Genomic DNA, 54,582 nt, shown 5'->3' with positions numbered 1-54,582 from the left:
GCCGTCTCGCCGCAAATTTCGGTCGAGGATGTTCCCACTATTGTCGAGGCAGGCTTTGTCAAAGTGATCTGCAACCGGCCGAACAGCGAAGTTCCCGAGGATCTCCAGTCAGATGCTATCGGACAGGCCGTGCGTGCTGCCGGGTTGGAATACGAAGTGCTAGAGCTGACGCATCAGACCATGACGCCCGAAAACGTCTCCTTGCAACGTGACCTGGCAGAATCCTGTGCCGGTCCGGTTCTCGCATATTGTGCATCGGGCACGCGTTGTTCTGTGATCTGGGCATTGGGGCAGTGCGAAAGCATGAGCACCGAAGACATCCTTCAGGCGACGACCAAGGCAGGCTATGCGTTGGACAACCTGCGTCCAACCTTGGAAGAAATACGCAGATCAGTGACTTGAGCCGTCTGCTAACTGCCTTTCAGCGCGCTTTCATCCCCAGATAAACCAGCCAGTTGAGATATCTCGGCAACCATGTGTTCCGAATTCTCGAGGTTCAATTCTGTCCCCTCTAGGCCCAGCGCGCCGCGGGAAAATGGCATTGTTTCCTGCCCGTGTTCGGTTGGCCCCTCTTCGTGTATACTGGCTGAACTCGCCTCAAGGAACTCATTTGCTTCGGGCTGGGAAAATGTCTGAGTTTGGTAGGTTTCGTTCAGGCGCACCGCACGCAGTCCTCCGCATTGGCCGAGCCGTCCGATCGCGGCCCGGCTGCGGTCGATCGCCACAATCTCGGTACGATCCAGCCGCGCCCCGATCAATGGCAACACATCCCCCACCGCCAGTTCTGTCAGCGTCGCCAGGGACAAGGGCATCCGGCAGACCACCGTATTCAAATCTGCTCTCAACACGCCCGATGCCTGATCAAGCCTGCCCTCTGGCTCATCATGAATCACCTCCGTCTCGGCCGTTTCAGCCGGTCGGATAGGCAACAGTACTGAAAGCTGACCTTGTCTCAGCCCACCGCCAAGTTCGACTGTCAGTTCAAAAACTCGGTATTCCTCTTCCACCATCGCCAGGGTCAAAGTTCGCAGATCCGCAAGGCGCGAAGCATATTCAAAACCGATCAGGCACATGCGGTCACTCGCCGTTTCGACAAGTGATGCCGCGCGGGACAGCCCCTCTTCGATCCAAGGGGACACCATGGCCGCGTCCGTATCGGTGAACCCCCGCGCAGAAGGCGCTCCCGGCATCACCTCGCCTATTGTCTGAGCCTGCACGACAGCCGACACTAACCCTATATCCATGCAGATCGCAGCCAAGCTGCTGTCAGAGCCTGAAAAGAGCAGCAATATCCATTCCTCATCCAAAGACTGTGTCAGCCCACCTGGTGGCCGACAGGATTGTTTGGCGCCGATTACCGACAACGGCATCTGCAAACGATCTTCTGCCGCGCGAGCAAAAGCCAGACGCAGCGCACGTAGGATCGAGCGAGGCTTGTCACCCTTTTCCTCCTGACTGATCGAAAGCTTGCGCGCCAGAGCCGCGCTGACAGATTGCGTCATGCCTAAAACCGCTGATTGTTCCTGCATTCTCTTTCAGGTCTAACCCGGCGATAGTTACCAACCTGTTTATACAGCCGTCACTGCGCAGCCTGTCGGTAGGCCTGTGGCAGCCTGACCCGGAACGCAGCCCCACCATGGCCGGGCAAGTAGCTGATATCGCCCCCCAGTCTTTGCATAATCTCACGGCAGATCGCTAATCCCAGCCCCGCACCACCTGCCTTGTCGCCTCCGACGCGGGCAAATTTCTCAAAAACCATCTGCCGGGCATCCGGGGGAATGCCGGTGCCGTTATCAGCAAAATCAATGACGACTTGTCCGCCGACATCATGCGCGGAAATGGTCAGAACCGGTTCTTTGGCATCACAATATTTCTGAGCGTTCGAAATCAGGTTGATAAACACCTGCCCCAGACGGTCCAAATCCGTATGCAGGAGAACGCGTTCGGAGGTTTTCGACCGCCGGACGGTTAGTTTCTGGCTGGTTCCAGCCAAGGCACTGGACACAGCACGATCCAAAACCGACCGCAGGGTGTCACCGCTCTTGTTCAAATTGACTCGCCCACTTTCCAGAACGCTCAGGTCCAGCAAGTCATCCAGCAGCCGTGTCAACCGAAGCGCCTCGTCATGGATGATGGCAGCGTAACGCGTTCTTTCTTCGCTGGTCAGACCTTCGGTATCCCGCATGATCTCGGAAAATGCTCGGATCGAGGTCATGGGGGTTCGCAATTCGTGGCTGACTTGGCTGAGGAACCCGTCCTTCTGTTCGGAAATTTGCGTCAGCTTGGTGTTCGCCTCACGCAGTTGGCGCGCCGTACGGCTGAGTTCAGCGGATTTCGCTTCCAGTTGGCTGGAGTATTCCAACATCTGCGCGGATTCGTCGGCCACGGCGAGCAAATCCTCGACCGAAACGGAGGAACCACCAACAATCTGCCCGATCATCGCATGCGCTGTCGCCGCCCCGACCGAGCCGCTGAGTTCACGTTCCAACCGCTCCAAAAACCCAGGCGTAGGTTCGGGCAGGCTGGAACGCCCACCCTGCTGTTCCGCCTGCGCCTGAAAGAACTCTTGCGCCGGACCTGCGCCCAAAATGCGCTGGGTCATGATCATCAGGTCTTCGCTTTGCGCTACCGATCCGGTCCAACCGCGCAGCGCAACCGAATGGTCGAATACGTTGACGAATTGCGCCCCCTGCAAACGTTCGAGCGGGCTTGGAAAACTCAGCAAAGAGGCCGCGCAAAATGCCAGCGTGTTCAGCGACAGCGACCACAACACAGCGTGCACCATCGGGTCCATTCCGTCGATCCCGAACAAGGCCTGCGGGCGCAACCAGCCCCATCCGAACGGTCCGTTCTGCAGGACACTATCCGACATAATCGCGCTGCCCATGCCGGGCAACAACAGCGTGTAGATCCACAACAAGAACCCGACCGTCAGTCCGATCAGAGCCCCTGTTCGCGTCGCCCCGCGCCAGAACAGCCCGCCAACCAGCGAAGGCAAAATCTGGGAAATCCCGGCAAAGGCCACCAGACCAATCGAGGCCAGCGCGGCCCCGCCGCCGGAAATGCGGTAATACGAGAACCCAAGCACCATGATCACGGCGATTGAAATCCGCCGGGACAGCAAAACCACATTGCGGACATCACCGGATACGGCGCCAGCGCCCTCCTGCCGGCTAAACCAGATCGGCATCACGACGTGATTTGACACCATGGTCGATAGGGCCATTGCCGTGACAATCACCATCGATGTGGCGGATGAAAAGCCGCCAATAAAGGACAGCATCGCCAGCCATTCATTGCCCTGCGACAGGGGCACCGTCAGCACGAACAGATCCGGATTCGATCCTTCGGGCAAAAGGTCCAATCCTACGACCGCGATTGGCACGACAAAGAGACTCATCAACAGCAGATACAGGGGGAAGGCCCATGCGGCTGTCCTCAGATGCCCTTCATCGGCGTTCTCCACCACCATCACCTGAAACATCCTCGGCAGACACACAAAGGCCGCAGCCGATAAAAATATAAACGTGGTCCAGCGTCCGGCATTCACATTCCACTGCCCGATCTCAGAGGCATCGATGCGGTCCATCATCGGACCGACTCCTCCGGCTATACCCCAGACAACGAAAATGCCCACGGCCAGCAGCGCAAAAAGTTTAACGACAGATTCCAATGCGATGGCCGTGACAACGCCATGATGGCGTTCGTTGGCATCCAGATTGCGGGTACCGAACAGAATGGCGAACACTGCCAGCCCCGCCGCAACCCAGAACACACTGGACCCTTCGCGGTAAAGACCGCTTGGGTCGGCCTCGGCAAAGATTGAGAATGACAGCGTAATGGATTGAAGTTGCAGCGCAATATAGGGCGTCCCGCCCAACACGGCCAGAATTGTGACGCAAATCGCCAGAGTGTTCGACTTGCCATAGCGAGACGAAATCAGGTCGGCGATTGAGGTCACCCTCTGGCTGCGGCCAACCCGAACCAGCTTGCGCAATCCCCACCACCAACAGATCATGACCAACGTGGGTCCCAGATAGATCGTTACGAACTCCAGCCCCGACCGGGCGGCGTTCCCTACCGCGCCATAAAAGGTCCAGGCGGTACAATAGATCGACAGCGACAGCGTGTAGATCAACGGAGATCGCAGCCACGCCCCCCTGCCCGCCGCGGCCATTCTGTCGGCGGCAAATGCGACGCTGAACAACAGCACCACATAGCCCAAACAAACCAGGATCAGCACGTTCAGCGTTGCCATCAGTCTTGACCTGGCTCGGAATCATCGCCGGTTGATATGCGTCTTGCGGCGAACCCAAAGAGAACGCTGGCAACGATCAAAACCGCCCAGCATGTGAAGATATAGAGAATCGCAGAAGACAGCGGCACTCCGTCCGCTGCATCGCCCCCACGCGGCCACAGCAACGGAATCGCAATCAGTGCGCCCCCCAATATGGGCAATAAACGGGCGGCGTCGGTTAGCCTGCGTCGGCGGTAACTTTGGCGCTCAAGAAACAGCGACGGCCGCGCACCAGATGGTTGGCGGTCGTCCTGCATGCTCATGACCGCGAGGCCTGCGCGTGCAAATCGCGGACGGCGGTCAGAACTTCTGCATTGGAAAACGGCTTTGTCATGAACCGGCTGACCCCTGCATTCTCGGCCATCTCACGATCTTTCGATTGGCCACGAGCCGTTAGCATCAGAACCGGAAGATTTCGCAGTTCTTCGAGTTCGCGCAAGTCGCGCAAAATCTCCATCCCGCTTTTGCCCGGCAGCATCACATCCAGAATCACAAGATCGGGCTTCGCGCCCTGAATCACCAGCAGCGCATCCGTCCCTTCAGCATGCGTTTCAACCTGCCATCCCTCGCGGGTCAGCAAAAACCGAATGGCTTCAGCAATGTTCGGCTCATCCTCGATCAACAGAACCTTTCGGCTCATATATTTCATTCCTCCCCGAGACGGGCTGCACCACTGTCAACCTGTCCGAAACAGCTTATGCGCAGTGTCACGAAACTGTCAAAAACCTTCGCTCAGAATCGAGGGCTCTCGGCGCGATTCACAGTCCTTATTGGGGCAGACCCGGCAACTTGGGCCAACATGGGCAACCGCCTGACTGCCCTGAGGGCTTTCTTCGACGGATCGAACCAGCATGACAGAACGATAAACCGGCGCATCATCATAGCCGGAAATGGATTGCGGCCAGGCATAGGCATAACAATCGAATTCCGCGGCCGTTCGCCCCAACTGAACGATCCGTTTTCGGATCGGAACCAGCGGCCGGTTCAGCGCCTGAAACAGCGGCCACAGAGGACACGCCTCGCCGAACCTGGGCATGGCAAAACCGGGCACCGATTTGCTGAACAAAATGCTGCCTGAGGCATCACATATCACCAGCCCGGTCGGGCGCGACAAATACCCTTTGGGCAAGGCGGCCAGCCGCCTCAGCACGGTGGCGATGTCGACTGAATACTCTGTTGCCAAAAGCAAAGGATCTGTAACTCCCCGATCCAAAGCCCCTTTGAGCGCATCCAGAGGCAAAAGCCGAGCGTCGGATTCGTAGACGTCCAGAATATCCCGCGCCACTTTTCGCGCGGCAGAGGAATCAATCTCATTCAGATTAACATCCGCGCTTCCCCCTCCGGTTTCGATTTCCGGGAAATGGTGATCATGCCTGTCAAAAAATGCTTCGACATCTTCCAGAGGGACGCCGCGACGATCCTCGGCCCCCTCGGAATCATCCAGATAGGCCACCAGCGATTTGGAGCTATCGGCCAGCCGTTCGGCATCCTGGTGCAGGTTCCGGTGGAATCGGTCTTGCCACTCGGGTTCAATCTCTTGCGTTTCAGCAAGAATGGCAGCGGTGGAACGAATCGCGGCGGCTGTCGAAAGGACCTCGTGCATGGATGCTGCCAGATGCGGATCGTGCGTCAAACGATCCGACAGGGTTTCAATCGTTCGCTCTAACGACACCACTCGGCTGTGCATTTGCGCCAAAACGCCCGCCCACCCTGGAAACCTACTTGCGAACTCCTCAAGCCCGTCCACTTCGGCTTTCTGGCCAACAGCATCTGCCGCAGCCTCGCGCAGCGCAGAAATCAGCGTCGCCTCGATCCCCTGGGTTAGCACCGAAGGCTCAACGGTCAGGGCCGCAGCGATATCCACCAGCAGCTTTCCTCCGATCCTGCGGCGGTTATGCTCGATCAGGTTCAGATAGGATGCCGAGATTCCAACCTGCCGTGCAAGCTGGGCCTGACGCAATCCGGCGATCTGCCGCCTTTCGCGAATACGGCTGCCTGTTAACGTGTCCCGCAAAATTTCCTCTTTTTCCGCTGGCTCCTTTGGTCAACTTCAGGAGCATTTTCAAAACTATTATTTAAATATAAGTATTTAGCAATAAATTTTCTTGGGCAGTTTACTTTCTTCACAAACGCATCCCGCAATTCCAAACACCCGGACCGCGGTGTAACCCATTTGCATATTTCGAAAAACACAGGCCTTCCCCTTCTATTTTCGGAAAAACACCTGCACCATGGACATATGAGCGACCCAGCCTTTGAATATGCGCCGATCGGATTGGTCGAGTTGGAGAACCGCGTGATCCGCCGGTGCAATCTGCAGTTCGCACGCACTTTCGGCGGTGAAGAGGCCGATTACCGCAACATGCCCCTGCTACATCTCTACCCTTCTGTCGCAGATTGGGAACGTATCGGCGCACGGAGCCTGCAAATAATGCGCGACACCGGATATTACACGGATGAGAGGGTCATGCGTCGCCGCGATAGCGACTTATTCTGGTGCCGCGCGCGCGGACGTTCGCTAACGCCTGAAGATCCATTCCGCCATGGCATCTGGAGTTTTTCGGATATTTCCGAGGAACGCCCTTTGGTCGAGCTAACCAGCCGTGAGCGCGAGGTTGCCATTCTGTCCTGCAAGGGCTTGTCGGCCAAGGAAATCGGTGCGGAACTGAACCTGAGCTATCGTACAATCGAAGCCTACCGTGCGCGGCTGCTTGAAAAATTCGGGGCACGTAAACTGCCTGAACTGGTTGCGAAACTCTCCGGAATGCCGCTGTAACGCTGTTTACCACTGGTAATCTTCAGCAAAACCCCCATCTGACAGGCCGAGACTGTGCTTTTCATGGCCGTACGCTTAGCTTATAACGCTGCGTAATCAGACCAAAGCCCGCGCGAAACAGACGGGCCAAAGGGGAACCGTCGAGGACACTCATGACAGATACCAAACACGAAGCGGATGTGGCGTTTATCAAGGCACTGGCCGAACTGCTGCGGGAAAACGACCTGACCGAGTTGCAGGTAAAGCGCGATTATGGCGAAGATGACAGCCTGAACGTACGCGTTAGCCGCATGTCACCCGTCGCCGCTCCGGTCCAGGTTGCGGTCCCGGCGGCCGCGCCAGCCGCAGCCCCGGCAGCCGCACCTGCAGCAGCTGAAGCACCCACAGCAAGTGACGATCCAGCCAGCCATCCAGGCGCTGTGACTTCGCCCATGGTCGGCACCGTGTACATGCAGCCCGAGCCGGGTGCGCCGTCCTTCATCTCCGTCGGTGCCAGTGTTTCCGAAGGCGACACGCTGCTGATCGTCGAAGCGATGAAAACCATGAACCACATCCACGCGCCTAAATCCGGCACTATCAAGCGTATTTTGGTGGGTGATGGCGATGCTGTGGAATTCGGCACTCCTTTGGTCATTGTTGAGTAAGGCGGCCCCATGTTCGACAAGATCCTGATTGCCAACCGAGGCGAGATCGCCCTGCGCGTCATCCGCGCCGCACGCGAGATGGGGATTAAGACAGTCGCCGTCCATTCAACCGCAGACAGTGACGCGATGCATGTACGCATGGCGGACGAATCGGTCTGCATCGGCCCCCCGCCCAGCCCACAAAGCTATCTGTCGGTGCCTGCGATCATCTCAGCCTGCGAGATCACTGGCGCTCAGGCGATCCACCCGGGCTACGGCTTTTTGTCTGAAAATGCCGAGTTTGTGCAGATCGTCGAAGATCACGACATCACCTTCATTGGCCCCACCGCTGAGCATATCCGCGTGATGGGGGACAAGATCACAGCCAAGGACACGATGAAAGCCTTGGGCGTTCCCTGTGTGCCTGGTTCAGATGGTGGCGTGCCGGATCTGGCCGCAGCCAAGCGGATCGGTGAAGAATTCGGCTATCCTGTCATCATCAAGGCCACCGCCGGTGGCGGCGGACGCGGCATGAAAGTCGCGATGAGTGCGGATGAGATGGAAAGCGCCTTTATGACCGCGCGCGCCGAAGGCAAAGCCGCATTTGGTAATGACGAGGTCTATATTGAGAAATACCTGACCACACCGCGCCACATCGAGATTCAGGTCTTTGGCGATGGCAAGGGCCAAGCGGTTCATCTGGGCGAGCGCGACTGTTCCCTGCAGCGCCGCCACCAAAAGGTATTCGAAGAGGCACCCGGCCCCTGCATCACCCCCGAAGAACGCGCAAGGATCGGTAAGGTCTGTGCCGATGCGGTTGCCAAGATCAACTATATCGGTGCAGGTACGATCGAATTTCTGTACGAAAATGGCGACTTCTATTTCATCGAGATGAACACCCGCCTACAGGTCGAACACCCGGTCACTGAGGGCATCTTTGGCGTGGATCTGGTGCGCGAACAAATCCGCGTTGCGGCTGGTCAGCCAATGTCATTCGGTCAGGATGATCTGAAAATCAATGGTCACGCCATCGAGGTTCGGATCAACGCCGAGAAATTGCCAAACTTCTCGCCCTGCCCCGGAAAAATCTCGGCCTACCATGCGCCGGGCGGTCTGGGTGTGCGGATGGATTCAGCGTTGTATGACGGGTACACGATCCCGCCCTACTACGACTCACTGATCGCCAAACTGATCGTGCAGGGCCGCGACCGGCCCGAAGCACTGGCCCGTCTCGAACGCGCATTGGGTGAGTTGATCGTGGACGGAATCGACACGACGGTTCCCTTGTTCCACGCACTTCTGCAAGAAAGTGACGTCCAAAGCGGTGATTATAACATCCACTGGCTGGAGCACTGGCTTGCGGAGAATATGGCCGACTAACTCTGCTGGGTCGGAAGGTTATCGCTTTCCGACCCTGAGGCGCCTGGCATGAGCCTTTCCCCGGAATTACTGCTCCATGGATATTCCATCGGTATCTTCCCGATGGCTGAACATCGCGATGATCCGGACCTGTTCTGGGTTGATCCTAAGTTTCGCGGCATCTTCCCTCTGGACGGATTTCACATCTCACGCAGCTTGGCCCGCAGGATTCGGAACTGTGGGTACACGGTGTCAATCAACAGGGATTTTCCCGGCGTTGTTGATGGCTGCGCTGATCGCACGGATACCTGGATCAATCAGGAACTTCGCACCCTTTACCAAAAGCTGAACCAATCCGGTCACGCCCATTCACTGGAAATCTGGGACGGCCCGAATTTGGTTGGGGGCGTTTATGGCGTTACTCTTGGCGCTGCCTTCTTTGGCGAAAGCATGTTTTCCCGGCGCAAGGATGCCTCAAAAATTGCACTGGCTTATTTGGTCGACAGGTTGCGGTCCTGCGGGTTCAAACTGTTCGATACACAGTTTTTAACCGCGCATCTCGCCTCGCTCGGCGCGATCGAGGTGCCACGGGCACAGTATCGGAACGCGCTGGAAGAGGCAGTGACTATTGCAGCAGATTTCTCTGCTGATCTCGATCAATCGCCGGATGGCGTGATACAGCGGATCACCCAGACGTCATAGCGCGAATGATCAAGCGCATTCAGGGCTGGCGAGGTGGCAATCATCCACCCGTCAAACAGTTGATCCGTTCCGCCTTGTTCCCAAATGGTCAGGTAGGCAAACGCGTCCCCTGTTGGGTTATCTGCAGGATAGCGGCAATCACCCAGTGCGACATCCAGCCCAAAGACTGTCTTGGATTGGCCGTTTTGCAGTTCGACATCAACGGTCTGGCCATTGACCTTATCCAGCCCTCTGAGCATTGCACCCGGTCCGGATTGAACCTTTTGCTGTGCCGCTACCCCAGAGGCTGCCAGTATTGCCGCGATCAGAGCATATCGCTTCATTCGCCGCCATCTCCGGCGACGAACTTAACCAAAAGCGAAATCAGGCTGACTGCGCCCTGTGTATCCTCGACCTGATCGCCCGGTTCAAAGTTAAAGGGCGATCCGCCTGGCATGACTTCTACAAAGTTACCACCCAGCAACCCTTCGGATGAGATCACGATAGCACTGTCATCGGGGACCAAAATTCCATCAGAAATCGCAAAAGTCGTGTCCGCCCGATAGGTTTCCGGGTTCAGGGCCACTCCTGTCACGGTGCCGATTTTGACCCCGGCAAGCCGCACGTCCGTTCCGACGCCGACGCCTTCGAGCGAGCGGAAAGAGGCGTTAAGCTCATAACCAGAACCGCCCTGGGACAGGCCTGTCGACTGGCTCGCATAGACGCCAAACGCTATTGCCCCGGCCAGGACGGCGCCTCCGACCAAAACTTCTGAAACTTTGTAAGATGACATTGCTCGCCTCGTCTTATTCCGGGTTCCAGGCCTCATAATCCGAACGCTCGACCGGATCCGGGCGGCGCAAAGACCCCGCCGGTGCATAAGCAAGCGCGGTTCCTGTCAGGTTTTCCTGATGCGGTTTTTCCCAGGATTTATGTGCCAGAGGTTTGTCGGTTGGCGGTTCGTCCCAGGTGCGGTGCAACCAACCGTGCCAATCGGGATCAACCCTGCTGGCCTCGGCCTCGCCGTTGAAGATCACCCAACGCCTGCTGTCATCCGCGGTACGATAAAATATATTGCCTTCATTATCTTCACCGACTTTCACGCCTTTGCGCGCGGTGTAAATCTGGGTGTTCAGGGTGGCCCCGTTCCACCAGGTCACGGCGCGCAAAAGACTGTTCAGGATTCCCATCGGCTGCCTCCGGCATTTTTGTCTCTGCAGATATGGACCAAAGGTCCGCCAAGGTCCAGTGCTAGGGTAACGTTGCGCATCAATCCGGCAAAACTGCGGTCACTTCAATCTCGATGCGGTCCTCTGGCGTGATCAGGTTGCATTCGGTCACTGTCGCCGCCGGCGGGTTTTCACCAAATGCCTCAACCAGCAAGGGCCAGCACAGTTCAAATTCTGACATGTCCGGAAGGTAGTAGTTTACCCGAACCACATGCGCCAAATTTGATCCAGCCTCATCCAAGGCCTTTTCAATCGCCTGCAGCGCGGATTTGCACTGTCCGACGATATCTTTGGGAATGATTTCGCCTTGTGCGCAGGTTCCGGCAACAAAGACAAAACCGTTTGCAACCACTGCCCGGCAATAGCCGACTTTGGCCTCATATTGACCGCCCGAGGAAATTCGCCTTATCGTCATCCTGCCCTCCCAAACACAAAATGGCGCGGGATCACCGCGCCATCTGTTGTAATTCAAATTCAGTGATTACCCGGCCGAAGCTGATTCCGCCGCATCCGCATAGATGATCAGCGGCTGCTTGTCCGAGGATACAGCCTCTTCGTTAACGACAACCTCGGTCACGTTCTTCATGCCAGGCAATTCGAACATCGTGTCCAGAAGGATGTCTTCAAGGATCGAGCGCAGCCCGCGTGCACCGGTCTTCCGTTCAATGGCGCGTTTGGCGATAGCCTTGAGCGCATCGTCGGTAAAGCCCAGCTCGGCATCTTCCAGTTCGAACAGACGCTGATACTGTTTGACCAGCGCGTTCTTGGGTTTGGTCAGAATGGTGACCAGCGCATCCTCGTCGAGATCTTCAAGCGTGGCCAGAACTGGCAGACGTCCGACAAATTCCGGGATCAGACCGAATTTCAGCAGGTCTTCAGGCTCCAGCTCTTTGAAAATCTCACCCACGCCGCGGTCATCATTGTCCCGCACATCGGCACCAAAGCCCATGGCCGAGCCTTTGCCGCGCTGTGCGATAATTCTATCCAGACCCGCAAAGGCACCACCGCAGATGAACAGGATATTCGTCGTGTCCACTTGCAGGAATTCCTGCTGCGGATGCTTGCGTCCACCTTGCGGCGGAACACTGGCGACGGTGCCTTCCATCAGCTTCAGCAGCGCCTGCTGCACGCCCTCGCCCGACACGTCGCGCGTGATCGAGGGATTCTCGGATTTGCGCGTGATCTTGTCGACCTCATCGATGTAAACGATGCCGCGCTGCGCGCGTTCGACATTGTATTCGCTGGCCTGCAACAGTTTGAGGATGATATTTTCGACATCCTCGCCCACATAACCGGCTTCGGTCAGCGTGGTCGCATCGGCCATGGTAAAGGGCACATCCAGAATGCGCGCCAGAGTTTGCGCCAACAACGTCTTGCCGCAGCCTGTCGGGCCGATCAACAGGATGTTGGATTTGGCCAGCTCGATATCGCTGCCGGCCTTCTGAGCGTGATTCAATCGTTTATAGTGGTTGTGAACCGCTACTGACAGAACCCGCTTGGCCGTAGCCTGACCGATCACATAATCGTCCAGAACTTCGCAGATGTCTTTCGGCGTCGGCACTCCGTCAGAAGATTTCAGCCCGTTGGCTTTCGTCTCTTCGCGGATGATGTCCATACACAGCTCGACGCATTCATCACAGATGAACACGGTCGGACCTGCAATCAGCTTACGCACCTCATGCTGGCTTTTGCCACAGAAGCTGCAGTAGAGCGTGTTTTTGCCGTCACCGCCTGAATTCGTCGCCATGATCTACCTTTCGGGCTCCATCCTATGCCCCTTTGCGGGGCCGCGCTTGCGCCTGTTCGTGCAGCTTAGGCCAGCACTGTGGCGGCTACAATCTCAAAATACCCCCCGTATCGGCGACACGAGGGGTCTGGGCTTAGCCCTCTTCGCCGCTCATCTTGGCGCGGTTTTCAACGATCTCGTCTATGTGACCCCATTCCTTAGCCTCTTCCGGGCTCATGAAGTTGTCACGGTCCAGCGCCTTTTCAACAGCCTTTTTGGTCTGTCCAGTATGGCGTACATAGATATCATACAGGCGATCCTTCAGCTTTTGCGTCTCAGCTGCGTGGATCATGATATCGCTTGCCTGCCCCTGATATCCGCCACTGGGCTGGTGCACCATGATGCGGCTGTTCGGCAGGGAAAAGCGCATGCCCTTCTCACCACCGGCCAGCAGAACCGACCCCATCGAGGCCGCTTGACCGATCACCAATGTGGAACATTTCGGTTTGATATACTGCATTGTGTCGTAAATCGACAAACCGCTGGTGACCACGCCACCCGGCGAGTTGATGTAGATCGAGATTTCCTTGTTCGGGTTCTCCGCCTCAAGGTGCAGCAGCTGAGCAACCACAAGATGGCTCATCCCGTCGTGGATCGGGCCGTTGATAAAGATGATCCGCTCTTTCAGAAGGCGCGAGAAGATATCATATGCGCGCTCACCCCTGCTGGTCTGCTCAACGACCATTGGGACAAGCGTGTTCATGTATGTGTCAACGGGATCGAACATAAGAAACCTGCCTGCTTTGCTATGGATCGGGACACTACCCGAAAATCTGTTACCTGAGTCTTAGTATCGCCACAGTGGGGCTGCAAGGGGTGCAGGAAACTTCATGCCCTGCAAATGCAAATTGATATTCAGCGGTGACTAAAGCGATACGCTCTTCAAAGTCGAAATCTGCGTCGAACTCTCACAAGTTCCCCTTTTCCCCTCACCTCATTTTGATTCATGCATATAAGAGTAAATGTTCATAACTAGCTGACTTGCGACCTTCTCCAGGCAGCAACACAAACAGGCGCCCAAAGTGTGGGCTGGTAAGGAAACAGAGGATGGCCCTTCCACAACTTTCACAGGAAACATCTCCGGAAAATTTCGACAAAATGGTTGAGAACGCAACGCATGCTGCAAATTTTCTCAAGGCCATCAGCCACGAAGGGCGTCTCATGATCCTGTGCCACCTGGTATCGGGAGAAAAGTCAGTAACAGAACTGGAAGAGCTGCTTTCGGCGCGGCAAGCCGCTGTTTCGCAACAACTGTCGCGGTTGCGACTTGAAGGGTTGGTGACGCCTCGCCGCGAAGGCAAGGCGATCTTTTATAGACTGGCCGATGAACGGCCACGCCGGATGTTAGAGGTTGTCTACGAACTCTTTTGCAACGAAGAATAAGAGCAATCCGCTATCCCAGCTACTTACGACTTACTTTTGGAACAGTCTTGATAGCCGGCGGACATGGCCATTAGCAAACTATCATAGTGCGAAATTCCCGTGTCAAAACTAACGCCTACGGGATCCAATTCAAAGATCGTGGCCCCGGTTCCTTCGATCGCTGTCCGCACCAGCCTTGTGTCAAATTGCGGCTCGGAAAAGGCACAAACAATTCCTTCATGCTCAACCTTTTCACGCAAAGCCGCCAATCGCGCCGGCCCGGGAGAGGACGCATCGCCAAGACTGACTGCGCCGGATGACTCCAGCCCAAATCGCTTTTCGAAATACTGATAGGCATCATGAAACGTTATGAATGACAGCGTCTGCATATCTGTCAGATCTGTCATAATTTTTTCTTTCAGTTCAACCAGTTCCCGATCTGCGGTCGCCGCGTTCTGCTGATAAACATCGGCGTTTTCAGGGTCCGCCTCTGAGAGCGTTGCGGCAATTACCTGAACCCAGATACGTGCATTTTCGGGATCCAGCCAGGCGTGGGGGTCAACCCCTTCGTGATCATGGCCATGGTCGTCTGCATGGCCCGCATGGTCGTCGTGATCGTCATGACCCGCATGATCGTCGTAATCCGCGTGATCGTCGTGGCCATCATGATCCGCATGGTCATCATGGTCATCATGGTCATCATGGTCATCATGATCGGTCGCATCCCGGAATTCATAGAGAATTGTTCCATCGGCATCCAACAAAGAGACGTGCAGTGCATCCGGCGACAGCGCACCCAAGGGTTTAGCCAGCCAAGGGGTCAGCTCTTCTCCAGTCCAGAATACGATCTCGGCGGACTGTAAAGACCGCGCCTCAGAAGGCCGCATAGCGTGATCATGAGGTGACGCCCCGGGCGGAATGATCAGACTGGGCTCACCCACGCCATCCATCACACGGGCGACCAGCGAATGAACAGGCGCAATATCGACGGCCACGCTTGGCGCTTCAGCAATAGCTTGGCCTGCAAACGCGATTGAGAACAAATACAGTGTGGGTCGGAACATATTCCCTCCGAAATGATATGTTATTACATTCGTTGTACGCTTGTTAATCCGGACGTTATTACATATCAAGTTGAAAATCATTGGAGTCCCGCCATGAGCACTGTTGGATTCAGACAACACGATCACGCCCACTGCGTTCACACTGCGCTGTCTCAGGCCGAAAACAAGTGCAGAACAAAGCGCCTGCAATTCACCACTGTCCGACGCCGTGTTCTTGAGATCCTGTTGGAAAAGCACCGGGCAATGGGCGCATATGACATTCTGGCTGTGCTAGCTGCAGAAGGGCTCGGGTCGCAACCTCCGGTCGCGTATCGTGCACTGGATTTCCTTGTGCAAAACGGGTTCGTGCATCGTATCGAGCAACTGAATGCCTATACAGCCTGCGCCCACCCGACCCATGACCATGTCCCCGCGTTTCTGATCTGCAGGTCCTGCAAAGCAGTGGCTGAAACGGAAACCGAGCTGACACAGGGTCGATTGGGCGCTGCGGCGAACACCTCGGGGTTTCAAATCGAACGAGTAGTGGTCGAGGCCGAGGGCCTATGTCCCGAATGTGTAGGGTCGGCGGCATGAATACCCCTCTTATTTCATTGAAAAACATGTCCATTCGGATCGACGGCCGCACGATCCTTGAACATGTGAATGCGGCAGTTTCCGAAGCAGAGATCGTGACCATTGTGGGGCCCAACGGATCTGGTAAGTCGACTCTTTTACGGGCGATCATTGGGGCCATTACCCCATCAGAAGGCCAGGTAAGCCGCGCGCCCGGCCTGCGCATCGGTTATGTCCCGCAAAAACTGGCTTTGGACGCCGCTTTTCCGATGACCGTGCAACGTTTCCTGGGCTTACCCAAACGGATCTCGGCCCGCAAAGCGCTGGATGCACTAGAACGAGCGGGCGTCCCGGATCTGCGCAACCGGCAAATGACCCAGCTTTCGGGCGGTCAATTTCAACGAGTTCTGCTGGCGCGCGCACTCCTTGATGATCCTCAGGTCTTGCTTTTGGATGAAGCAACGCAAGGCCTGGATCAACCGGGTGCAGCTGCCTTCTATCAACGCATTGAGCAGGTCAGACGCGACCTTGGTTGCGCGATCGTGATGGTCAGTCACGATCTGCACGTTGTCATGGCGGCCTCAGACCGTGTGCTATGTCTGAACGGACATATATGCTGCGAGGGGTCGCCTCATACCGTCGCGGACGCACCTGAATACCGGGCCTTATTTGGCAGCGGAACCAAGGGCATGATGGCCCTTTACCAACATCAACACAGCCATTCGCACGACCATGACCACCACCACGACCAGGAAACAACCAACTGATGTTAGACGATTTTATGGTTCGTGCGGCGCTGGCGGGTATTGGCGTTGCACTCGCGGCGGCCCCTTTGGGGTGCTTTGTGGTATGGCGCCGGATGGCCTATCTGGGCGAGGCCACAGCGCACGCGGCTGTTCTGGGTGTGGCACTGTCTCTGGCATTTTCGCTTCCGATGCTGCCGTCGATTGTGGCGTCAGCGCTTGCCATGGGGCTTACCGTCACGCTTTTGCGTGGCAAGGGGTTGGCGATGGATACATTACTAGGCGTAATAGCGCATACAGCCCTGGCCGCAGGGCTAGTCACCGTCGCCTTGCTGTCCGACGTCCGGCTGGATTTAAATGCCTTTCTGTTTGGTGATATCCTGGCTGTCACCAAAGGCGATTTGGCAACCATTTGGGGCGGCGGCGCGTTGATCCTGGCAGTCATGATCTGGCGCTGGTCAGCCCTACTTGTCGCCACGCTGAACCCGGACATGGCCTATGCATCCGGCATTGACCCTAAGCGCGAGGAGGTGTGGTTGACGCTGACCATGGCGCTGGCCGTTGCCGTGGCAATCAAAGTGGTAGGGGTTCTGTTGATTGCCGCCCTGCTCGTCATCCCGGCAGCCGGTGCACGATCTTTGGTGAAAACACCTGAAAATATGGCATTCGGGGCCGCAATCATCGGATCAGCTGCCGCCCTTGTCGGGCTGTGCGGTGCGTATCTTGCCGACACTCCGGCCGGGCCCAGCATCGTCTGCGCCGCAGCTGTGATCTTTCTGGTGACAGCAGCCATCGGGCCACTTTTTCGTAAAGAATAGAATGCCGGTTCAAAACTCTGGTTCACCATTAGCAAAACTGCTACGAAAATCGGGACTTATACAAAAGGAGAGACCTATGATCCGAGCCGCACTTATTGGACTGGCCCTTTGCACACTCGCCGCATGTGAAACCGCTAAAGGCGCCGGTAAAGATATTGAAAAAGCAGGTGACGCAATTCAGGGCGCAGCCACCGAGGTTCAGGAAAACATCTGATTCCATTCGGAATGTAGCGATCAAGATCGGGCGACATACAAGATATAGTTGCTCTCTGCACCCGGACCCGCTATCCTTGCGGACACAGGTGCATAGACGCGGCATTGCATTTCTGACACGATCACGGGGTTCTTGCTTAAACGCAAGAACCCCGTTCCCGTTTTAGGGGGAATTAAATCGCTGCCTGTATGAATCCGGGGCCCGGAAAAAGGAAAAGGCGTCAGGTGCGCAGACGCGGTCTTTGCATGTGCCCATAGGGCACCCCTGACGCCTTACCGGTTCGACACGCCCGAGGGACGCCCCGATCCAGTTGCTTTGTCCCCCTAAGGGGCCACAGCCGCTGAACAGAGCCCGAGGGCCCCGCACAGCACGCATTAACCTTCTGAGAGCTTGATCACCTGTTTCAAACTTGACGCCCAAATCAGCGGATCACGCACCGGTAAGTCTTTGCAGTAGAACAAAATCCTAAGATTTCCCTTCACCGCAGCGACCCCCTTGGCCTTTGCGTCCCACCCAGGATCCTAAGAACCTCTGCGGTAACCTGACTGTTACATCGCGGTCATAAACGGGCAAGAAAATAGCACTGCAGCATAAAAAATAGTCGGGGATAAACTGTTGATATCTCGCTGGAGAGTAATGTGGATAACTCTAGATTTTACGTTCCTGCGCAGAGTTGCGATTGGACAAGTGAAATTGCGTGCTTGGCCCGGGATTTTGGACTCTTTCTGCAGGCGCAAACGGGCTGCACGACCCTTCTGGGGGTTTTGGTGAGCGATTGCGCCGATCCGATCCCTGATATTTCGAATCAAACCCGCCGTGAACGGGTCGCTCTTTGGCCACGGCCTCCGAGGACCGAGGCATTTTCTGACCAATCAGGGCCACCTGCCCGCATTTTGCGCTGAAAGCCTGTTCTGAATTTGAGAAGCGCTCCGACCCGGTTGGGTTACCTACTAAGCGCTGCGGCAATTCGCAGCCAGTACCCCCTAAATTCCAACCAGACCAGAGACGCTTCAGTTCACCTGGAGACCAGAGACGAGCCCGGAACTCGTTCGATCGCGCAGGCTACGCAAATTCAAGATTACATACAGCCCAAGGATCTTGCGCCAGCCCACGCAGCCAACCTAGATGAAGGGGCATTTACCGCTTCGATAGTTGAAATTGCTGTCACTGGCTCACCTCCTGTGCTGGGCCTTTCGCTGGCCTTTTACACAGATTGGGTGGCTGAGGGCCGGTTGCAACTTACCTATAGGAAGCTTCATGAAGGCTTTAAAAAAGCCTAACCAGATTGTCGCGCTTAGGCCCAGGCCAGCGCGGTGCCGATCACGACCAGGGAAATGCCAAACACTTCGCGATGCGAGAAGTTTTCGCCAAACAGAAAGAATGAGGCGATGGCGATGAGAACAACCTCGGCCCCCAGAATTCCAGTATAGATTATGCCCAACCGTTCGTCGCGCAGCGCGGCGAGTTCGAGCGTCGCCCCGGCCAGCAGGGTCGCGACGATCAGCAGGCCAAGCCCCAGGCCAGGGATTTTCCACCAGAACTTCATCGCGACCATGGCAACGGAATAGAGACCCGCTGACCCGAGGGCAATGAAGGGGATCATGGATGTGGACATCTGCGCCTCCTGCTAGGGTTCCGCTGGGTAAACTCTAGCAGGCCAGCCGGGATGCGGCTGTGAGGTTGGTCACAATGGGTCGAACAGGCCTTATCCCGCGATCTTTCGGGTCACCAGATACGAAACCGGAAACGCCGCAATAAAGCCAGCTCCGGCAGCGATCAGGATAGGGTATAGCGTCGTATACCCCATCGACAGAACCGCAATCACAGCGGACCCGGCAAAGGTGGAGCCAAGGAAGATATGTACGATCAGCATCAGGGGAAGCATGGGGGCCTCATATCAGGGATTCAACTTCCGCGGATCCTAGGATTGAGAGCGCATGCGGTCTTTGATCTGGGTCAGAGTGAGCGGCGTCTTGGAATTCGTCCAGTGGACGAATTCAGCCGCGAACGGGCGGAGCCCCGAAACGAAAACGCGCCGCCCGTTTTGCCGGAGGCAAACTTCGGTTTAACGGAGGCGGGTCGGCGCGGCCCGGCGGTGCCGCCGGGCGTGACCTCAATCACTGGTGACTGTATCGTTTGGACCGCCGCATCGGCTTGTTTCACGAAACTAGGTCAAGCAAACTCCAGACCATACGAATGCTCAGATAGCGCTAGTTTCCTGACTTCAACATCTGAGCCTATGCGAGACGTCAAAAACCCTTTGAGTCGATCGCTGGCATTGGCACCAAGCACAATGGACGATAGTCGATAAGGTGCAATCGAATTGTATCCCGCGGAATCACCTTGTGTTTTCAGAGCTCTCCACTCGCATTCACGATCCCACTCTTTGGATTTTGACAGCACCAGAGCATCGTTCACTCTAGTAGCTTCTTCACCCGAAACAACTAGAGATCGATGCTTTGGTGGATTCGCTCGGCGAATACTATTGATCAACCAACGGATAGTTTGAACTGTCGTCAAGGCTGGGCGGCTTTCCAAGTATTTTACTTTGGAAACGACTTTCCTAGCCGCAGCCAAATCCTCTTTTTCGCAAGAAAACTCGTAACAAAAGGACTGATGAGATGCAGAATAGTAAGCCCACATCAGAGAACTAAAAGGATTTGCCGTAAAGCAACAGATCGTTTGCCATTCCCGCGCCGCTACTAAATGCTTAGGAATTTCAGTTTTGAGATGCTCAAAACTGAAATATCTATCTCTAAATTCACGTATAGGTATCTTAAGGTTTCTAGCTTCATCGGCGAGATTTCTTCCAGAAATCATCCTATTGTTACCGTATTCGCGTTGAAATGCTTTGATTAACTTTTGTATTTCCGTTCGTTCAGAATCGATTAGTACTGGCAATGTGTCGAAAGGATCGTTTTGGCTGCTCAAGGGCGAATACCAAACGCACCCTTTTTGCGCGGCCTCGACCTCATTCTCCAACCGAGAACACATATCCTCGTCTTCTAAATCGCAATCGGTGTAACCGCGATGCCTATAAATCAGACCTGGTGGATAACCAGATTCAGCCATCCATCTTCAACGCAGAAATAAACGCCTCCTGCGGAATATCCACCTTCCCGAACTGGCGCATCTTCTTCTTACCCGCCTTCTGCTTGTCCAGCAGTTTGCGTTTCCGCGTGGCGTCGCCTCCGTAACACTTGGCAGTAACGTCCTTACGCAGGGCCGAGAGGGTCTCGCGCGCGATGACCTTGCCGCCGATGGCGGCCTGGATCGGGATTTTGAACATGTGGCGCGGGATCAGGTCTTTGAGCTTCTCGCACATCGCCCGGCCCCGCATCTCGGCCCGGTCACGGTGAACCATGGTCGACAGCGCATCGACCGGTTCGTCATTCACCAGCACCGACATCTTGACCAGCGCGTCCTCGGTATAGCCGGTCATCTGATAATCAAACGAGGCATAGCCCTTGGTCACCGATTTCAGGCGGTCGTAGAAGTCAAAGACGACCTCATTCAGTGGCAGGTCATAGACGACCATCGCGCGCGAGCCCGCATAGGTCAGGTCCATCTGGATGCCACGGCGGTCCTGGCACAGTTTCAGCACGTCGCCCAGGAATTCATCCGGCACAAGGATGGTCGCCTTGATGCGTGGTTCCTCGATATGGTCGACCTTTGACGGGTCGGGCATGTCGGCGGGGTTGTGCAGCTCGATCATCTCACCGTCTTTCATGTAGACGTGATAGATCACCGAGGGCGCAGTGGTGATCAGCTCGATATCATATTCGCGCTCAATCCGGTCGCGGATGACCTCAAGGTGCAACAGGCCAAGGAAGCCGCAGCGGAAGCCAAAGCCCAAAGCGGCCGAGGTTTCCATCTCAAAGCTGAAGCTGGCGTCATTCAGCGCCAGTTTGTCGATCGCGTCGCGCAGGTCTTCGAATTCGGAACTGTCGACGGGGAACAGACCGCAGAACACCACCGGCTGCGCGGGTTTAAAGCCGTCCAGCGCGATTTCTGCGCCATTGCGGTCATTGGTGATCGTGTCACCGACGCGGGTGTCACGGACCTGTTTGATCGAGGCGGTGAGAAAGCCGATCTCACCGGGGCCGAGGCTGTCCACCATCTCCATCTCAGGCCGAAAAACGCCAACGCGGTCGACATGGTGCAGGGTGTTGTTCGACATGAACTTGACGCGCATGCCCTTTTTCAGGGTGCCGTCCATGATGCGGACCAGAACGATGACGCCGAGATAGGCGTCGTACCAGCTATCGACCAGCATCGCCTTGAGCGGTGCATCCAGATTACCCTTGGGGGCCGGCAGATGGGTGACAATGGCCTCCAACGTCTCATGGATGCCCTGCCCGGTCTTGGCGCTGACCTGAATCGCCTCAGACGCGTCGATGCCGATCACATCCTCGATCTGTTCGGCCACGCGGTCACAATCGGACGCAGGCAGGTCGATCTTGTTCAGCACCGGCACGATGTCATGATCGGCGTCGATGGCTTGATACACATTGGCCAGCGTCTGCGCCTCGACCCCTTGGGTCGAGTCCACAACCAGCAGAGAGCCTTCGACCGCACGCATCGACCGCGAGACCTCATAGGCAAAGTCCACGTGGCCGGGGGTGTCGATCAGGTTCAGCACGTATTTCTCGCCATTGTCGGCGGTATAGTCGATGCGGACCGTGTTGGCCTTGATGGTGATGCCGCGCTCGCGCTCGATATCCATGCTGTCGAGCAGCTGTTCCTTCATGTCACGATCCTTGACTGTCCCGGTCTCTTGGATGAGCCGGTCAGCAAGGGTGGATTTGCCATGGTCGATATGCGCGACGATGGAGAAATTGCGGATGTGAGCGAGGTCTGTCATGGGTTGGGGATATGCGTCGGAATTGGGCTGCGGTCAAGGTAGGACGAGACCCGACGAAACCCTTTAGTTGCTAGGCTTCGATCCGATCAGACCAGCCCATTTCTAACCAGTTCAGCATTCATCCAATGCGTCTCACTTTGCACATGACCTTCACGTACGTACTTCGCGAGATGAGTGGGCATGTTTTCTTCCTCGAATGCTGCTGTTGTGCGAACGACAAACCCCTCTTGTGTGTCTAGATCTAGGGCTGCAATTACATCAGCGACGACCTGAGCTGAGAGCCGTCCCCGATACAGTTCGGAAACAGGGCTGATTCCAAGTTTTGTAAAGCGTGACAGCGTCGCATCCCATGGCTGAACGACGCCAGCTTTGATCCACGCGAATCCCAAAAAATAAGTCGGCAATTCCAAATACGCGATGGAATGACGTGCGAATAGATATTCGCCAACAATGCGCTCATCCTAAGTAAGTTGCGGTGCGATACCAGCTGCGAAAGCCTTCACCCAGTCTCGCGACGGGTGATATCTTGCGTCGATGCTGCGAGGGTGGCAGCCTTGGCTGTGAATTGTCGTATTCTCGCCGTCCATCTTTTCGGTAAAGACGACTTCGTCCGCTGATGCCAACTCATCAACACTCGACATGATCTTGTCATCGCTTGTAGCACCGGGAGATTGCGGCAAGTGGAATGTACGCCCGTATTTCTTTAGCATTTTTGTCTCACGATATAGTTCTAAGCGAAGTCAGGCCAGAAAACGCGACATCAATTATGTGCGCAATCACTTTTTCGCAGCACATGATTGATCCGAAATCCACTTTGATTCATACTCCGCCACAGACCGAGAGGGGCATCAGACCCGTCCGGGCAGGCAAAAACGAGGCAAGAGCATGAAACAGTTCCTCTTAATCGCATTTTGTGCGGCATCGCTGACGGCGATGGCTCCGGCACCGAGCGAGGCTGCGCAGATCAAACGGGCGTGTCTGGCGTCGGACCGGTCGGCGGCAACGCGGGCGCGGTGCAGCTGCATTCAGCGCGTCGCGGATCAGGCGTTGACGCGTGGTGATCAGAAGACCGTCGCCAAGTGGTTCACCGACCCCCATCAGGCGCAGGAGTTGAAGATGTCGCAGACTTCGCGCGATGATGCGCTGTGGGATCGGTATAAGAACTTTGGCCAGATGGCGCAGGCAATCTGCAACTAAGCCGGTCACGCTGCTTGACCTGATGCGCACTGCACCTCAGATATGGCGCAGCGAAAGGTGTATCAGATGGTAATGAAAGGGCTGACCCTGCGGGGCCTTGAGGTGTTCGAGGCTTTGGCGCGGACAGGATCGGTGGCACTGGCCGCCGAGATCACGGGGCTCAGCCAGCCTTCGGTTTCTCAGCAGTTGCGCAATCTGGAAAAGGCATTGGGCACTGATCTGGTCGATCACGGGCGACGACCAATGCGTTTAACGCAAGCCGGCCGCAGCTTTCTGGCGCGGGCCGAGGTCGTGCTGGCCGAACTGCAAATGGCCCAAAGCGAACTGACCGTGATGGATCTGGGGCATCTGACCACCCTCTCCATCGGTTTGATTGACGATTTCGACAACGATCTGACCCCGCGGCTGGCGACTTTGCTCGCCGACAGCCTAACCCGGTCGAAATTCAAACTGATCACGTTGCCCAGCCTAAACCTGTTCGCCGAGCTGGAGGCGCAGAGGCTGCATATGGCTGTATCCGCGCATTCCGGAGAGGTCCTGAAGGGTGTGATTGAATACCCTCTGGTTCAGGACCCTTTCATTCTGGTGACCCCAAAGGGTAAGGGGAATTCAATACAGGACCTGCCCTTTCTGCGATACGCCCGAGATCAGCTGATCAGTCGCCAGATCGAGGCGCATCTGGCGCGCCAGCAAATGGAGTTCGAGGAACGGTTTGAAATCGGCTCGCACCTGGCGCTGATGGCAATGGTCGCACAGGGGCTTGGCTGGGCGATCACAACACCACTGGGATATATGCGTGCGACGCGGTTTCATGACGGGATGGAGGCGCATCCGGTCCCGTTCGGTGACTTCGCCCGCACAATTTCGCTGTTCACCCGCTCTGACTGGTCGGACCAAGTACCCAAAGAGGTTGCAGACATGATCCGACGGCTGATGCGGAGCCAGATTGTTGATCCGGCAGTCGCGCAGGTGCCGTGGCTGGGCGGGCAGTTGAAGGTGATGAGTTAGTGTAGGGTACCGCAGATATTGGAAGCATATTTACCAACGCGCCGTGTGTTTCTGCCACCATCTTCATACAGAACTGAACTAGGGTTAGCTTTGCGAACCGAAGCAACCGCTCGACGAATCTCTGCTACAGCAGTCGCAAACCTGTGATAGCAAATTGGAATGGCAACGATATCAACACAGACCAGACCAACTATTCCCTATTCGCTTGCGGTTGCCGGCGTTCTTTTCGCCTCAATTTGTTTCGGGTTGGTTCCCTTTTTTAGCCGAGGGCTGACCGAGCAAGGCGTCGCGCCTTATGCCGTCGCGTTCTATCGCTACATCGTTACGGCAATTCTGCTGCTGCCTGTTCTTATAATACACCGAAACGCTTGGCGCGAGATTGCTTGGGGGCTTTCGGCAGGCGCGGTAATGGGCCTTGGATGGATTGGATATGTGACGGCGCTGGAGACATTGCCCGCATCGACTGTGGGCGTTCTCTATATGACCTATCCGGTTTTCACGCTGATCATTGCCTGGGCTTTGTTCGCCGATACACCCACAAGGCGCGCATTGTTCGCCTCGGGCCTCATTACGTTGGCGGCACTCATTGCAGGATCGCCCGCATCTGTTCCGATACAGCACATACCAACGCTTCTGATGTCGCTAGCAGCCCCAATCGGGTTCGGCTTCGGCATATGTGTCTTGGTTCACAGGTTGTCCCGCATCGCACCGCTTGCGCGCATTGCTTCGGTTTCCTTGGGATCGGTTCTCGGGCTGTTGCCGCTGATGTTGAACGCCGATGTTGCCAAGTTGCTCCCGCAGGGGCAATCCGACTGGATTTTGATCGTCGGAATTGGCCTGGTCACAGCGCTTGTGCCACAGCTCATTTATACGATCTGCTCGCCGTTGATCGGCGCTTCTCAAACTGCGGTCGTCGGCAGCATTGAATTGCCGACGATGTTTGCTGTGGGCTTTCTTGCCTTTGGCGAAGCAATCACAACACCACAGGCCGTAGCCTGCGCTTTGGTTTTGGGTGCGATTGCAATCACCAGAAGCCGGACGACACGCACCTTATCCACTGTGATTGCGAAAGAACCAAACAGGTGAGCTTAGCCCCGATGCAGGCGTCGATTGATTTTACACCTGAATGTCGAAGACATCAAAGCATCTACAACTAAGCCCTCAGATGTGCGTCAAGACCTGCGACGGCCTTTTCGATCAAATCCAGCGTGCCCTCGAAATCACGGGTGTAATACGGATCGGGCACATGATCCGCGCCTGTCTCAGTAGCGAAATCAGTCAGCAAGCGAACCGGAGTTTTGTTGCCACGGGGACGCAAGTTTTCGATATTGGTAAGGTTCTCTGCATCCATTCCGATGATCAGGTCAAAGCGGTCAAAATCTTCGGCCACGAATTTGCGCGCGCGCAGATCGCTGATGTCGATACTACGGGCATGAGCAGCCTGCTGCATTGGGCCATAAGGCGGGTCTCCGATGTGCCAGCCAGAGGTTCCGGCGCTGTCGGTGGCATGATGCGGCGCACGGGCGCGAAAGGCACCTTCGGCGGCCGGAGACCGGCAGATATTGCCCAAACAGACGAAAAGGATACGGTGTGTCATACAACCGGGTGTAACGCGTGAGGCGGAAATGGAAAAGATCGTCATTCTGACCGGTGCCGGGATTTCCGCCGAAAGCGGGCTGGGCACATTCCGCGACGAAGGAGGTCTGTGGGCGCAGCACAGGATCGAGGATGTCGCCACGCCCGAAGGCTTTGCCCGCAATCCGGCGGTGGTGCACAAGTTCTACAACGCGCGCCGTGTGCAGGCTGCACAGGCGCAACCCAATCCGGCCCATACCGCGCTGACCCATCTGCAACGCAACTGGCCCGGCGAGGTTATCATCGTGACACAGAATGTCGACGGCCTCCACGAAGCTGCAGGATCCGAGAATGTGATCCATATGCACGGCACCCTCGCTGGGGCCTTATGCACCGCCTGCGATCACCGCTGGGTCGCCCCGCCCGAGATGTCGGTGGGTGAACCCTGCCCCGCCTGCGGTGGCCCAACCGCCCGACCCGATGTTGTATGGTTCGGTGAGATGCCCTATTTTATGGACCTGATCTACGATCACCTGGCCAATGCTGCAATCTTCGCTTCAATCGGCACCTCGGGTCAGGTCTACCCCGCCGCAGCATTTGTGCACGAGGCGACAATGTCAGGCGCACGAACCGTCGAGTTGAACCTAGATCCGTCATCCGGCGCCTCGAGTTTCGATCAGGTGATACTTGGCCCTGCATCCGAAACCGTGCCACGCTGGGTTCAAAAGCTGCTGCGCGAATCTTAGCCCGCCAGACCGGCACCAAAATTATTGATACGACAATCGAAATAAGAGGCTCCCATGACCGACCCCCACCACACGCGCGAAGAAATCATGGACGATTCCAGTATGGAGGGCCGCGATACATTTGGCGACCAACTGGCAAATCTGTGGTGGACCTTCCTGTTGCGCGGATGTCTGGCCGGAGCATTGGGGATCGCCGCGCTGTTTTGGCCAACGGGCAGTATCTCTTTGCTGTTGCGACTGGTCGGCCTGCTTTTGGTTCTAGATGGCGGCCTGACCCTACTGGGCTTTGGACGGCGCGGATTGATCGGCGGCGTCGGCATCGGGGCACTGTTGATCGGTCTTGTCCTGCTGATCTGGCCCGAGGGTGTTGCGCGGCTGACATTTTTCCTGCTGGGTGCTTGGGCGCTGATCGTCGGCATCGGTTCGTTGCTGGCATGGCGGCAGATACCCAGCAACAACCCGGATGCCGTGATGGTGCGAAACTCGGGGATCATTGCGCTGATCATTGGGTTGGTGCTGTTGTTCTGGCCCGGCAGTGGCATGGTCGCACTGGGGTGGGCCATTGCCTTTTCCGCTCTGGCTTTCGCCGCCGTGATGTTCTTTCTGGCAATGCGCTTCAAACGGGCGCATGACCGCGTTTCGATGCGGGTTGTTAACCGTTGAAGCGATAGGCAAACAGGCCGGGCAAAGCCCGGCCTGACGCGTGGATGACGGCCGCATAGCGGCTTGAAGGTTGACGTGACCTTAGTTCGAGTGGGCGCCCATGTCTTTTCGTTCCAGATCAACCGGCACGTCGATCTCAACCTCACCGGCTTTTTCAAAAACCAGCGTTACAGGCACAGTTGCACCATGTTCAAACGGGGCAACCAATCCCATGAACATCACGTGATCGCCCCCGCGCTTGAGCGCATGCGCACCACCGGCTGGGATGACGAATCCCTCTTCGACATGGGTCATCTGCGCCACGCCGTTGGCATCGATCAGATGCGTGTGCAGCTCAACCCGTGCAGCCGCCTCCGATTCCGCACGAACAAGACGGTCATCCGCCTCGCCCGTGTTCTGAATCACCATAAAGGCCGCGCCCGCTTTCGCCGTTTTGCCGGCGGAGCGCGCATAGGCATCTTCTAGTGTGATGGTTTCCTGCGCCATTGCAGTGGTGGCAAATGCGGCCGCAGCCAGGGTTGCCAAAAGTTTGGAAGTGAGGGACATTGCGCCTCTCCTATGTCAAGTGTCTGAAAAAGTTAAATTTAATCAGGCTCTTGCAGGTGGCGCGCGGGCGGGCTGAAACGGAACGGGCGCTGCTATTAGGCTCCTGTCGCCGCGCTCTAAAAATGGCCCGGCATAACTTGGTGCATCGGGCAGCACATGTGAAACGACAGCAATAGCACCCAGCAACGTCAGCGCATAGTCGGGGCAGAAATGCGGGGGCTTTGCCGGTTGCCCCTCGGCATCCATATAGATCACAACAGGACCAACACCAGTACACAGCACCATCTGCCCGACTGCGGTATCAACGCCACGCGACGCAGCCACCCCTTGACCGGTCAGAATGACCAGCAGCGACAGGGCAAATGATAGAAATCTGTTCCGAAAGTGTTTCATCCTGCCTTCGGTATACGCCCGAGACAAAAAGGGCTTCAAGCACAATCGAATGCGCCAGAAGCCCTCGGGTCATTTTGGTCAGTACGAGGTCAGTTGTCCAATCCAGGACGTTTGACAGACCCTTTGGTCAGGCTGGTATGCAACCTGTTCACCTGACGCTGCATCCGCACACATGTCCCAAACGTCTTGCCAAAAAAGGCCGCCAACAGGGAGAGGGAATCAAAGGATTTGAAAGACATGAGATCGAACTCCGCCAATAGAATATGAACAAACATATTCAAACATCAGAACACTGTATGTGAACAAGATCACGCTCTGACGGCGAAATCGTCTAAACTCAATCAGACAAAAGAAAAGACCCTGCACCGTTCGGGTACAGGGTCGAAATCTTTGGTGAAAAAGAACGCTTAGACCGCAGCTTGAGCCTTGGCGATTTCTTTTTTCACTTTCAGTGCGTTGGTGGACAGCTCGTCATCCTTGGCTTTGGCCAGGAACGCATCCAGACCACCACGGTGGTCAACTGAACGCAGGGCAGCGGCTGAGATACGCAGCTTGACGCCACGACCCAGGGTTTCCGACTGCAGGGTTACGTCGTTCAGGTTGGGCAGAAAACGGCGACGAGTTCTGTTTTTGGCGTGGCTGACATTGTTGCCAGTCATCGGGCCTTTTCCGGTCAGTTCGCAACGGCGCGACATGGTTTCTTCCTTTGTATCTGCGGGCTGGGTACAGGACCCGTGGCCAAATCACAAGGGGCGCAACCCGAAGTCGCGCCCGAAAACTGGTTGGATGCGTTTAGTGGGAATCACAGGAAGGGTCAAGACGGGCCGTGCGAAATCTTTGCACCCATCTTAAACTCTATAAGACCTAGGCGCCATTGCGTTGAAGCAAGGGTTTGTTGTTCTTCAAATGCCGCTGGATCAGGTGGGACTGTTGGCGTCCACATGGTATGAACCGGGCCGGGTTTTCACCATGATTTTCGATCAGTTCCGGAAAGATTTCGAAAATTTCTTGCCGCGCCTCCGATCCGAGGGATTTCAGGGCCTCGACTCCGGTGAACAGGCTTTCGGTTGGGGCATCTTCGGCAAAGATGACATGATGGCGATCAAATAGCAGGTGAAAATACTCAACCGATTGCACGGCCTCATCGATATAGATTCCCGGCAGTGCGGTCAGTTTGATCGCCGGAATCAGAACTTCGGTGGTGCCGAACATGCGTTCCGCGATTCTGGACTGCACCAGCATCCTGTGCTGGCGTGAGACCAGAAGATCGCGATGCGGCAAACCCTCGCCCAGCGCACCTGCAAGGATTCGTACCGGCAAGAGCCGGGGATTTTCCAGCAAGGCGGCGCGGTCAAACTGTCGACGACCGATCCAGCGTATAGGCTGAGGGTCGCACCCCATGGTCGGGACCATGTCCCCGATCCGCAGCGCTTGGATTGCTTTCATGCCGTCCTGTGTCAGGATGTGCGTATCACGGGTAAAACAAGGAACGCCACTTCCGTTCTCAAAGGCAGAATATGTGACCGTGATACCGGATGGTAGGGTGAATGTCCCGCTGGACAGGGTATAGCCTACGCCATCTACGACGTTAATGACGCCAAAATTGGTATCGGTGATGACGGTACCCACCGGCAAGTTCAACGTGTCGGTCCCGCCACCACCCCGCAAATCGCCACTAACGCTGGTGCTGGTGAAATTCAGGGTATCGTTGCCGCTCCCCAGCCGGATGTTTCCAACACTCGAGCCACTGATATCGACAGTGTCGTCATCCGACCCGCTGGCAATCCTGCCACCAATGGTGCTACTGGTGACGGTGATCGTGTCGGAGCCGGCATTGCCGATGACATTCCCGGTAATCGAGCTGTTATTGATGTCGACGTCGTCGTCGCCACCCCGGCCGCGGATATTATCAATCGGAGTTCCAGCCGGTGAACCGTTCAGAGTCCCCGTGTCATTGTTAACGTCGATATCGTCGTTGCCGTTGGTCCCAGTAATATCGGGCATAGCTGACGGTTCCCGCATATCCGGCCTGGCGACAGATGCGCGGCCTTAACCCGAGTTTGCATCAAGTTTGGGTCAACTTGCAACCTATGGGCGATATTCCACCGATCCGAAATCAGAAAGAGAATGAGATCAAAGGCTTGAATAAGGCCTTAGCCAGCGACTAAAGCAGACAACATATGTTCCGCCGCAACCGACGGACTGAGCTGACCAGTGCTGACCTGCGAGCCCAGACGCTCCATTTCCGAGCGCGCTTGTGGAGTCGCCAGACGCGCCAGAAGGGCAGACCGAACCTCTTGTTCGAACCAATATTGTGCTTGCGTGGCGCGGTTGACCTCCCAGTGGCCATTTTCACGGCGCCATTTGCTGAGGGACTGCATCTCCTCCCAGGCTTGAGCCAGCCCATGTTCCTCGACCGCTGAGACAGTCATCGCCTTGGGAAACCCTTCCGGGTCCTGGGGTCGTTTACGCAACAGACGCAGCGCCCCGGAATAGTCGGCGCAGGTGCGAGTGGCGGCAGATTTCAGGTCACCATCCGCCTTGTTGACCAAGATCATGTCGGCCATTTCCATGATACCGCGCTTGACGCCTTGCAGTTCGTCACCGCCCGCCGGGGCAAGCAACAGCATAAACAGATCCGACAACTCGGAGACAACCGTCTCCGATTGCCCGACACCAACCGTTTCGATCAAAACAACATCGAACCCAGCGGCCTCACATAAAGCGATGGCCTCACGTGTGCGGCGGGCAACGCCGCCCAGATGCGACTGGCTGGGTGATGGACGGATAAAGGCGTTTTTCTCGCGGCTCAGGCGTTCCATCCGGGTCTTGTCCCCCAGAATGGACCCGCCCGACCGAGTCGAACTGGGATCAACTGCAAGAACCGCAACGCGCAGCCCCTGCCCTGTCAGCATCATGCCAAAGCTTTCGATGAACGTGGACTTGCCGACGCCGGGCGTCCCTGACAATCCGATCCGCAGGGCCTGGCGGCCTTCTTTGGTCAATCTGGTCAGCAGTTCCGTCGCCTGCGCACGATGATCGGCGCGACCGCTTTCCACCAGCGTGATACCACGGGCCAGCGCGCGCCGGTCTCCGTTCAAAATCCTGTCACTCAGGCTGTCCAGTTCCATTTCGCCCCCAATCAGTTGCGGCAGTTCTAGTTGCCGTCCCAATGAGGGATTTGTCCAGACCAGAGGGTACAAGAATTTACCTCTGGGATATGCGCTCTCCGGGTATAAGAGACGGAACTGGACCTTGTCGTACCGTTGGCGGATAAAGCCCGCATGATACGCCTGCCCATCGACGACGCCATTCCTGACCTTCTTGCCGCCCTAAAGGCTTCGGGCCGCGCAGTGCTGCAGGCGCCTCCGGGCGCGGGGAAAACAACACGAGTGCCGCTGGCGATACTCGAGGCGGGGCTATGCGATGGCAAGATCGTGATGCTGGAACCCCGCCGCTTGGCGGCCCGGGCTGCTGCTGAGCGCATGGCCGATACGCTGGGACAGCGCGTGGGCGACACAGTTGGTTATCGCGTGCGAGGCGAGGCGAAGGTATCGAAATCGACCCGGATCGAGGTCGTCACCGAAGGTATCCTGACCCGGATGCTGCAAGTCAAACCCGATCTGCCCGGCATTAGTGCGGTGATTTTCGATGAATTCCATGAACGTTCCCTGAACGCGGATCTCGGCCTGGCCTTGTGCCTTGAGGTCGCCGGGGCATTGCGGGACGATCTGATCCTGCTGGCAATGTCGGCAACGCTAGACGCTGAGCCTGTGGGACGGTTGATGGAGGCCCCCGTTGTTACGTCCCAAGGGCGCAGCTACCCGGTCGAAACACGTTGGCTGGACCGACCGCTAGGACATCAGGCGCGAAAGCTGGACGCATTGGTCGATCTTGTGGTTCAGGCCGAGCGCGAAACAGAAGGTGGGATGTTGGTGTTCCTGCCCGGAGAAGGCGAAATCCGCCGGGCAGAGGCCGCCTTGGCTGGCCGGTTATCCAGCAAAGCTACGGTGCGACCACTATTCGGCGCGATGCCTTTTGCTGCCCAGCGCCAAGCGATTGCACCGGTCGAAACCGGTCGCAAAGTGGTTTTGGCTACGTCCATTGCCGAAACCTCGTTGACCATTCCAGACATTCGCGTGGTCTTGGACATGGGACAGGCTCGGCGGGCGCGTTTCGATCCGGGTTCGGGTATGTCCAGACTAGTGACCGAGCGGGTGACGCGCGCCGAGGCAACGCAGCGCGCTGGCCGCGCTGGTCGTGTCGCCGAAGGCAAGTGCTATCGCTTATGGTCGAAGGGCGAAGAAGGCGCGCTGGCCGCCTATCCCCCGGCCGAGATCGAGGCAACCGACCTGACCGGCCTGGCGCTGGAACTGGCACTTTGGGGGGCGGACCCCGAAGAACTGTCTTTCCTGACCCCTCCACCCGAGGGCACGATGGCAGAGGCCCGCACGTTGCTGACAATGCTGGGCGCGCTGGATGGAAAGGGGCGGATCACCGACCACGGGCGGTCACTGGCTGCGTTACCTCTGCACCCGCGACTGGGGCATATGCTGGAACAGGCAGGCCCCGGCGCTGCGCCCTTGGCCGCCCTGATGGCCGAACGCGACCCTCTGCGCGGTGCGCCGGTGGATATGCTGCTCCGGCTCGAAGCCATACGGGATGTGCGCGCCTTTCAGTGTAACCGTGTCTGGCAGGTCAACATTGGTGCGTTGGAACGGATAAAGACCGAGGCCAAGCGACTGCGATCCAAAGGCACCCCATCCGACTTCAGCCCAGCGGCAACAGCCGCACTCGCCTATCCCGATCGCATTGGACAACGGCGCAAAGGGGATGAGCCGCGTTATGTGTTGTCAGGAGGGAAGGGTGTTGTGCTGGATGGCAGCGATACGCTGGCTGCCGCGCCTTACCTGGTTGTGACCGATACCGATGGCAACCCCCGCGAAGCAAAGGTGCGCATGGCCGCACAGATCTCGGAAAAGGAAATTCGTGACTTGTTCGAGGATCAGATCACCTGGATCGAGGTCTGCGACTGGTCAAAACGTGACCGCCGTGTCGTTGCGCGCAAACAAGAACGGCTCGGCGCAATCACGTTGAGTGATCGTGTTTGGAAAGAGGTTCCGGACGAAGCAGTTGCATTGGCGATGCTGGATGGCGTCCGTGATCTTGGCCTGCGATTGAACGGGGCCGCTGCGCGATTGGCGGCACGGGTGGAACTGGTCCGGACCGAAGGCGCAGAGCTGCCTGATTTCTCGATCGAGGGGTTGACCGACACGCTGCAAGACTGGCTGTTGCCGATGCTTTCCGGCGTCCGCAATGCTGAAGACTGGAAACGGTTCGACCTGTTGCCAGCGTTGCGCGCCCGACTGGACTGGGCCCAGACGCAGGAACTGGACCGGCGCGCTCCAGGGTCGTTTGAAACTCCTCTGGGGCGAAAGGTGCCGATAGATTATGGCGGTGCAGTACCGGAAATCTCGGTGCGGCTGCAGGAACTGTTTGGCGTCACGCGCCATCCGGTCATTGGCGGTGAGGCCCTCAAGATCACGCTTCTTTCACCGGCCCAACGACCCATCCAGATCACGCGCGACTTGCCCGGTTTCTGGGCTGGGTCATACGCGGATGTGCGCAAAGACATGCGCGCGCAATATCCCAGACACCCTTGGCCCGAAGATCCGACCAAGGCCGACCCCACCTTGCGCGCAAAACGTCGAAATTAGGCAGCCGTCGGGAATTTTCGTCGAAAATTCTTGGCATGAAGATGCGGAAAGCACGGAGATTCCGGGCGTTCATTGAAGATTATCTGTTTCATTGCTATGTGGGCTGCTCAGGTAAAACCCGGGTTCGCGAACGACAAACATGACAAAATGGCTGCGAAATATTTGGGAAGAGGTCGCCCGGCCTCTGTTCCTGCGCCCCCATCGGGTGCAGTTTGGCGCCTTGTGCACCCGCGAAACACAGGACGGGTTGCAGGTTCTTTTGATCACCAGCCGGGACACCGGACGCTGGATCATCCCCAAAGGTTGGCCGATTGATGGCCTGGATGGCGCCGAGGCTGCCCGGCAAGAGGCCTGGGAAGAAGCCGGCGTGCGCGCCCAATCCCTATCCAAAGACCCTGTTGGGCAATATACTTATGACAAGATCCTGAAAGACGGGGCCAGCCAGACTGTGGTGACCAATGTCTATCGGATCGAAGTGCAGGAACTGGCCGATATCTACCCCGAGGCCGAGGAAAGGACCCGCGAGTGGGTTTCGCCCGTGATAGCGGCCAAACGTGTTCAGGAACCCGAACTGCGCGCTTTGCTGCTGCAGCTGTGACACCTCCACAAAAAGTGATGACGCCACGGTTGCCCGTCTGAGCGAAACCGTATAGCCGCGGGTGTTCTTTTGGAAGCCGCCCGCAATAGCCTGATGTCGAACCCAAGCTCCAAACCCCGTTGGCAATCGCTGGACAGCGATCTGGCGCGCATCTCGCGCGTTGAGTATGCCAATGCCCATGTGGCACGCCCCATGCTGGCGCCGGGTATCGCCTTCGCCTTTATTGCGCTGGCCGGGCTGACGGCCGCAGTGGTTTTTGGGCGGGCTGATGGCGGGTTGATCGTTGTCGCGGCAGCGGGTTTTGGGGCCTATATGGCCATCAATATCGGCGCAAATGACGTTGCCAATAACATGGGCCCCGCTGTCGGGGCCAACGCGCTGACCATGACCGGCGCAATCGTCATCGCCGCCATCGCAGAAAGCGCGGGGGCCTTGCTGGCAGGTGGGGATGTCGTGTCGACGATTTCGAAAGGGATTATAGACCCGGCATCGGTTCACGATAGCACCGTCTTTATCTGGGCGATGATGGCGGCCCTGATTTCTTCGGCCATGTGGGTCAACTTGGCCACCTGGGTCGGCGCGCCGGTGTCGACCACACACTCTGTCGTGGGGGGCGTCATGGGTGCGGGCGTCGCAGCAGCTGGCCTAAGCGCGGTCAGTTGGACCACGATGAGCGCCATTGCCGCCAGTTGGATCATCTCTCCTGTGTTAGGTGGAACTATTGCCGCTGGCTTTCTGGCTTTGATCAATGCCAAAATTCAGTATCAGGAAGACAAGATCGCCGCTGCCCGCCGTTGGGTGCCGATACTCGTTGCTGTCATGGCTGGTGCCTTTACCACCTATTTGGCCGTCAAAGGCCTGAACAAGCTGGTCAAAGTTGAGCTTGAAGTCGCTTTGCTGTTCGGTCTGGCCACCGGATTTCTGACATGGCTGGTGACAGTCCCTTGGGTGCATCGCAGATCAGAAGGACTAGAAAACAGAACGAAGTCTCTGAAAACGCTGTTTGGGCTACCACTTATTATTTCAGCAACATTTCTTAGCTTTGCCCACGGCGCCAATGACGTGGCAAATGCGGTTGGTCCGTTGGCGGCAATCGTGCATACGGCGCAGTTCGGGGATTTCGCTGCACAAGTCGCAATTCCAACCTGGGTGATGGTGATCGGAGCGCTGGGAATTTCCTTTGGGCTGTTCCTGTTTGGCCCAAAATTGATCAGGATGGTCGGCAGTCAGATCACCAAGCTCAACCCAATGCGCGCATTCTGTGTCGCCCTTTCTGCGGCGATCACTGTGATCCTGGCCAGTTGGCTGGGCCTGCCCGTCAGTTCCACCCATATCGCAGTGGGAGCGGTCTTCGGAGTGGGCTTCTATCGCGAATGGCATGCCGAGCGGCGCAGAAAGAACGCGAACCACCAACGCCTGCCCGAACGGCGCCAGGCACAGGAAGAGAAAAAACGCCGGAAACTCGTCCGTCGCTCGCATTTCATGACGATCGTGGCTGCCTGGATCATAACGGTCCCCGCTACCGCAGTGTTATCAGCCGCTATCTTCTGGACACTGACGGCTTTTCTCTAGCCCATCAGATTCGGAGTTGCTCGGGAGTAAGCGGGGATTTTGGGTTCTGTGCAATCTTTTCGCGAACCTGCGCGCAGATTGGGGTCGCAATGCCGTGCCGCTCGCCCAAACGGATGATCTCGCCTTGCAGACTGTCGATTTCCGTTGGGCGCCCTGCCATCAAGTCATAGGCCATAGAGGTGCGCGCCGAGGAGTCAATGGTCAGCATCCGGGAGGCAACCCGCGAAAACAAGGGCGTCGGCAGGCGCAGGATATACGGTGTCATCCATGCAGGCAGCGGCGTCATTGACACAATCGGTTGGCCGGCGGAGTGCAGCACGGTCAGAGCCTCGGACATCTGATCTGCCATCAGTTGGCGCCAGTTGCGGTCCAGCAACTGCTGTTTCAACGTCAACCCGGACAGCGCATTCAGCGCGTTATTGAGATTGATCACCAGCTTGCCCCATTGGACGGCTTCGATCTGGTCACTCTCTGACACCGGTAGGTCGGGGCCAGTCAGCTTTGCGCCCAAATCGCCGAGGCCGGATTGGATAACGATTTCACCAGAAGTCGCGCGATGAAATCCGCCAGTATCTGTTGGTACGACGTTGAACGGCACCATACCGGCGCGGACATCGTGGTGCGGAAGCATCGTATGTAAGGTGCCTGCATTTTCCAACCCGTTCTGCCAGGAAAGGATCACAGCCTTTGGTGCATATTTTCCGATTTGCTTCGCCATCTCTTCCGTCGCGCCGGTCTTTACCGTGACAATGACTATTTCAGCATCACTCAGTTCCGCCGGATCTTCGGTCAGGGACAGGTTGGTCACATGACACCGCAGGCCTGAAAAATCTGTGACCATCAGCCCCTTATCCCGGATCGGGTCGAGAATTCGTGCCCGCCCCAACAGGGTGACATCGTGACCGGATCGGGCCAGCAAAGCCCCGCAGTAACATCCAATGCTGCCCGCCCCCGCGATTGCGATCCTCATGACGCCCCTCCCCTTCGGTCAAAGATTGCCGCGATCCGCCTGTCAGACAAGGCCAGCTGACGCCAGGTCAGCGCGCGCGCCTCGGACGGGTGCGTTCAAGGTCTTCTGAAATCGGGATGAAGTCTTGATCGTCCCCCGGAGGCAGTTGAAAAGCCCCTTTGGCCCAGTCCGCCGTTTTCCATTCGCGGGTGGCTGCTTCTATCTTTTCCTTTGAGGACGACACGAAGTTCCACCAGATATAACGATCCTCATTCAACGTCGCACCTCCAAGCAACATTAGCCGCGCACCCTGCGGCCCTGCCTGAACGGAAAGGCGATCCCTTGGCCGAAACACCATCATACGACCTTGGGTGAACTGATCGCCGGCGATCTCAACCGTTCCTTCCGTCACATAAACACCGCGGTCTTCTTGATCATCAGGCAAAGGAAAAGAGGCCCCGGGGGCAAGCTGCACGTCCAGATAGAAGGTTTCAGACAGTGTCGTGACCGGGCTGCTTTCACCATAAGCCGAGCCAAGGATGAGACGAGCGCTGACCCCAGCATCCTGAATATGGGGCAGCGCAGATTGTTTATGATGTTCGAAATCCGGTGCAATATCTTCCTGTTCCTCTGGCAGCGCGATCCAGGTCTGAATGCCAAAAAGACTGTGTCTTTTGCTGCGCGTTTCCTTGCTGGTGCGTTCAGAATGGGTTACGCCACGTCCTGCAATCATCCAGTTGACCTCACCGGGATAGATCATCTGATGGGTGCCCAAGCTATCACGATGCTCAAATTCCCCTTTATACAGGTAGGTGACCGTGCCCAACCCGATATGAGGGTGTGGCCGAACGTCTATACCGCCTTCTGTGATGAATTCTGCAGGGCCGACCTGGTCAAAGAAAATGAACGGGCCAACAAGCTGTCGTTTGACCGAGGGTAGCGCGCGGCGCACCTCGAACCCACCCAGATCACGTGCACGAGGAATGATCAGTGCCTCTAAAGACGGGTTCTCAGTCAAACGATCGGGGTTGTGAGACGGGTTCCAGCTCATTCCAGTTTCTCCCTTTTTCGGCAGGCAACGGTTCGCCCCTGCAAGATGCAGGCCGCTGCACCTGAAAGAAACCTCAATAATTGCACAACTCCGGTGGATTTTTGTCCGTTATGACATATCATTAATGTTATTACATAACAATTCTAACAGAAATTCCACCTGAGAAAAGAACCATCCAGACAGCTCGCTATCCGATCACCTGTTTGACGGGGAATGCAGGGCATTTTTGCTGCCCTGCAAAGGAATGTTGCTTGCGGCCAAAGAAGGTGTCAGTCGCCGTGCTTCAGATAGACAAATTGCCAAACACAATCACGCCAGGCGTTTGGCATAAGACGCACGGTTCAGTTCGACCTCTTGCACCGTGATGCTGCCAACCTCGGGCATGGCAACAGTCAGAACATCCAAAACGGTAGCGTTCAGTTCAGCTCGCGTGGCCTCATCCCGGCCCTGCATCAATAAAAGCGTCGCATGGACAAAGGTCTGCGGTTCGGTCCCGATCCGAAAATAGGTGACCGGATTGGCACGGATCTTAAGGGCCGGTGCATCAAACTCAGCATGTTCAGAAAGCACCGCAAACAACTTCTCGCAGACCGCATGGAAATCATGTTTCTCTTCAAGGCCCTGAGAGAATTCGAGGACTATATGGGGCATTGTGCACTCCGGAAATCATGAGAGAGCACGCGGCTCTCTCTTGCCATTTTCATGTGTTCAGACACCCAGACACCAACGCATAACGGCCTTCTGGGCGTGCAGTCGGTTTTCGGCCTCGTCAAAAATGACCGAGTTCGGCCCATCCATGACATCGGATGTCGCTTCTTCTTCGCGGTGCGCAGGAAGGCAATGCATGAACAGCGCATCGGGTTTGGCATGGGCCATCAATTCAGCGTTTACCTGATAAGGACGCAGCAGGTTGTGGCGCCGTTCTTTCGCGGATTGAGAGTCGTGCATCGAAACCCAGGTATCGGCGACAACCAGATCGGCCCCATCTACAGCCTTGTAGGGGTCCCGTTCCACAACAATCTTGGACCCTTTTTGACGGGCAAAACCCATGAAATCCTCTTCGGGGTCGAATTGCGCCGGGCCCGTAAAAGTCAGATCAAACCCGAACTGGCCCGCCGCGTGAAGGAACGAGGCACACACATTGTTACCATCGCCAGTCCAAACGACTTTCTTCCCGGCGATCGGGCCACGGTGCTCTTCGAACGTCAGAACATCGGCCATGATTTGACAAGGATGGGTGCGATCGGTCAGGCCGTTGATCACCGGCACGTCCGAGTATTCCGCCATTTCGGTTAGGATGGTTTCGTCAAATGTCCGGATCATGATCATATCGACATAGCGCGACAGCACGCGGGCGGTGTCTGCGATGGTTTCGCCGTGGCCCAACTGCATGTCCTTGCCCGAAAGGACCATCGTCTGACCACCCATCTGGCGCACGCCCACATCAAAAGACACGCGCGTCCGGGTTGACGGTTTTTCAAAGATCAGGGCGACCATGCGGTCTTTGAGTGCCAATTCGTCATCCGGTGCCGCCTTTGGCTGCCCCAGACGCGCCTGCTTCATGGCAGCAGCCTGGTCGATCATGCCCCGCAAAGCGGCGGCATTGGTTTTGTGAATGTCGAGGAAGTGCTTCATGTCGTTTCGCTTTTCTAATCGGGTGGGCTCAGGCAGACGCCAGATTGCTTTCGACCTGCGCGGCCGTTTTCTCCAGACGAATAACCGCCTGTGCAATGTCGTCCTCTGTCAGGGTCAAAGGCGGCAATAGGCGGATCACATTGTCAGCGGCGGGAACGGTGATGAGGCCGTTATCATATCCCGCATTCACCACGTCCAAGTTGGTCGCCTTGCATTTCAGACCCAGCATGAGCCCTGCGCCGCGCACCTCTTCGAACACCTCCGGATGATTTGCAATCAATCCTTCGAGCTTCTGGCGCAACATGCCCGCCTTGCGATTGACCCCGTCCAGAAAGGCGGGGGTTGCAACCTGGTCGATCACCGCGCAGCCCACCGCGCAACCGAGAGGGTTGCCGCCATAGGTCGACCCGTGCGTACCTGCCGTCATGCCGCTGGCCGCGTCTTCGGTGGCCAGCACCGCACCCAGAGGGAACCCTCCACCGATGCCCTTGGCGACCATCATGATGTCAGGCGTGATGCCCGCCCATTCATGGGCAAAAAGTTTACCGGTACGCCCAACGCCGCATTGGACCTCGTCGAGGATCAGCAATAGGCCATTGTCGTTGCAGATCTGACGCAGCGCTTTGAGCTCGGCATCGGGGACGGGGCGAATACCGCCCTCGCCCTGAATGGGTTCGATCAAGATCGCCGCGGTCTTGTCCGAGATCGCATTGGTGACGCCGTCAAGATCACCAAATGTCAGGTGTACAAAGCCGGGCAGCAGCGGGCCAAAGCCTTTGGTCATCTTCTCGGACCCCGCAGCGGCAATGCCTGCCGAGGACCGACCGTGAAACGAACCGTCAAAGGTGATGATGTCGACCCGATCGGGCTGATTTTTATCGTAGAAATATTTGCGTGCCATTTTCACAGCCAGCTCGCAGGCTTCCGTGCCTGAATTGGTAAAGAACACCGTGTCGGCAAAGGTATGTTCAACCAGCTTATCAGCCAGCGCCTGCTGCTGAGGGATATTATAAAGGTTCGACACATGCCACAGCGCGTGGGCCTGTTCCGTTAGCGCGTTCACCAGCGCCGGATGCGCATGGCCCAGTGCATTCACCGCAATCCCCGCGCCCATATCCAGAAAACGTCGGCCATCCGCCTCGGTCAGCCAAGCGCCTTCGCCCTTCACAAAGGTCAGGGGCGCACGATTATAGGTCGGCAGAACGGACGGGATCATCGGATCATCCTTTTCGATATGTTGAGCCCCGTGAGTGATACACGAGAGCCATGTTCGTCAACTGATTTGGTGGGAGATGCGCCGATTTGGACAGCGCAAAAGGATCAAACGGGCCGGTTACGCGGCAAAGCGTCGGCGTCGAAGTCGCAGGATATCAGCGTGTTTGATCATGGATGCCGTATAGCGCCGAAGATTTGCGATGAAAAGGGCTTTGTTGCTGCAACGCTGCAACCCCCGTATCAGCCTTCGCTCCAGCGGTCTAATCGACCCATGCCGCGCGTAAAAGCCCAGGCCAGAATACGGGGCATGCCCTTGTTCACCAGCGCATCCAGACAATGGGACTGAAATTCCTCGAACGAGGCATCGGGATGTCGAAACGCACCGTCCGCATAACAGAGTGAACAATACCGCGTGCTGCGGGTTCCGTCCGCTTCGCTGCCGCCCCCTTCGGTATCCTTGCTAAGAGGCATGCCGCAGCTTTGACATTTGAATCCCATCATCTTTCCCCTTGCAGGCTTTGACCACGAGCCATAAGATCAAAACCATAGAGTATAGTCAATGGTTTTACAGATGCGTATCGGAGAACTGTCCCGCCGAAGCGGGCTGCCCCGCGACACATTGCGGTTTTACGAACGGCACGGATTGATTGCCTCGCGCCCCGGGCCAGAAGCGACAAACAGCTATCGCGACTACCCGGATGACACGCTGATCACGCTGGAACAGATCGGCGATGCACAGGCGGCGGGGATCAGTATCGCCCAACTTGCAACTCTGCTGGGGCAACTTGGTGCGGCTGATCCCGAAACCTTTGACGGCGTAGCATTTCTTCAGGAACGGATCGAAGAGGTTGAGGCGCGGATCGGGCGCGCAAATCGTTTTCTGGACAGCTTGCGACAGGCCAAACAGGCTCTTGCAACACCGTCGGGACAGCCCTGACCGTTTTACCCCTTGCCTTTCGTCCACCCGTACATCACCGCTTACGCATGTTCGTTCCCAAAGCGCATAACCCGCCCCTTGCGGCACTGTTGATTTTTGTCGCCAGTGCATTCCTTGCGGCAACCACCCTGCTGGCCAAAGCTTTGGGGACAGATACGCTAGGTGCTCCTTTGCACCCAATGCAGATCAGCCACGGGCGGTTTCTATTCGCCTTCCTGGTCATCGTTTCGGCAGTGGGCATCATGCGCCCTACCCTGCGGCGGCCCCATTGGGGGCTGCATATCGGTAGGACAAGCTTTGGCTGGCTGGGAATCACGCTGATGTTTGCATCGGTCGCGTTCATACCGATGGCGGATGCGACGGCGATTTCGTTCTTGAACCCGGTCTTTGCGATGGTTCTGGCCATTCCCTTGCTGAAAGAAGGCGTCGGCCCCTGGCGCTGGCTGGCGGCGGCGGTGGCCCTGATCGGGGCTATGGTTCTGCTGCGCCCGACACCTGCGAGCTTCCAACCTGCGGCGTTACTGGCGCTGGCGGCGGCGGTCGTCATCGGGATGGAGCTGATCTTTATCAAAAAGCTGTCAGGGCGAGAGAGCCCGATCCAAATTCTATTGGTGAACAACGCTATGGGCCTGACTATCGCGTCGGTCGCGGTGAGTTTCGTGTTTCAGATGCCCAGCCCGGCGCAATGGGCGGCCCTTGCGGGGATCGGCGCATTGATGGCTTGCGCACAGGCCTGTTTCGTTAACGGCATGGCGCGGGCAGATGCGTCTTTCGTAGCGCCGATAAGCTATGCGACACTGCTGTTCGCTGCGCTATATGATTTTGCGATATTCGATGTGGTCCCCGACGCGGTCAGCCTGATTGGATCTGCCATCATCTTGGCCGGAGGGCTGATTCTTGTGTGGCGCGAGGCGCGGCACCGTCAGGCCTTGAGCCGATAGCCCGTTCGCAGCATCTGCCAGGTCAGTGCACCGACCACCAGTGTTGCAGCCGTGCAGATCAACATCCCAAGGTAGGGCGAGCTGTCCGAAACCCCAATCATACCGTAGCGCAGCCCGTCGATCAGATAGAAAACCGGGTTGGCGTGGCTTAGCCGGTACAAAACCGGCGGCAATGCCTCGACCGAGTAAAAGGTGCCAGAAAGAAACGCCAAAGGCGTGACGATGAAGTTGGTAATCGCAGCCATCTGGTCGAACTTATTGGCGAATATCCCGGCAAAAAGGCCCAGCGCGCCCATAAAGGCCCCTCCCAGCACTACAAAGATCATGGCGATCAGTGGGTTCTGCGGGACAATACCCAGCACCAGCGCCAGCGCGGTTGCAACGACAACAGCGATCAGAAAGCCACGGGCAATGCCGCCCGCAAGGTATCCCAGCAGAATCTCTAACGGCGAAAGCGGCGGCATAAGGGTATCGACGATGTTGCCCTGTACTTTCGAGATCACCATCGAGGACGAAGTATTGGCAAACGCATTCTGGATCACCGTCATCATCATGATGCCCGGCGCCAGAAAGGTCAAAAATGGCACGCCCATCACATCAGACCGGCTGGGCCCGATAGCGATGTTGAAGATCAGCAGAAACAGCCCCGCAGTCACCAGCGGTGCCAAAAGTGTCTGCGTCCACACCGCCATAAACCGCAAAGTTTCCCGCCGGGCCAGCGTATAGAGACCCATCCAGTTCACCGCACCAAAGCGGCGTGCCTCCTGATCCATGAGATTCTGCATGATCTGCCCTCTACCTGATTCGAAGACCGCTTGTAACTCGGACCGCAGTGTTTAAAATAGGGGGCTGAGACGAATTCCCAAGGCGGCCCGAATCCGGGGCCGCTTTCCGCTTTTGAAAGGCAAATGATGTCCTGGACTGACGAGCGTGTAGAGCTGCTTAAAAAGATGTGGGGCGAGGGCCAGTCGGCCAGCCAGATCGCCAAGGAACTGGGCGGTGTGACCCGCAATGCGGTTATCGGCAAAGTCCACCGGCTGGGCCTGTCGAATCGCGCAACCGGCGCGACCCCCGCCAAGGCTGAGCCAAAGGAAAAACCATCGCCCGCGCCCAAGGCCGAGGCCAAGCCCAAACCCACGCCCAAGACGGAACCGGCACGTCCAGCCGCAGCGCCGGCAGCCGAGGCCAAGCCCGCTGTTCCGGCCCGCCGTCAGATCATCCCGGCCGGTCAACCGCTGCCGCCGCAACCTTCAGCGAACGAGATCAGCCCCGAGGCGCTGGCCAAGGTCAACGAGGTTGAGAAGAAAGCCAAAAAGCTGACGCTGATGGAACTGACCGAGAAGACCTGCAAATGGCCCGTCGGCGACCCCGCGACCGAGGATTTCTGGTTTTGCGGTCTGCCCGTTGAGGCAGGCAAACCTTATTGCGAAGCGCATGTGGGTGTGGCGTTCCAGCCTATGAGCTCACGTCGCGACCGGCGGCGGTAAGGCTTTGACGACGGCAGGCACCTAGCAACAGAACGCGGTGCCCGCAGCAGGCCGGAATGTAGGCAATACACCTGTTTTGGCTCTGCGTCATCTAAGAGCGATCACACTGGAATCGAAGAAGAGTCGTAATCTGCCAAAAGCGGCCGCCGGTTCCGTGCATGCCGAGCGATCAATCGCTTTTGCCGCCCCCCTCTGGGATTTTGTAGTTGGTCTTTTGCATCGGGGTTTCGACAAGATCGGGGAACAGCGTAAAAAGCTCTTCCATGGCTGCTGCCGGTAGAGATTTCAGTGCTTCATCGCCAAGCAAAAGGCTCTCGGTCGGGGCGCCATCTGCATAAATTACCTCATGTTCAGAAAACACCAGGTGGAAATAAGTAACTTCTGTAATTCTGTCGTCGACGTATATCCCCGGAAGCTCGACCAACTTTATAGCTGAGACCAGAACCTCGGGGCGCTCAAACATGCGCTTAACGATCGCCGAGGATATCAGCATCCGGTGCTGACGGGACACGAGCAGGTCGCGTCTGGGCAGGCCCTGCCCTAGCGCGCCAGCGCAAATGCGTACTGGGTAAAGCTTGGGATTGCGGCGCAAATCCCGCGCGCTGACATGTCGCCGAATGATTTGTGACAAAGGCTGCGTGCAACCATGATCCGTCAAGACACGATCACCTTGCTTCAAACTCTCGATCAGGACAGGGCCCTGATCGGTCGCAATCAACGTTCCTGCCGTAAGGCACGGTATGGTGCCCGGTGTCGGAGTGGTGTTCACCGTATAGGTTCCACCATTGTCGGTGGAAATAAGTGAATCTCCCGCCCCGGCCTCGCCGATAACCGTCGAGCTCATCCCATTGGCGGGGCCAGCTGTCGCCGTTATCGGGCCGGGGCTGGGGGGATCGCTGAAAGAGCTGAACTGATAAACCGTTGACCCGTCGGATAAAGAGATACCATTGGTTTTACCGAGCCCGGTAAAGGTGGCGGAACTGGCTGAGTCAATTACATAGACGTCCCGGCCTGCGACTGTCGTTGGGGTGATCCCATCAAGCGTGTTAGTGCTGCGGATAGATCCGTCAGAGTTGTAGATCGTAACAACAAGCCCAGAAACATCCGCACCCGCGTCAACAGCGACCTCGATAAAGTCCTGTGGTGGGCCTCCTAGGTACTTGAGTTCGGAAAAATATGGGTCTGCCATATGTCAATTCGCCTTTGTGTTCGGCGTGAGTATGATGATCCGATACTTGTTTCAATATATGAGTATTAGGGTCTCACTAACCAGTAAATGTTCCCAGTGATTTTTGTTCGCAGCTGGAACCGAATTACTGCGCTGGATGCGATGGCAAATCCAGCATTGGCACCCAACCGGGCAGTTCGTTTGGCGAAACCGAGACATGCAACCGCTCGGATCGGTCGCGGCCTACTTTGCGGTGCTTGCGCAGAAGGAAAATCTTACCCCAACCGCGCCATGTGCCGACCGAACGCGCATGAGGGTCGATCACAAAGCGGTCTCTCCATCCCTCCGGCAATGGCAGGCCGTGCAGCTCTGCCTTATCCAGCATCCAAACCAGCGAGATGTTGCTAAGAGGGCGGGCTTCTTCAAACCCGTTCAACTGGCCACCCACATCGCCATGGGTGCCTCGGAACCAGACTTGCTCGATATGGCCTTTAAAATCGGGAGTACATTTCCACAGGACCGGCTCGAATACCTCGCGCGTTTCATCCAGCGCCATCGCGTGGTAGCCGTGGCGCGTAGCGGGACCAAGCTGATGGTTGTGGAAGGCGTGGCGATCCTCGGCCCAACGCCAAAGCAGCGGTAGACGCAAGCCCAGCGCTTTTACTGTATCCCACACGCCGATCATTTCGATTGCAACATCTTCATGGCAGAACTGCCGGCGAAACGCAGCAGCAGCGCTACCATTGGCATTGCATTCATAGTGGCGGTAGGCCTGTTTGATATTCCTTACGGTCGCATGCTCGGCCTTGAGCAGGCCAATCATATCGATCACACCCGCAAGGCTGCGCACACCGTAGGCCCCACGTGAGTAGCCGATGAAATAGATACGGTCGCCGGGCTTATACCGCGAGGCCAGATAGCCATAGGCCCGGCGTATCTGGCGATTGATCCCCCGCCCCATCATCACATCCAACGAGGACTTCCAGCTTTCCCATTGCACGCCGGCCTCATAGAAGACGGATACCTTGCTTCCCATCTCGCAGCACAGCCGCAGCGCCTGCCCCGCATGAGTTTCATATCCGGGCTCAAGCGTCGACATGGTGCCGTCTAGAATGATGACATGGCTGACAGGTTCACGATGGCGCGTTTCGGCCGAATGCTCGGATCGCAGCGGCCGTCCAAGCCACCCCAGTACCTTTCTACTCAGCCGCGACAGTTGCATCGTTCAGCAGTTCCCATACTTTGTGCGGCGTAAAAGGCATATCGGCCTGCCGCACCCCGTGATCCCAGAGCGCATCTTGAACCGCATTTGCCACTGCAGCCAGCGCGCCCACGGTGCCGGCCTCTCCGCATCCTTTCATTCCCAACGGGTTAGAGGTTGACGGTACCGGCGCCGAGGTAAACTTAATCATGGGTATCTCGGCTGCGCGGGGCAAGGCGTAATCCATCAACGATGCCGTGAGCAGTTGCCCCTGCGCATCATGGACAACATGTTCGGACAGCGCCTGACCGATGCCTTGTGCGACACCGCCATGAACTTGCCCCTCGGCCAGCATCGGATTGATAAGATTACCGAAATCATCGACCACAGTATAGCGGTCTACCCATGTTTCGCCGGTACAAGGGTCAATCACGATTTCGGCAACATGTGCCCCGTTGGGATAGCTACGGTCGTCCAGCGTGATGCTTGACTGATGCTGCAACAAATCAACGCGCCCGTCGGCACGGGCCATATCCGCGGCCTCGGTCAAAGTGGGCGTCAGGTTTGATCCCGGCGCGCGGAAGGTTTCAAAATCAAAGCGCACGTCGCTTTCCTCCACCCCCATCTTATCTGCGAGATAGGGCGTGAATGCGGCAACCATGACGTCGATCGTGGCAAGCGTCGCTGTGCTTTGCACCGTAACTGATCGCGATCCCCCGGTTCCCCCACCATTCGGAAGCTGGTCGCTGTCACCTTGAACTACGGTGATGCAATCCAGGGGAACCCCGGTTTGGTCAGACAGGAACTGAGCATAGACCGTTTCGTGCCCCTGCCCGTTGGATTGGGTTCCCACAAAAAGTTTCAAGGTGCCATCCTCAACGAACTCTATCTTTGCGTTCTCGGAAGGGTCGCCCAAAATGCTTTCGATATAGTAACAAATCCCCTGCCCCCTGAACAAACCGCGTTCGGCATCGGCGCTCTTGCGGGCAGCAAAGCCGCCGGATTGCCTTTGGCCTTGGGACAGAACCATGTCGAAATCACCGACATCATATGTTTCGCCGGTCGCGGTCTTGTAAGGAAAGGCCTCGGGCCGGATGAAGTTCTTGCGCCTCAGATCCCAGGGATCGACGCCCAGCTCTCGGGCCGCGCGGTCGATGGCGCGTTCCAGGACATATATCGCCTCGGGCCGTCCTGCCCCGCGATAGGCGTCAACTTGCGTGGTATTGGTAAAGAACCCTTCGACCCGCAGATAGGTGGTTTGCACATCATAGGCGCCCATCAGCACTTTGCTGAAAAGGTTGGTCTGTATCGCCTGCCCGAAATGGCTGTTATAGGCGCCGAGATTCACCCTGCTGTGCACCCGATAGGCGATGATCCGGTGATCGCTGTCAAATGCCAGCTCGGCCAGCGAAGACAGGTCGCGGCCATGGTGATCGGACAACATTGCCTCAGAACGGTCAGACATCCAGTGAACAGGCTGGCCCAACTTCATCGCAGCTACGGCCACACAGAAATATTCGGGATAGGGCATGACCTTCATGCCAAACCCGCCGCCGACATCCGGGGTCGTGACGCGGATATCCTCGGGGTTGAGCATTAGCTTTTGCGCCAGCTGAACACGCATGGCCCAAACCCCCTGCCCGCCATAGGAAAAGTGCAACCGCCCATCAACCCAATGCGCCTGACAGCCCCGCGGTTCAATCGACGTGATGATAACTCGATTGTCGTCCACATTCAGTGCAACGGTATGAGCCGCCTGCTGAAACGCAGCAATAGTTGCCGCCTCATCGCCCAGCGCCCAGTCAAATGCCCGATTATCCGGAGTTTCCGCGTGCAGCGTTTCTCCGCCCACACACACGTCCAGTTTTACGGGCAAGTCAGAGGTTTCGACCCAGATCAGCTCGGCCGCATCGCGGGCCTGTAAGGCGGTGTCGGCAATGACTACAGCGACGGGTTCTCCGACAAACCGTATGCGATCCGCGGCCAGCATATGCCGGTCCGGCGCAGCGGCTTTCGAACCGTCTCGGTTATTCAGGATGGCCGCATTCATACACGTGTCGATCCCGGCGGCCTTCAGGTCGTCCAGCGTCATGATGAGCCGCACCCCTTGGGCCGCGCGCGCGTCATCCAGATCCAGCGCCCCAATCACCCCATGCGCCACCTGGGATCGCACGAATACCGCATGCAAAGCCCCGTGCGGCAGGACATCGTCCATATATTGCCCCTGCCCGGTCAGAAACCGCTGGTCCTCGATCCGTTTGACGGGCTGGCTTTTGCCAAACTTTTCCACCGCGCGCTCCTGTCTCTGCCTCTAGGCGACATTAGGCTGCGATGCATCATTGTCCATAGCCCCGGCGCTTGGCCCTTTCCCTTTTGCTATCCTTTCGATATTGCAAGCGCTAACCCGAATTTGTTGACGCAGGACGCATCCAATGGCGATGGAAAAGACATTCAACGCGGCCGAGGCCGAGGCCCGCATTTACGAGGCCTGGGAACAGGCCGGAGCCTTCAAGGCGGGCGCGAACAGATCGCGCGATGAAAGCTTTACCATCGTGATCCCGCCACCCAACGTGACGGGGGCGCTGCATGTGGGACACGCGTTCAATAACACGCTGCAGGATATCCTGACCCGCTGGCACCGGATGCGCGGCTTCGACACGCTTTGGCAACCCGGTCAGGACCACGCGGGCATCGCCACGCAAATGCAGGTTGAAAAGATGTTGGCGGCGCAGGGCAACGAAGGGCGGCGTGAACTCGGGCGCGAGAAGTTCCTTGAGAAAGTCTGGGAATGGAAGGGTGAATACGGCGGCACGATCATTGAACAGCTCAAGCGTCTTGGCGCCAGCTGCGATTGGTCCCGCAACGCGTTTACCATGGCAGGTGCACCGGGTGACCCGCGCACAGGGCATGAGAATTCTGCAAATTTCCACGATGCCGTCATCAAGGTCTTCGTAGAAATGTACGAAAAGGGCCTGATCTATCGCGGCAAGCGTCTGGTCAACTGGGACCCGCATTTTGAGACCGCAATCTCGGATCTTGAGGTCGAGAATATCGAGGTCGCGGGCCATATGTGGCACTTCAAGTACCCGCTGGCGGGTGGTGAGACCTATACGTATGTCGAAAAGGATGAGGACGGGAATATCGTGCTTGAGGAACAGCGCGACTATATCTCAATCGCCACGACACGGCCCGAAACAATGCTGGGCGACGGCGCGGTTGCGGTTCATCCGTCAGATGAGCGCTACGCGCCAATCATAGGAAAACTATGTGAAATTCCTGTTGGACCGAAAGAGCATCGTCGGCAGATTCCGATCATTACTGATGACTATCCCGATCCCGATTTCGGCTCGGGCGCGGTGAAGATCACCGGCGCGCATGATTTCAACGACAACATGGTCGCCAAGCGTGGCGGTATTCCGATGTACCGTCTGATGGACACGCGTGGCGCATTGCGAGCCGATGGCGCGCCCTATGCCGAAGAGGCCGGCAAGGCGCAGGAATACGCGCGCGGCAAGGAGTTCACCGAGAATGAGATCGACGCAATCAACCTGATCCCCGATCACCTGCGCGGGCTTGACCGGTTCGAGGCGCGCGCCAAGGTGGTCGAAGAGATCACCAACGACGGTCTGGCCGTCATGACCCGTGCCGACAACCCGGTTCTGGGCACAAAGCTGGGTGAGGACGACGACCCGGCTGCACTCGTCCCGCTGGTCGAGAGCAAACCGATCATGCAACCCTTTGGCGACCGCTCGAAGGTCGTGATCGAACCGATGTTCACCGACCAGTGGTTCGTGGATGCCGAAAAAGTCGTCGGCCCCGCGCTGGACGCGGTCAAGGACGGCACGGTCAAGATCATCCCCGAGTCGGGCGAGAAGACCTATTACCACTGGCTGGAAAACATCGAGCCCTGGTGTATCTCGCGCCAGTTGTGGTGGGGGCATCAGATTCCGGTTTGGTATGGCCTCGACCTGTCGGCCGAAAACTTCAAAGATGACGAGAACGACGGCAACCTTGATCTGGTCGAATTGGGTCGTTTGCTGAACGAAGGCGGTATGTTGCACCGTGGCAATGTCATGGAATGCGCGTCGAGTCTGGAGGCAGTGACTGAAAAATTCCTGGACGATAATGCAAACATTCCCAGCCCGCTAAGCCACGCAACTGTAATCGAAGTTGCCGATAAGCAAGAAGCGATCCATCAATTCGCCGAAAGTCTTGCTCAGTATGCAGTTGAACAAGACCCGACGAAGCTGGTTTATCCGGTTTGGCGTGACCCCGACGTTCTCGACACCTGGTTCTCCTCCGGCCTCTGGCCCATCGGCACGCTGGGCTGGCCCGAGCAGACCGAGGAGCTGGAACGCTACTTCCCCACGGACGTTCTGATCACCGGCTTTGACATCCTGTTCTTCTGGGTCGCCCGGATGATGATGATGCAACTGGCGGTGGTCGATCAGATCCCGTTCCACACCGTCTACCTGCACCAGCTCGTCCGCGACGAGAAGGGCAAGAAGATGTCCAAGACCACCGGCAATGTCATCGACCCGCTGGAGATCGTGGACGAATTCGGCGCCGACGCGCTGCGCTTTACCAATGCCTCGATGGCGGCGATTGGCGGCGTGTTGAAACTGTCTCGCGAACGCATCACCGGCTATCGCAACTTTGGTACAAAACTTTGGAACGCTGTTCGCTTTGCCGAGATGAACGAGGTCTTCACCGACGCCGTACCGCAACTAGACGTCGCCGATCTGAAACCCAAGGCCGCCGTAAACCGTTGGATCATAGGCGAAACTGCCCGCGTACGGGCCGAGGTCGACGCCGCACTGGAAAGCTATCGTTTCAACGATGCGGCCAACGGGCTTTACGCCTTTGTATGGGGTAAGGTCTGCGACTGGTACGTTGAACTCTCCAAACCGCTGCTACAGGGTGACGATGCCGAAGCACAGGCCGAGACCCGCGCTACCATGCGCTGGGTTCTGGACCAGTGCATGGTCTTGCTGCACCCAATCATGCCCTTCGTTACCGAGGAACTGTGGGGCCTGACAGGCACGCGCGCCAAGATGGTCGTGCACGCCGACTGGCCGACTTACGGCACCGAACTGGTCGACCCAGAGGCGGACCGCGAAATGAACTGGGTGATTTCGGTGATCGAGAACACACGCTCGGCGCGTTCGCAGATGCGGGTACCAGCGGGGCTGTATGTGCCGATGCTGGTGACAGAGATTGACGCGCATGGCCAAGCTGCATGGGACCGTAACGAGGCGCTGATCAAGCGGCTGGCGCGGATCGACAGCCTGACCAAAGTGGATGCATTTCCCAAGGGGACGATCTCGATTGCCGCGCCGGGTGCGACGTTCGGCTTGCCGCTGGCAGATATCATCGATATCGGCGCCGAAAAGGAACGACTAGAGAAGGCCAAGGGCAAACTTGCCAAGGAATTGGGTGGTTTGCGCGGTCGTCTGAACAATCCGAAATTTGTGGCCTCGGCCCCGGAAGAGGTTGTCGCCGAAGCCAAAGCCAACCTCACCGCCCGTGAAGAGGAAGAGGTAAAACTGAACGAGGCGCTGGCACGTCTGGCCGAAATCGCCTGATCTTCGTCTGCTCCAAGCCGTTCAAGATACCAGACCCCGCCACGCCCGCGCTGGCGGGGTTTTCGTTCCCCGGCCCGGATTTCGCCCTGTTCACCTCCGCTTACGATTGCTAGCAAGTGCGGGTTGATAACGCTGAGGGCAGGATGACACGCGCATTTCCACCAATGCAGACCATCTCAACCGGATTGGTTGTGGCCATCGTCGGCTTTTTCAGCTCATTCCCCATTGTATTGCAGGGGCTGGATGCGATGGGTGCGTCACCGGAGGAGGCCGCATCGGGCCTGATGACCGCCGCCATCGCCATGGGGCTGGCCGCCATCGTGCTGAGCTTGCGCTACAAGTTGCCGATCAGTGTCGCCTGGTCCACGCCGGGTGTCGCGCTGTTGGCTGTATCCGCCACACCTGTCGAGGGATTCTCAGGAGCTATCGGTGCGTTCCTGTGCGCTGGCGCTTTGACGGTTGTGGCTGGGTTGTGGAATCCGCTGGGAAGGTTGGCAGCTGCAATCCCGACCACGTTAGCGCAGGCAATGCTTGCCGGGGTTCTGATGCCTCTATGTATCCTCCCGTTCAAGGCGGCCGTCGAGATTCCGTGGCAGGCGCTACCCGTAATCCTGACATGGTTCATCGCGGGGCGGTTCAACCGGCTGTTTGCGGTTCCCGCGGCAGTGATCGCAGCAGCCATTATAGTCATCCTGAACGCCGGAGATACAACGATCATGCCCGAGCGTCTGATTGCGGCACCGATCTGGGCCATGCCTACATTCTCGCTGGCCTCGGCCATAGGGATCGGAATGCCGCTGTTCATCGTCACCATGGCGACACAGAACATCCCCGGCATCGCGGTGATGCGCAGCTTTGGCTTTACGCCCGTGCCGGGCAAACTGTTCTCGGCCGTCGGAGGGGCCAGCCTGTTGTCCGCCCCGTTCGGAGCCCCCGCCACCTGCCTTGCCGCCATCACCGCCGCGATGTGCTCAAATCAGGACAGTCATCCCGATCCTGCGCTGCGCTATTGGTCGGCCATCATGGGTGGCGTATTCTATTGCCTGTTTGGTGTTTTTGCCGTGGCCATCACCGGATTTGCCACCCATGCCGATCCGTTGCTGATGGGGACGCTGGCCGGGGTCGCACTGATCGGTGTGCTGGCAAATGCGATCCACGCTGCGCTGGAGGTTGTGGCCGAGCGTGAGGCGGCGATCCTGACTTTTGCTATCACTGCGTCCGGTATCACAGTCTTCGGGCTGGGGGCCGCGGTCTGGGGTTTGCTGGCTGGTGGCATTGCCTATCTGGTGACTAACTGGCTGCGATAGCCGCTTTGCCTTGAGGCCACAGCCAAAGTAAAACCGGCCAAAATTTGGATCATTGGGAACTCTGGTGGTACGCCGGATCAAGAAAGCGCAGACCTAGGTCCAACCCAGAGAATTCATTTCAAGTAACGCTGGATCAGATGCGCAAAGCCTACACCCCACTGCCTGACGTGCAGGTCCGCGATGCGCATCGGGATTCATGTGGTGACTACTTGAACTTGGGCTTACGGCCCTGCATCTGCGCCATGACAACCTCCATCTGATCGGGTTTGCCGATCAGCTCCACCTGTTCGGCAGATTCGGCCAGCAGAACGTCGGCTCGCGAACGGGTTTCGGCCGCGTCGATCAGGCGCTTGGCGGCACGGATGGCTGAAGGGCTTTGGCCTGCGATGTCTTCAGCCAGAGCCAGCGCCTCGGTCAGAGGATCGTCCGAGAGTTTCGTGACCAGCCCCCAATCAGCCGCCTGCGGCGCGCCTATTGGGCGCGCAGTATACGTCAGCAAGCGCAGCACGTCCGAGCGCACAAGCTCGGGCAGCAGAACCATGCCGCCCATGTCGGGAATGATACCCCATTTCATCTCCATCACCGCCAATTTCGCCTCGGGGTGGGCAATGCGGATATCCGCGCCCAGTGCGATTTGCAGACCACCACCATAGGCCACACCCTGAATGGCACAGATGACTGGAACGGGGACACGGCGCCAGATCAAGGCAAGCTCCTGCATTT

At 57.2% G+C, this 54,582-nt stretch carries 56 protein-coding genes and 1 pseudogene (2 of these 57 cut by a window edge); 23 read left to right on the top strand and 34 right to left on the bottom strand.

Going from position 1 to position 54,582, the window contains the following annotated elements:
* Positions 1-402, top strand: partial view of a protein tyrosine phosphatase family protein gene (locus AC2FJV_RS13930; protein ID WP_142638147.1) — the 3' portion only. It extends 30 nt beyond the left edge of the window; 402 of the gene's 432 nt are visible here — the last part of the coding sequence; the start codon falls outside the window, past its left edge; its stop codon occupies positions 400-402.
* Positions 403-410: 8 nt separating this feature from the next.
* On the opposite strand, the gene AC2FJV_RS13925 is transcribed toward AC2FJV_RS13930, so the two are convergent.
* From AC2FJV_RS13925 to AC2FJV_RS13905, 5 genes are all read right to left on the bottom strand, one after another.
* Positions 411-1,529 carry a FliM/FliN family flagellar motor C-terminal domain-containing protein gene (locus AC2FJV_RS13925; RefSeq protein WP_496713952.1) on the bottom strand — a complete coding sequence of 373 codons (1,119 nt, stop codon included), beginning with the start codon at positions 1,527-1,529 and terminating at the stop codon, positions 411-413.
* 50 nt (positions 1,530-1,579) lie between these two features.
* Entirely contained in the window at positions 1,580-4,258 is a 2,679-nt protein-coding gene (locus AC2FJV_RS13920; protein ID WP_496690132.1) for an ATP-binding protein, read from the bottom strand.
* A complete protein-coding gene (locus AC2FJV_RS13915; protein ID WP_496690133.1) occupies positions 4,258-4,560 on the bottom strand; it encodes a hypothetical protein in 303 nt (100 codons plus the stop codon). Before AC2FJV_RS13915 ends, AC2FJV_RS13920 begins: the two co-directional genes overlap by 1 nt.
* Complete coding sequence (locus tag AC2FJV_RS13910) at positions 4,557-4,937, bottom strand: response regulator transcription factor (protein WP_142638139.1); 381 nt, start codon at positions 4,935-4,937, stop codon at positions 4,557-4,559. Before AC2FJV_RS13910 ends, AC2FJV_RS13915 begins: the two co-directional genes overlap by 4 nt.
* A 78-nt stretch (positions 4,938-5,015) precedes the next feature.
* Positions 5,016-6,314, bottom strand: coding sequence for a helix-turn-helix domain-containing protein (locus AC2FJV_RS13905; RefSeq protein WP_281995802.1), 1,299 nt, complete (start codon positions 6,312-6,314; stop codon positions 5,016-5,018).
* A 222-nt stretch (positions 6,315-6,536) separates the two neighbouring features.
* On the opposite strand from AC2FJV_RS13905, the gene AC2FJV_RS13900 reads away from it, so the two are divergent.
* The 4 genes from AC2FJV_RS13900 to aat all read left to right on the top strand — a co-directional run bounded on the left by AC2FJV_RS13900 (position 6,537) and on the right by aat (position 9,757).
* Positions 6,537-7,073, top strand: a complete 537-nt coding sequence (locus AC2FJV_RS13900; protein ID WP_142638135.1) for a helix-turn-helix domain-containing protein — start codon at positions 6,537-6,539, stop codon at positions 7,071-7,073.
* Positions 7,074-7,225: 152 nt separating this feature from the next.
* Positions 7,226-7,717, top strand: coding sequence for an acetyl-CoA carboxylase biotin carboxyl carrier protein (accB, locus tag AC2FJV_RS13895; protein WP_142638133.1), 492 nt, complete (start codon positions 7,226-7,228; stop codon positions 7,715-7,717).
* A gap of 9 nt (positions 7,718-7,726) precedes the next feature.
* Entirely contained in the window at positions 7,727-9,076 is a 1,350-nt protein-coding gene (gene accC / locus AC2FJV_RS13890) for an acetyl-CoA carboxylase biotin carboxylase subunit (protein ID WP_271950374.1), read from the top strand.
* Between the two features lie 48 nt (positions 9,077-9,124).
* A complete protein-coding gene (aat, locus tag AC2FJV_RS13885) occupies positions 9,125-9,757 on the top strand; it encodes a leucyl/phenylalanyl-tRNA--protein transferase (RefSeq protein ID WP_142638129.1) in 633 nt (210 codons plus the stop codon).
* On the opposite strand, the gene AC2FJV_RS13880 is transcribed toward aat, so the two are convergent.
* From AC2FJV_RS13880 to AC2FJV_RS13855, 6 genes are all read right to left on the bottom strand, one after another.
* Positions 9,712-10,080, bottom strand: coding sequence for a DUF2155 domain-containing protein (locus AC2FJV_RS13880; protein ID WP_142638127.1), 369 nt, complete (start codon positions 10,078-10,080; stop codon positions 9,712-9,714). The genes aat and AC2FJV_RS13880 overlap by 46 nt on opposite strands.
* A complete protein-coding gene (mlaD, locus tag AC2FJV_RS13875) occupies positions 10,077-10,529 on the bottom strand; it encodes an outer membrane lipid asymmetry maintenance protein MlaD (RefSeq protein ID WP_496713951.1) in 453 nt (150 codons plus the stop codon). Before mlaD ends, AC2FJV_RS13880 begins: the two co-directional genes overlap by 4 nt.
* A gap of 13 nt (positions 10,530-10,542) precedes the next feature.
* Positions 10,543-10,926: an NADH:ubiquinone oxidoreductase subunit NDUFA12 gene (locus AC2FJV_RS13870; protein ID WP_142638122.1), complete on the bottom strand. Its 384-nt coding sequence runs from the start codon at positions 10,924-10,926 to the stop codon at positions 10,543-10,545.
* A gap of 79 nt (positions 10,927-11,005) precedes the next feature.
* Positions 11,006-11,380 (bottom strand): Rid family hydrolase, encoded by a 375-nt coding sequence (locus AC2FJV_RS13865; RefSeq protein WP_142638120.1) that lies wholly within the window; start codon positions 11,378-11,380, stop codon positions 11,006-11,008.
* 66 nt (positions 11,381-11,446) lie between these two features.
* Positions 11,447-12,712, bottom strand: coding sequence for an ATP-dependent Clp protease ATP-binding subunit ClpX (clpX, locus tag AC2FJV_RS13860; protein ID WP_142638118.1), 1,266 nt, complete (start codon positions 12,710-12,712; stop codon positions 11,447-11,449).
* A gap of 133 nt (positions 12,713-12,845) precedes the next feature.
* Entirely contained in the window at positions 12,846-13,478 is a 633-nt protein-coding gene (locus AC2FJV_RS13855; protein WP_142638117.1) for an ATP-dependent Clp protease proteolytic subunit, read from the bottom strand.
* 320 nt (positions 13,479-13,798) lie between these two features.
* Between AC2FJV_RS13855 and AC2FJV_RS13850 the strand changes: the two genes are divergently transcribed.
* Positions 13,799-14,134, top strand: coding sequence for an ArsR/SmtB family transcription factor (locus tag AC2FJV_RS13850; RefSeq protein ID WP_142638116.1), 336 nt, complete (start codon positions 13,799-13,801; stop codon positions 14,132-14,134).
* Between the two features lie 23 nt (positions 14,135-14,157).
* On the opposite strand, the gene AC2FJV_RS13845 is transcribed toward AC2FJV_RS13850, so the two are convergent.
* Positions 14,158-15,177 (bottom strand): zinc ABC transporter substrate-binding protein, encoded by a 1,020-nt coding sequence (locus AC2FJV_RS13845; protein ID WP_496713950.1) that lies wholly within the window; start codon positions 15,175-15,177, stop codon positions 14,158-14,160.
* 93 nt (positions 15,178-15,270) lie between these two features.
* Between AC2FJV_RS13845 and AC2FJV_RS13840 the strand changes: the two genes are divergently transcribed.
* The 4 genes from AC2FJV_RS13840 (at position 15,271) to AC2FJV_RS13825 (ending at position 17,504) form a co-directional block, all read left to right on the top strand.
* Positions 15,271-15,750 carry a Fur family transcriptional regulator gene (locus AC2FJV_RS13840; RefSeq protein WP_142638114.1) on the top strand — a complete coding sequence of 160 codons (480 nt, stop codon included), beginning with the start codon at positions 15,271-15,273 and terminating at the stop codon, positions 15,748-15,750.
* Complete coding sequence (locus tag AC2FJV_RS13835; protein WP_142638113.1) at positions 15,747-16,496, top strand: metal ABC transporter ATP-binding protein; 750 nt, start codon at positions 15,747-15,749, stop codon at positions 16,494-16,496. The genes AC2FJV_RS13840 and AC2FJV_RS13835 overlap by 4 nt, the downstream gene beginning before the upstream one ends.
* The gene (locus AC2FJV_RS13830; protein WP_142638112.1) at positions 16,496-17,290 is read left to right on the top strand and encodes a metal ABC transporter permease; all 795 of its coding nucleotides are present in this window, start codon (positions 16,496-16,498) and stop codon (positions 17,288-17,290) included. The genes AC2FJV_RS13835 and AC2FJV_RS13830 overlap by 1 nt, the downstream gene beginning before the upstream one ends.
* A 76-nt stretch (positions 17,291-17,366) precedes the next feature.
* Positions 17,367-17,504, top strand: coding sequence for an entericidin A/B family lipoprotein (locus tag AC2FJV_RS13825; protein ID WP_142638111.1), 138 nt, complete (start codon positions 17,367-17,369; stop codon positions 17,502-17,504).
* Positions 17,505-18,798: 1,294 nt separating this feature from the next.
* On the opposite strand, the gene AC2FJV_RS13820 is transcribed toward AC2FJV_RS13825, so the two are convergent.
* From AC2FJV_RS13820 to AC2FJV_RS13800, 5 genes and pseudogenes are all read right to left on the bottom strand, one after another.
* Positions 18,799-19,119 carry a hypothetical protein gene (locus AC2FJV_RS13820; RefSeq protein ID WP_142638110.1) on the bottom strand — a complete coding sequence of 107 codons (321 nt, stop codon included), beginning with the start codon at positions 19,117-19,119 and terminating at the stop codon, positions 18,799-18,801.
* Positions 19,120-19,209: 90 nt separating this feature from the next.
* On the bottom strand, positions 19,210-19,389 hold the full coding sequence (locus tag AC2FJV_RS13815; protein WP_142638109.1) for a CTP synthetase: 180 nt from the start codon (positions 19,387-19,389) through the stop codon (positions 19,210-19,212).
* Positions 19,390-19,676: 287 nt separating this feature from the next.
* On the bottom strand, positions 19,677-20,576 hold the full coding sequence (locus AC2FJV_RS13810) for a DUF2971 domain-containing protein (RefSeq protein WP_496713949.1): 900 nt from the start codon (positions 20,574-20,576) through the stop codon (positions 19,677-19,679).
* A complete protein-coding gene (lepA, locus tag AC2FJV_RS13805) occupies positions 20,569-22,368 on the bottom strand; it encodes a translation elongation factor 4 (RefSeq protein ID WP_496713948.1) in 1,800 nt (599 codons plus the stop codon). The genes AC2FJV_RS13810 and lepA overlap by 8 nt, the downstream gene beginning before the upstream one ends.
* A gap of 86 nt (positions 22,369-22,454) precedes the next feature.
* Positions 22,455-23,009 (bottom strand): annotated as a pseudogene (locus AC2FJV_RS13800) (RNA ligase family protein).
* A 244-nt stretch (positions 23,010-23,253) separates the two neighbouring features.
* Here AC2FJV_RS13800 and AC2FJV_RS13795 point away from each other — a divergent pair.
* The 3 genes from AC2FJV_RS13795 to AC2FJV_RS13785 all read left to right on the top strand — a co-directional run bounded on the left by AC2FJV_RS13795 (position 23,254) and on the right by AC2FJV_RS13785 (position 25,659).
* Complete coding sequence (locus AC2FJV_RS13795) at positions 23,254-23,565, top strand: hypothetical protein (protein WP_142638101.1); 312 nt, start codon at positions 23,254-23,256, stop codon at positions 23,563-23,565.
* A gap of 66 nt (positions 23,566-23,631) precedes the next feature.
* Positions 23,632-24,573, top strand: a complete 942-nt coding sequence (locus AC2FJV_RS13790) for a LysR family transcriptional regulator (RefSeq protein WP_496690181.1) — start codon at positions 23,632-23,634, stop codon at positions 24,571-24,573.
* 159 nt (positions 24,574-24,732) lie between these two features.
* Positions 24,733-25,659, top strand: a complete 927-nt coding sequence (locus AC2FJV_RS13785) for a DMT family transporter (RefSeq protein ID WP_496713947.1) — start codon at positions 24,733-24,735, stop codon at positions 25,657-25,659.
* A 67-nt stretch (positions 25,660-25,726) separates the two neighbouring features.
* Here the strand turns inward: AC2FJV_RS13785 and AC2FJV_RS13780 are convergent, their stop codons facing one another.
* Positions 25,727-26,170 carry a low molecular weight protein-tyrosine-phosphatase gene (locus AC2FJV_RS13780; protein WP_142638096.1) on the bottom strand — a complete coding sequence of 148 codons (444 nt, stop codon included), beginning with the start codon at positions 26,168-26,170 and terminating at the stop codon, positions 25,727-25,729.
* Positions 26,171-26,198: 28 nt separating this feature from the next.
* Between AC2FJV_RS13780 and AC2FJV_RS13775 the strand changes: the two genes are divergently transcribed.
* The gene (locus tag AC2FJV_RS13775; protein WP_281995791.1) at positions 26,199-26,894 is read left to right on the top strand and encodes an NAD-dependent deacylase; all 696 of its coding nucleotides are present in this window, start codon (positions 26,199-26,201) and stop codon (positions 26,892-26,894) included.
* A 54-nt stretch (positions 26,895-26,948) separates the two neighbouring features.
* A complete protein-coding gene (locus AC2FJV_RS13770) occupies positions 26,949-27,557 on the top strand; it encodes an HdeD family acid-resistance protein (protein WP_282027764.1) in 609 nt (202 codons plus the stop codon).
* Positions 27,558-27,638: 81 nt separating this feature from the next.
* Here the strand turns inward: AC2FJV_RS13770 and AC2FJV_RS13765 are convergent, their stop codons facing one another.
* From AC2FJV_RS13765 to meaB, 5 genes are all read right to left on the bottom strand, one after another.
* Positions 27,639-28,103 carry a copper chaperone PCu(A)C gene (locus AC2FJV_RS13765; protein WP_142638090.1) on the bottom strand — a complete coding sequence of 155 codons (465 nt, stop codon included), beginning with the start codon at positions 28,101-28,103 and terminating at the stop codon, positions 27,639-27,641.
* A 42-nt stretch (positions 28,104-28,145) separates the two neighbouring features.
* Positions 28,146-28,496, bottom strand: coding sequence for a hypothetical protein (locus AC2FJV_RS13760; protein ID WP_142638088.1), 351 nt, complete (start codon positions 28,494-28,496; stop codon positions 28,146-28,148).
* Positions 28,497-28,903: 407 nt separating this feature from the next.
* A complete protein-coding gene (gene rpmB / locus AC2FJV_RS13755; protein ID WP_142638086.1) occupies positions 28,904-29,191 on the bottom strand; it encodes a 50S ribosomal protein L28 in 288 nt (95 codons plus the stop codon).
* Between the two features lie 169 nt (positions 29,192-29,360).
* On the bottom strand, positions 29,361-30,500 hold the full coding sequence (locus AC2FJV_RS13750; protein WP_496713946.1) for a Hint domain-containing protein: 1,140 nt from the start codon (positions 30,498-30,500) through the stop codon (positions 29,361-29,363).
* 149 nt (positions 30,501-30,649) lie between these two features.
* Positions 30,650-31,627, bottom strand: coding sequence for a methylmalonyl Co-A mutase-associated GTPase MeaB (gene meaB, locus AC2FJV_RS13745; protein ID WP_142638208.1), 978 nt, complete (start codon positions 31,625-31,627; stop codon positions 30,650-30,652).
* Between the two features lie 153 nt (positions 31,628-31,780).
* Here meaB and hrpB point away from each other — a divergent pair, with 153 nt between their 5' ends.
* The 3 genes from hrpB (at position 31,781) to AC2FJV_RS13730 (ending at position 36,383) form a co-directional block, all read left to right on the top strand.
* Positions 31,781-34,213 carry an ATP-dependent helicase HrpB gene (gene hrpB, locus AC2FJV_RS13740; protein ID WP_496694236.1) on the top strand — a complete coding sequence of 811 codons (2,433 nt, stop codon included), beginning with the start codon at positions 31,781-31,783 and terminating at the stop codon, positions 34,211-34,213.
* Between the two features lie 139 nt (positions 34,214-34,352).
* Positions 34,353-34,811 carry an NUDIX hydrolase gene (locus tag AC2FJV_RS13735; protein WP_142638080.1) on the top strand — a complete coding sequence of 153 codons (459 nt, stop codon included), beginning with the start codon at positions 34,353-34,355 and terminating at the stop codon, positions 34,809-34,811.
* Between the two features lie 93 nt (positions 34,812-34,904).
* Positions 34,905-36,383 carry an inorganic phosphate transporter gene (locus AC2FJV_RS13730; protein WP_496713945.1) on the top strand — a complete coding sequence of 493 codons (1,479 nt, stop codon included), beginning with the start codon at positions 34,905-34,907 and terminating at the stop codon, positions 36,381-36,383.
* 4 nt (positions 36,384-36,387) lie between these two features.
* Here AC2FJV_RS13730 and AC2FJV_RS13725 read toward each other — a convergent pair whose 3' ends face one another.
* The 6 genes from AC2FJV_RS13725 to AC2FJV_RS13700 form a co-directional block, all read right to left on the bottom strand.
* Positions 36,388-37,353: a 2-dehydropantoate 2-reductase gene (locus AC2FJV_RS13725; RefSeq protein ID WP_496713944.1), complete on the bottom strand. Its 966-nt coding sequence runs from the start codon at positions 37,351-37,353 to the stop codon at positions 36,388-36,390.
* A gap of 67 nt (positions 37,354-37,420) precedes the next feature.
* Positions 37,421-38,383 carry a pirin family protein gene (locus AC2FJV_RS13720; RefSeq protein WP_496692860.1) on the bottom strand — a complete coding sequence of 321 codons (963 nt, stop codon included), beginning with the start codon at positions 38,381-38,383 and terminating at the stop codon, positions 37,421-37,423.
* Positions 38,384-38,692: 309 nt separating this feature from the next.
* On the bottom strand, positions 38,693-39,034 hold the full coding sequence (locus AC2FJV_RS13715) for a 5-carboxymethyl-2-hydroxymuconate Delta-isomerase (RefSeq protein ID WP_496692861.1): 342 nt from the start codon (positions 39,032-39,034) through the stop codon (positions 38,693-38,695).
* 57 nt (positions 39,035-39,091) lie between these two features.
* A complete protein-coding gene (gene argF, locus AC2FJV_RS13710) occupies positions 39,092-40,018 on the bottom strand; it encodes an ornithine carbamoyltransferase (protein WP_271950442.1) in 927 nt (308 codons plus the stop codon).
* Positions 40,019-40,046: 28 nt separating this feature from the next.
* Positions 40,047-41,234 carry an aspartate aminotransferase family protein gene (locus tag AC2FJV_RS13705; RefSeq protein ID WP_496713943.1) on the bottom strand — a complete coding sequence of 396 codons (1,188 nt, stop codon included), beginning with the start codon at positions 41,232-41,234 and terminating at the stop codon, positions 40,047-40,049.
* A gap of 239 nt (positions 41,235-41,473) precedes the next feature.
* A complete protein-coding gene (locus AC2FJV_RS13700) occupies positions 41,474-41,731 on the bottom strand; it encodes a zinc ribbon domain-containing protein (protein ID WP_496704014.1) in 258 nt (85 codons plus the stop codon).
* Between the two features lie 61 nt (positions 41,732-41,792).
* Between AC2FJV_RS13700 and AC2FJV_RS13695 the strand changes: the two genes are divergently transcribed.
* Together AC2FJV_RS13695 and AC2FJV_RS13690 are read left to right on the top strand one after the other, a co-directional pair.
* A complete protein-coding gene (locus tag AC2FJV_RS13695; protein ID WP_246097248.1) occupies positions 41,793-42,170 on the top strand; it encodes a MerR family transcriptional regulator in 378 nt (125 codons plus the stop codon).
* Positions 42,171-42,217: 47 nt separating this feature from the next.
* Positions 42,218-43,111 (top strand): DMT family transporter, encoded by an 894-nt coding sequence (locus tag AC2FJV_RS13690; RefSeq protein WP_142638064.1) that lies wholly within the window; start codon positions 42,218-42,220, stop codon positions 43,109-43,111.
* Here AC2FJV_RS13690 and AC2FJV_RS13685 read toward each other — a convergent pair.
* Positions 43,093-43,896 (bottom strand): ABC transporter permease, encoded by an 804-nt coding sequence (locus AC2FJV_RS13685; protein ID WP_142638062.1) that lies wholly within the window; start codon positions 43,894-43,896, stop codon positions 43,093-43,095. The genes AC2FJV_RS13690 and AC2FJV_RS13685 overlap by 19 nt on opposite strands.
* A gap of 126 nt (positions 43,897-44,022) precedes the next feature.
* Here AC2FJV_RS13685 and AC2FJV_RS13680 point away from each other — a divergent pair, with 126 nt between their 5' ends.
* Positions 44,023-44,598, top strand: a complete 576-nt coding sequence (locus tag AC2FJV_RS13680; RefSeq protein WP_496713942.1) for a GcrA family cell cycle regulator — start codon at positions 44,023-44,025, stop codon at positions 44,596-44,598.
* A gap of 169 nt (positions 44,599-44,767) precedes the next feature.
* Here AC2FJV_RS13680 and AC2FJV_RS13675 read toward each other — a convergent pair whose 3' ends face one another.
* The 3 genes from AC2FJV_RS13675 to AC2FJV_RS13665 all read right to left on the bottom strand — a co-directional run bounded on the left by AC2FJV_RS13675 (position 44,768) and on the right by AC2FJV_RS13665 (position 49,257).
* The gene (locus AC2FJV_RS13675) at positions 44,768-45,787 is read right to left on the bottom strand and encodes a Hint domain-containing protein (protein ID WP_496713941.1); all 1,020 of its coding nucleotides are present in this window, start codon (positions 45,785-45,787) and stop codon (positions 44,768-44,770) included.
* Between the two features lie 124 nt (positions 45,788-45,911).
* Positions 45,912-46,988, bottom strand: coding sequence for a T6SS phospholipase effector Tle1-like catalytic domain-containing protein (locus AC2FJV_RS13670; RefSeq protein WP_142638056.1), 1,077 nt, complete (start codon positions 46,986-46,988; stop codon positions 45,912-45,914).
* Positions 46,966-49,257 (bottom strand): xanthine dehydrogenase family protein molybdopterin-binding subunit, encoded by a 2,292-nt coding sequence (locus tag AC2FJV_RS13665; protein ID WP_496713940.1) that lies wholly within the window; start codon positions 49,255-49,257, stop codon positions 46,966-46,968. Before AC2FJV_RS13665 ends, AC2FJV_RS13670 begins: the two co-directional genes overlap by 23 nt.
* Before the next feature lie 142 nt (positions 49,258-49,399).
* Here AC2FJV_RS13665 and AC2FJV_RS13660 point away from each other — a divergent pair, with 142 nt between their 5' ends.
* On the top strand, positions 49,400-52,552 hold the full coding sequence (locus AC2FJV_RS13660; protein ID WP_496713939.1) for a valine--tRNA ligase: 3,153 nt from the start codon (positions 49,400-49,402) through the stop codon (positions 52,550-52,552).
* Between the two features lie 143 nt (positions 52,553-52,695).
* The gene (locus AC2FJV_RS13655) at positions 52,696-53,859 is read left to right on the top strand and encodes a benzoate/H(+) symporter BenE family transporter (RefSeq protein ID WP_496713938.1); all 1,164 of its coding nucleotides are present in this window, start codon (positions 52,696-52,698) and stop codon (positions 53,857-53,859) included.
* Positions 53,860-54,064: 205 nt separating this feature from the next.
* Here AC2FJV_RS13655 and AC2FJV_RS13650 read toward each other — a convergent pair whose 3' ends face one another.
* Positions 54,065-54,582 carry the 3' portion of a crotonase/enoyl-CoA hydratase family protein gene (locus AC2FJV_RS13650; protein ID WP_496713937.1) on the bottom strand. Its footprint extends 265 nt past the window's final position, so 518 of the gene's 783 nt are visible here — the last part of the coding sequence; its start codon lies beyond the right edge, outside the window; its stop codon occupies positions 54,065-54,067.

The organism is Ruegeria sp. CDSA241 (assembly GCF_059611265.1).
The sequence above is the reverse complement of the archived record's forward strand: the minus strand, read 5'-3'. Positions and strand labels throughout refer to the sequence as shown.

Excerpts from the sequence above, each read along its gene's own strand:
- AC2FJV_RS13925 (WP_496713952.1), bottom strand. The coding sequence starts at position 1,529 with ATGCAGGAACAATCAGCGGTTTTAGGCATGACGCAATCTGTCAGCGCG.
- AC2FJV_RS13920 (WP_496690132.1), bottom strand. The coding sequence starts at position 4,258 with ATGGCAACGCTGAACGTGCTGATCCTGGTTTGTTTGGGCTATGTGGTG.
- AC2FJV_RS13915 (WP_496690133.1), bottom strand. The coding sequence starts at position 4,560 with ATGAGCATGCAGGACGACCGCCAACCATCTGGTGCGCGGCCGTCGCTG.
- AC2FJV_RS13910 (WP_142638139.1), bottom strand. The coding sequence starts at position 4,937 with ATGAGCCGAAAGGTTCTGTTGATCGAGGATGAGCCGAACATTGCTGAA.
- AC2FJV_RS13900 (WP_142638135.1), top strand. The coding sequence starts at position 6,537 with ATGAGCGACCCAGCCTTTGAATATGCGCCGATCGGATTGGTCGAGTTG.
- accB (WP_142638133.1), top strand. The coding sequence starts at position 7,226 with ATGACAGATACCAAACACGAAGCGGATGTGGCGTTTATCAAGGCACTG.
- accC (WP_271950374.1), top strand. The coding sequence starts at position 7,727 with ATGTTCGACAAGATCCTGATTGCCAACCGAGGCGAGATCGCCCTGCGC.
- aat (WP_142638129.1), top strand. The coding sequence starts at position 9,125 with ATGAGCCTTTCCCCGGAATTACTGCTCCATGGATATTCCATCGGTATC.
- AC2FJV_RS13880 (WP_142638127.1), bottom strand. The coding sequence starts at position 10,080 with ATGAAGCGATATGCTCTGATCGCGGCAATACTGGCAGCCTCTGGGGTA.
- mlaD (WP_496713951.1), bottom strand. The coding sequence starts at position 10,529 with ATGTCATCTTACAAAGTTTCAGAAGTTTTGGTCGGAGGCGCCGTCCTG.
- AC2FJV_RS13870 (WP_142638122.1), bottom strand. The coding sequence starts at position 10,926 with ATGGGAATCCTGAACAGTCTTTTGCGCGCCGTGACCTGGTGGAACGGG.
- AC2FJV_RS13865 (WP_142638120.1), bottom strand. The coding sequence starts at position 11,380 with ATGACGATAAGGCGAATTTCCTCGGGCGGTCAATATGAGGCCAAAGTC.
- clpX (WP_142638118.1), bottom strand. The coding sequence starts at position 12,712 with ATGGCGACGAATTCAGGCGGTGACGGCAAAAACACGCTCTACTGCAGC.
- AC2FJV_RS13855 (WP_142638117.1), bottom strand. The coding sequence starts at position 13,478 with ATGTTCGATCCCGTTGACACATACATGAACACGCTTGTCCCAATGGTC.
- AC2FJV_RS13850 (WP_142638116.1), top strand. The coding sequence starts at position 13,799 with ATGGCCCTTCCACAACTTTCACAGGAAACATCTCCGGAAAATTTCGAC.
- AC2FJV_RS13845 (WP_496713950.1), bottom strand. The coding sequence starts at position 15,177 with ATGTTCCGACCCACACTGTATTTGTTCTCAATCGCGTTTGCAGGCCAA.
- AC2FJV_RS13840 (WP_142638114.1), top strand. The coding sequence starts at position 15,271 with ATGAGCACTGTTGGATTCAGACAACACGATCACGCCCACTGCGTTCAC.
- AC2FJV_RS13835 (WP_142638113.1), top strand. The coding sequence starts at position 15,747 with ATGAATACCCCTCTTATTTCATTGAAAAACATGTCCATTCGGATCGAC.
- AC2FJV_RS13830 (WP_142638112.1), top strand. The coding sequence starts at position 16,496 with ATGTTAGACGATTTTATGGTTCGTGCGGCGCTGGCGGGTATTGGCGTT.
- AC2FJV_RS13825 (WP_142638111.1), top strand. The coding sequence starts at position 17,367 with ATGATCCGAGCCGCACTTATTGGACTGGCCCTTTGCACACTCGCCGCA.
- AC2FJV_RS13820 (WP_142638110.1), bottom strand. The coding sequence starts at position 19,119 with ATGTCCACATCCATGATCCCCTTCATTGCCCTCGGGTCAGCGGGTCTC.
- AC2FJV_RS13815 (WP_142638109.1), bottom strand. The coding sequence starts at position 19,389 with ATGCTTCCCCTGATGCTGATCGTACATATCTTCCTTGGCTCCACCTTT.
- AC2FJV_RS13810 (WP_496713949.1), bottom strand. The coding sequence starts at position 20,576 with ATGGCTGAATCTGGTTATCCACCAGGTCTGATTTATAGGCATCGCGGT.
- lepA (WP_496713948.1), bottom strand. The coding sequence starts at position 22,368 with ATGACAGACCTCGCTCACATCCGCAATTTCTCCATCGTCGCGCATATC.
- AC2FJV_RS13795 (WP_142638101.1), top strand. The coding sequence starts at position 23,254 with ATGAAACAGTTCCTCTTAATCGCATTTTGTGCGGCATCGCTGACGGCG.
- AC2FJV_RS13790 (WP_496690181.1), top strand. The coding sequence starts at position 23,632 with ATGGTAATGAAAGGGCTGACCCTGCGGGGCCTTGAGGTGTTCGAGGCT.
- AC2FJV_RS13785 (WP_496713947.1), top strand. The coding sequence starts at position 24,733 with ATGGCAACGATATCAACACAGACCAGACCAACTATTCCCTATTCGCTT.
- AC2FJV_RS13780 (WP_142638096.1), bottom strand. The coding sequence starts at position 26,170 with ATGACACACCGTATCCTTTTCGTCTGTTTGGGCAATATCTGCCGGTCT.
- AC2FJV_RS13775 (WP_281995791.1), top strand. The coding sequence starts at position 26,199 with ATGGAAAAGATCGTCATTCTGACCGGTGCCGGGATTTCCGCCGAAAGC.
- AC2FJV_RS13770 (WP_282027764.1), top strand. The coding sequence starts at position 26,949 with ATGACCGACCCCCACCACACGCGCGAAGAAATCATGGACGATTCCAGT.
- AC2FJV_RS13765 (WP_142638090.1), bottom strand. The coding sequence starts at position 28,103 with ATGTCCCTCACTTCCAAACTTTTGGCAACCCTGGCTGCGGCCGCATTT.
- AC2FJV_RS13760 (WP_142638088.1), bottom strand. The coding sequence starts at position 28,496 with ATGAAACACTTTCGGAACAGATTTCTATCATTTGCCCTGTCGCTGCTG.
- rpmB (WP_142638086.1), bottom strand. The coding sequence starts at position 29,191 with ATGTCGCGCCGTTGCGAACTGACCGGAAAAGGCCCGATGACTGGCAAC.
- AC2FJV_RS13750 (WP_496713946.1), bottom strand. The coding sequence starts at position 30,500 with ATGCCCGATATTACTGGGACCAACGGCAACGACGATATCGACGTTAAC.
- meaB (WP_142638208.1), bottom strand. The coding sequence starts at position 31,627 with ATGGAACTGGACAGCCTGAGTGACAGGATTTTGAACGGAGACCGGCGC.
- hrpB (WP_496694236.1), top strand. The coding sequence starts at position 31,781 with ATGATACGCCTGCCCATCGACGACGCCATTCCTGACCTTCTTGCCGCC.
- AC2FJV_RS13735 (WP_142638080.1), top strand. The coding sequence starts at position 34,353 with ATGACAAAATGGCTGCGAAATATTTGGGAAGAGGTCGCCCGGCCTCTG.
- AC2FJV_RS13730 (WP_496713945.1), top strand. The coding sequence starts at position 34,905 with ATGTCGAACCCAAGCTCCAAACCCCGTTGGCAATCGCTGGACAGCGAT.
- AC2FJV_RS13725 (WP_496713944.1), bottom strand. The coding sequence starts at position 37,353 with ATGAGGATCGCAATCGCGGGGGCGGGCAGCATTGGATGTTACTGCGGG.
- AC2FJV_RS13720 (WP_496692860.1), bottom strand. The coding sequence starts at position 38,383 with ATGAGCTGGAACCCGTCTCACAACCCCGATCGTTTGACTGAGAACCCG.
- AC2FJV_RS13715 (WP_496692861.1), bottom strand. The coding sequence starts at position 39,034 with ATGCCCCATATAGTCCTCGAATTCTCTCAGGGCCTTGAAGAGAAACAT.
- argF (WP_271950442.1), bottom strand. The coding sequence starts at position 40,018 with ATGAAGCACTTCCTCGACATTCACAAAACCAATGCCGCCGCTTTGCGG.
- AC2FJV_RS13705 (WP_496713943.1), bottom strand. The coding sequence starts at position 41,234 with ATGATCCCGTCCGTTCTGCCGACCTATAATCGTGCGCCCCTGACCTTT.
- AC2FJV_RS13700 (WP_496704014.1), bottom strand. The coding sequence starts at position 41,731 with ATGGGATTCAAATGTCAAAGCTGCGGCATGCCTCTTAGCAAGGATACC.
- AC2FJV_RS13695 (WP_246097248.1), top strand. The coding sequence starts at position 41,793 with ATGGTTTTACAGATGCGTATCGGAGAACTGTCCCGCCGAAGCGGGCTG.
- AC2FJV_RS13690 (WP_142638064.1), top strand. The coding sequence starts at position 42,218 with ATGTTCGTTCCCAAAGCGCATAACCCGCCCCTTGCGGCACTGTTGATT.
- AC2FJV_RS13685 (WP_142638062.1), bottom strand. The coding sequence starts at position 43,896 with ATGCAGAATCTCATGGATCAGGAGGCACGCCGCTTTGGTGCGGTGAAC.
- AC2FJV_RS13680 (WP_496713942.1), top strand. The coding sequence starts at position 44,023 with ATGTCCTGGACTGACGAGCGTGTAGAGCTGCTTAAAAAGATGTGGGGC.
- AC2FJV_RS13675 (WP_496713941.1), bottom strand. The coding sequence starts at position 45,787 with ATGGCAGACCCATATTTTTCCGAACTCAAGTACCTAGGAGGCCCACCA.
- AC2FJV_RS13670 (WP_142638056.1), bottom strand. The coding sequence starts at position 46,988 with ATGCAACTGTCGCGGCTGAGTAGAAAGGTACTGGGGTGGCTTGGACGG.
- AC2FJV_RS13660 (WP_496713939.1), top strand. The coding sequence starts at position 49,400 with ATGGCGATGGAAAAGACATTCAACGCGGCCGAGGCCGAGGCCCGCATT.
- AC2FJV_RS13655 (WP_496713938.1), top strand. The coding sequence starts at position 52,696 with ATGACACGCGCATTTCCACCAATGCAGACCATCTCAACCGGATTGGTT.